We start from the raw sequence: 45,818 nt of genomic DNA on the forward strand, positions 1-45,818 counted from the left end.
TCTGCTGAGGCGGTACTCGTCAGGCCGGCGGGCCCGACGAGTACCGCCTCAGCAGAGGGGAGAGCACGAGGACCGACTTCGTCCGCTCGACGTACGGCTCACCGGCGATCCGCTCCAGGACCTGCTCGAAGTGGCGCATGTCGGCGGCGAAGACCTGGACGATCGCGTCGGCGTCGCCCGTCACCGTGGACGCGGACGCGACCTCCGGGTACACGGACAGGCCCCTCTTGATCGCTTCGGGGGCGGTGTTGCGGCTGCAGTAGATCTCGATGAACCCCTCGGTCTCCCAGCCGAGCGCCGCCGGGTCGACCCGCACGGTGAAGCCTGTGATGGCGCCTTCGGAGCGAAGCCTGTCCACCCGGCGTTTGACCGCGGGCGCGGAGAGGCCGATGAGGGCGCCGATGTCCGCGTAGGAGCGACGGGCGTCTTCGGCGAGGGCGTGGACGATGCGTTCGTCGAGGTCGTTAAGGCGCACGTCGGGCGGTTCACTTTTCTGCGGCGGAGGGCTTCGGGGGCGGCGTCGAGCCGCCCCCGAAGTAGACCACGCGCGCCCCGCGCGGGGCGCGCTCACCGCGGGGGAACCGACCGGTCGGAGGAGTCAGAAGGGGAACTGCGAGCGGCCGTGCTGGACCGAGATCCACTTCTGCGTGGTGAAGGCCTCGAGCATCGACTCGCCGTTCAGCCGCCCGAGGCCCGAGTTCTTCTCCCCGCCGAAGGGGACGATGGGCTCGTCGTGCACCGTGCCGTCGTTGATGTGGATCATGCCGGTGCGGATGCGCTGCCCCACCCGCACGCCGCGCTCGATGTTGCCGGTGTGAACCGCTCCGCTCAGTCCGTACGGCGTGTCGTTGGCGATCCGCACGGCTTCGTCCTCTCCGTCGAAGGGGACGAGCAGTGCCACCGGACCGAATATCTCCTGCTGCAGTACGGGGGAATCCGCGGCCAGGCCGGTCAGCACGGACGGGCTCACCACGTTGCCTTCGGCCCGGCCGTGCAGCAGTGCCGTGGCTCCCGCCTCCACGGTCTCGTCGACGAGCCTGGACACCGCGTCGGCCTGCGAGGAGCTGATCAGCGGGCCGATGTGGGTGGTGGGGTCGGCCGGATCGCCGACGCGCAGGGAGGCGACCTTGGCGACGAACTTCTCCGTGAACTCCTCCTCCACCGAGCGGTCCACCAGGATGCGGTTGGCGGCCATGCAGACCTGGCCCTGGTGGATGTAGCGGCTGAAGACGGCCGCGTCGACGGCGTAGTCCACATCGGCGTCGTCCAGGACGATCAGCGCGCTGTTGCCGCCCAGTTCGAGCACCGCGCGCTTGAAGTTGCCCGCGCAGACCGTCGCGACGTGGCGGCCGATCCTGTCCGAGCCGGTGAAGGAGATGACCTGCGGCACGGGGTGCTCCAGCAGGCTGTCGCCGATTTCGGCGATGTCGGTGACCACGACGTTCAGCAGCCCGGCGGGCAGCTCCGCCTCCTCGAACACCTTGGCGATCAGCGTGCCGCCGCAGACCGGGGTGTTCTGGTGGGGCTTGAGGACCACGGCGTTGCCGAGGGCCAGCGCGGGCGCGACCGACTTGAGGGAGAGCAGGAAGGGGAAGTTGAAGGGGCTGATGACTCCCACGACGCCGACGGGCAGCCGGTAGACACGGTTCTCCTTGCCCTCGGTCGGTGACGGAAGGATCTGTCCGGTGGACCGAAGCGTGAGCTGGGCCGCCTCGCGGAGGAACTCCTTGGCCAGGTGCAGCTCGAAGCCCGCCTTCAGCCGGGTGCCGCCGAGCTCCGCGACGATCGCCTCGCTGATCTCGGCCTCGTGCTCCTCGACGAAGCGCAGCGCCTTCTCCAGCACCGTCCGCCTGGCGTACGGGTTCGTGTCCGCCCACTCCGGCTGGGCCCGCTCGGCGGCCCGGTACGCCTGGTCGACCTCGCCGGCGGTCGCGACGGTGATCGAGGCGAGCTTCTCCCCGCTGTACGGGTTGAAGTCGATGATGTCCCAGGACCCCTTCCCCGGCCGCCACTCGCCGTCGATGTACTGCTGGGCCAGGTCGGTGAAGTAGGAAGTCATGAAATCCCTTACCGCAGAGGGGCGGGCAGCTGATTGCGGCTCATATTACTTATGCTTCAACCAAGTTGAGGGCAGTACGGAGTGCTCGTATCCGGGAGCGCCCGGGGACGCCTCCGGGAGGGCCTCAGGGCGCGCGCCCGGGAGCGGGCGGCCGCGCATGACCCCGGCCGCACATGCGAAAAGGTGTCCCTCCCGGGCGTGAACGCCGGGGAGGGACACCCGTGCCGCAGGACCGCCCGGCCCCGCGGCCTCAGTTCCAGCTGGCGTGCAGCGGCTTGCCCTCCGCGTAGCCGGCGGCGCTCTGCACGCCCACGATCGCCTTCTCGGCGAACTCCTCGAGGGAGGACGCTCCCGCGTAGGTGCAGGAGGAACGGACTCCGGCGATGATCGAGTCGATCAGGTCCTCCACACCGGGGCGGGTGGGGTCGAGGAACATCCGCGACGTGGAGATGCCCTCCTCGAACAGGCCCTTGCGGGCGCGGTCGTAGGCGGACTCCTCCGACGTACGGTTCTTGACCGCGCGCGCCGAGGCCATCCCGAACGACTCCTTGTAGTACCGCCCGTCGGCGGACTGCTGGAGATCACCCGGCGACTCGTACGTGCCGGCGAACCAGGAGCCGATCATGACGTTGGACGCACCCGCGGCCAGTGCCATCGCCACATCGCGCGGGTGGCGGACACCCCCGTCCGCCCATACGTGCTTCCCGTGCTTCTTAGCCTCTGCGGCGCACTCCAGTACGGCGGAGAACTGCGGCCTGCCGACGCCGGTCATCATCCGGGTGGTGCACATCGCACCGGGGCCCACACCGACCTTGATGATGTCGGCGCCCGCTTCGATCAGATCACGCACGCCCTCGGCGGCCACGACGTTGCCCGCGACGATCGGCACGCCCGGGTCGAGCGCCCGGACCGCGGCGACGGCGCTGATCATGGATTCCTGGTGGCCGTGCGCTGTGTCCACGACGAGGGTGTCGACGCCCGCCTCGAGGAGCTGCTTGGCCTTGCCCGCCACATCGCCGTTGATGCCGACGGCCGCCGCGATCCGAAGCTTGCCGTCCGCGTCCGTGGCGGGGGTGTAGAGCGTCGCCCGCAGCGCCGCCTTGCGGGTGAGGATGCCGACGAGCCGGCCCTCCGCGTCGACCGCGGGTGCGAGCTTCCGGTTGGCGCCGTCGAGCTTGGAGAACGCCTCGCGCGGGTCGATGCCGGCGTCCAGCACGACCAGGTCCTTGGACATGACCTCGGACAGCTGGGTGAAACGGTCCACACCGGTCAGGTCGTGGTCGGTGACGACTCCGACGGGCCGGTGCTCCGCGTCCACGACGACGCCGGCTCCGTGCGCCCGCTTGTGCAGGAGGGACAGGGCGTCGGCGACGGTCTGGCCGGGGGCCAGCACGATCGGTGTGTCGAGCACGAGGTGACGCGTCTTGACCCAGCCGATGACCTCGGTGACGACCTCGATCGGGATGTCCTGGGGGATCACGACCAGCCCGCCGCGGCGGGCGATGGTTTCAGCCATCCGGCGGCCCGCGATGGCGGTCATGTTGGCGACGACGAGCGGGATGGTGGTGCCGCTGCCGTCCGGGGAGGAGAGATCCACGGCCTGCCGGGACCCGACCGCGGAACGGCCGGGGACCATGAAGACATCGTCGTACGTGAGGTCGTAGGGGACCGAGGGAGAGGTCGTGTAGCGACCGGTGCCGGGTTCAAGAAAACGCATAACACCCATTTTTTCATACGAAACGGTGCAGGTCGTTTCCACGAAGACACAGCAATGAGCCCCCGCGTTCGTCAGTTCCTCCAAGGAGGCTGCCCGGGGGCCGGGCAAGTGCAACCTGCCTTACCCATGGACCCTACCCGAACAGGATTCGCTCCTTCGCGATCACGATCCCTGGACCGGGTGACGAGGGGTCAGGTAGCTTCAAAGTCGCAGGTCCCTGCGGTAGGCGCGACGCCGCCCACGAGCCCGTACCACCTGTCACGCGTTTGGCCGGAGAGGATGGGGATCCGCCCGTGGAGAGCGAACTGCCCGACATCTACTGCCCGTTCCCCCAGCGGAGCAATCCGCACGTGGAGCACACCCGTGAGCACCTCGGCGCCTGGACACGCCGCACCGGCCTGATCCATCGGGAATCAGCCAGGGGGCGCTTCGAGCAGGCAGACTTCGGTGCCTTCGTGGGCATGGTGCACCCGACGGCGAGCAGCGAGCATCTGGACCTGGTCGCCGACTGGTTCGTCTGGCTCTTCCTCGTCGACGACCAGCTGGACGACGGGCACCTCGGCCGCAGTCCCGACCGTGTGCGCGGCGTGGTGGAGCGGATGCGGTCCGTGGTCGGGAGCGCGGCTCCCGGGCCCCGGCCGGAGGCAGACGCCCCCGCCGCGCTCGTCGCCCTGGCGGATCTGTGGGAACGTACGATTCCGCGGGCCTCCCCCCACTGGCGCACCCGTTTCACCTGGCACCTCATGACGTATCTGACGACCGCGACCAGCTGGGAGGCGGGGAACCGCGCCGAGGGGGTCGTTCCGTCCGAGGCGACGTACATCGCGAAGCGCCGGCACACCGGGGCGATCCACGTGTGCATGGACCTGATAGAGATCGTGACCGGGGTGGAGGCGCCCGAATCGGTCCACAACGACGCCCGGTTCATCACGGCGCTCGAGGCGTCCTGCAACGTCGTCTGCTGGGCGAACGACGTCTACTCCTACGAGAAGGAGCAGGTTCTGGGCGAGATCCACAATCTCGTCCATCTGGTCCGTCACCACCGCGGCTACGGGAAGCGTGAGGCGCTCGAACACGTCTGCGCGGAGATAGCCGGCGAGACGAAGCGCTTCCTCGCTGCCGAGGCCGAGCTGCTCGACCGGTACCCGGAGCTTGCGGGGCTGCTCGTGCCCTATCTCGACGGTATGCGGAGCTGGATGCGCGGAAATCTGGACTGGTCGCGGCAGACGCCCCGCTACAACCCGGCGGACGTCAGCCAGTACATGGAGCCCGGGGCGTATCTGGAGGAGTCCGTCTTCGGCGCGGCCGCGGACCACGCCGGGCTGCGCGCGGGCGACAGCGGCTGAGACCGGGCACGGGGGAGGCCGGGCACCTGTCCGGTGCCCGGCCTCCCTCTTCATCGTGAACAGCCATGAGCGGCAACGGTCCTGACCGGCGTCACTCGTCCGGGTCGGCCCGCTCCAGCGCGGGCCGCTGTCCCGCCGCGGACTCCGTCAGGAGGTAGTCGGCCGCGGCCGTGTCCGTGACGAGGCTGGTGACCAGCCCCGAGCGCAGCACCGCACCGATCGCCGCCGCCTTGCGCTGTCCTCCGGCGATGGCCACGACCTCGGGGATCCGGCGCAGTCGGTCGGCCTCCACCGTGATGCACCGCTCGCCGAGATCGCGGCCGACCCGGCGTCCGTTGGTGTCGAACAGGTGGGCGGACATCTCCGCGGCGACGCCGAGCGAGGCGTAGTGTGCGCGCTCCTCGTCCGACAGCATGTCGTGGACGGTGGAGATGCCCGGCTCCCAGGACCCGATGGAGACCGCTGCGACCGTCACCTTGTCGAAGTACTCGAAGGCGCGGGCGATCCCCGTCTGGTGACGCAGCGCGGCCGCCGTCGCCGGATCGGGGAGCAGCATCGGAGCGTAGATCGGGTGCGCCTCGCCGCCGGACACCTGCGCGGCACGACGGACCGCCTCGACCGACCCGCGCTCGGCCGTCCCCGCGTCGTAGACGCCGGTCAGCTGCACGACCGTGCACGGGGGCAGCCGGTCGAGGGCCGCCGCCATGTGGATGGTGGAGCGGCCCCAGGCCAGCCCCAGCACATCTCCCTCGTTCACCAGCTCGCCGAGCAGCTCGGCCGCCACCTCGCCCAGGTTCTCCGGGTCGGGGGCGTCATCCTGCTCCTCCGCCGGGGATTCGACCACGACGGCGTGCCGCAGGCCGTAGCGGGCCCGGAGCGCGTCCGAGCGCTCGGCGTCCAGCTCCGCCGGTACCCGGATCTCGATCCTCACGAGATCACGCTCGAGGGCCGTCTCCAGAACCCGGGCCACCTTGAAGCGGCTGACGCCGAACTCCTCGGCGATCTGGATCTTCGATTTTCCCTCAAGGTAGAACCGGCGGGCCATGGCCGCCGCCTGGACCAGCTCCGCGGGTCCCATCCGCATGGCTGACCGACCCGCCGAGATGCCAGACACCGCGATCTCCTCACTGCTGTTCACATTCTCGATACGCCGTTCATCCTGTCAGATCCGGCGATCCTTGATCCGGCCTGTCGGGCCGCGTTCATCAGGACTTGGTTCAGTGGCCGCACGCCCAGGGCGCGGAAGCGGTCACCGCGTCCGCCTGAGCGCGCAGTGCCCGCACCGCCTCGGCCGGGTCGTCGGCCCCGTACACCGCGGAGCCGGCGACGAACACGTCCGCCCCGGCCTCGGCACATCGCTCGATGGTGGTGGCGGAGACCCCGCCGTCGACCTGCAGCCACAGCTCGAGACCGTGCTTCGAGATCAGTTCACGGGTGCGGCGGATCTTCGGCAGCATGATGTCCAGGAACGCCTGGCCCCCGAAGCCCGGTTCCACGGTCATGATCAGCAGCATGTCGAGCTCGGGGAGGAGGTCCTCGTACGGCTCGATGGGAGTCGCCGGCTTGAGGGCCATGGAGGCGCGGGCGCCCTTCGCCCTGATCTCCCTCGCCAGCCGGACGGGCGCGGCCGCGGCCTCCGCGTGGAAGGTGACCGAGCCCGCACCGGCCTCGACGTACTGCGGCGCCCAGCGGTCCGCGTCCTCGATCATGAGGTGGCAGTCCAGCGGCGTGCCCGTCGCCTTGCTCAGCGCCTCCACGATGGGCACGCCGAGCGTCAGGTTCGGCACGAAATGGTTGTCCATGACATCGACATGGAGCCAGTCGGCGCCTTCGACGGCCTTCGCCTCCTCGGCGAGACGGGCGAAGTCGGCGGACAGGATGCTGGGGTTGATCTGGGCCATGCACCCAAGACTGCCATGCTCAGCGCCGCTTCCCCGCCCCGGTGCGCCTCAAAGCCTCACGGGATCATCACGGTTCGTGCGTTCCCGGCCCTCGGCCACGTGATTCCGTCCCCGCGCACGGGCTCCGGCGGACGCCGTCCCGGCGCCGGGCCCGCTCCGGTCCGTACCAGGGCGCGGACAGCCCCTGGTGCCCGCCATCAGGCTGTGTTAGAAAAACCCCGTGATCAGCGACCAGTTCCTGAAGGAGCGCCTCAGCATCGATCTCTGCCGTGTGACCAGCTGCTCCTGTTGAGCCTGGCCCGGCAGCGCTGAGCGCTTCCAGAACTGCGCGGCGTCGTCCGCCCGCCTCCGGCCGCCCCTCGGGTGAGCCGGCGGTCTCCCTCCAGAACTCCGTCCGCGAGCCGGACCGGACCATGGCCCGTCCGCGTACGGCGGACCGGCCGCACCCGTTCTGCAGGGCCCTCCCCCGTTGCCCGCGGGCGCCTTCGTACGCGCCCCGCATCCCCCTGCCCGGCCCTGTCCGTCCTTCCGGCGGCCCGGTGTCCTCGGCACCTCTCGACGGAGCCCGCCATGACCACACCCACCACCACTGAGAAGCAGCCGTCCGGCCCCGCGCTCCCCGGTGAACCCGCTGCCGTGCCCGCTCCGCGCCGGCGCTCCCCGGAGAGGGCCGCGCGGCTGCGCCGGGCGGGGCTGCGGCTCCTCGCACTGGTCGTGCTGCTCGCACTCTGGCAGCTCGTCACCGCCCTGCGGTTGTGGTCGCCGTTGCTGGTACCGCCGCCATCGGCGGTGTGGGACGCGCTCGTCGAGACGTCCGGCACCCATGACGGGGTACGCGGCTACCAGGGCCACACCCTGATCGAGCACCTGGGCATCAGCCTGCGCCGGATCGCGATCGGTGCGGGCGCCGGTGTCCTGGCCGGGCTCGTGGCCGGGGTGCTGATGGGCACGCTGCCGTGGGTGCGAGTGGTTTTCGAACCGGCGGTGGCCTTCCTCCGGACCCTGCCGCCGCTCGCCTACTTCAGTCTGCTGATCATCTGGTTCGGCATCGACGAGGCGCCCAAGCTGTGGCTGCTGGCGATCGCCGCCATGCCGCCCGTGGCCGTGGCCACCGCGTCCGCCGTGGCCTCCGCGCCCGCCTCGCTGGTTGAGGCCGCGCAAGCCATCGGGGCACGCCGCTCGCAGGTGGTGGCCTCCGTCGTCCTGCCGTCCGCACTGCCGGAGATCCTGGTCGGCGTAAGGCTGGCGTTCGGGATCGCCTACTCCTCGGTGGTCGCCGCCGAGACCGTCAACGGACTGCCCGGCATCGGCGGCATGATCCGTGACGCCCAGCGCTACAACCAGTCGGACGTGGTCGTCCTCGGACTCTTCGCGATCGGCGTCTCCGGCCTGCTGATCGACGCCCTGCTGCGGGGTGCCGAGAACCGGCTCGCGCCCTGGCGCCGGCTCTCGTGAGCGCGCACCCACCTCTCCGGCTCCCTCCCGGTACCGACCCCTCCGATCAACGAACGAAGGACTACGCCATGCCCGGAACACGCGGTCCGCACCGCACCTCCATGCTCGTCGCGGCGCTGGGAGCGCTCGTCGTTGTCACTGCCTGCGGCACCGGCGGTGACGGCGCCGGTGACGACCAGGGCGGCGGCAGGACGATCCGTATCGGCTACCAGGCCTTTCCCAGCGGCGACTTGATCGTGAAGGAGAAGGGCCTCCTGGAGAAGGCCCTGCCGGACCACACCGTCAAGTGGATCGAATTCGACTCCGGGGCGAGCATCAACACCGCGTTCGTCGCGGGCTCGGTCGACCTGGCCGCGATCGGCTCCAGCCCGGTGGCGCGTGGTCTGTCCGAGCCGCTGAACATCCCGTACCAGGTCACCTGGGTGCTGGATGTCGCCGGTGACAACGAGGCGTTGGTGGCCCGTGACGGCTCAGGCGTCAAGGACGTCGAGGATCTGGCCGGCCGCAAGGTGGCCACACCCTTCAGTTCCACCTCGCACTACAGCCTGCTCGCCGCGCTCGACAGGTCGGGCGTGGACGCGTCGGAGGTGGATCTGCTCGACCTCGAACCGCAGGACATCGTCGCGGCCTGGTCGCGTGGGGACATCGACGCGGCCTACGTCTGGCTGCCCACGCTCGACGAACTCGGCAAGACGGGCGAGACCCTGCTCTCCAGCCGCGAACTGGCAGCGTCGGGCAAGCCCACGCTCGACCTGGGGGTGGCGTCCACCGCCTTCATCGAGAAGCAGCCCGAGGTCATCACCGCCTGGCGCAAGGCCCAGGCACAGGCACTGGACCTGATCCATGACGACCCGTCGGCCGCCGCCGAGGCCGTCGGCAAGCAGCTCGGGATCAACACCCAGGACGCCGCGGCCCAGTTGAAGCAGGGCATCTTCCTCAAGCCGGCCGAACAGGCCGACGACAAGTGGCTGGGCCGCCCCGGCCGGGTAGGCGGCCTGGCGCAGAACCTGCACAGTGCGGCAGAGTTCCTGGTGGGACAGAAGCAGATCCCGGCCGCACCGGAGCTCTCGGAGCTGGAGAAGGCCGTGTACGTGGAAGGACTGAGCGATGCCGTCTCCGGATGACCGCCGGGCTGATGCCCGGGACGGCGCCCGGGAGGCCGGTACGGCAACCGCCGTTCCCGCGGTGTCCGTGCGTGAGGTGACCCACCGCTACGGTCGCGGCGCGGACGCCGTGACAGCCCTCGGCCCGCTGTCGCTCGACGTCCCGGCCGGCGAGTTCCTGGTGCTCGTGGGCCCGTCCGGGAGCGGGAAGAGCACGCTGCTGCGGCTGATCGCCGGCTTCGAGCACGCCTCCTCCGGCGACGTCACCGTGCACGGCGGGACGCCGGAGCCGGGGCGTCAGGCGGGAGTCGTCTTCCAGCAGCCACGGCTGTTCCCCTGGTACACGGTCGGGGAGAACATCTCGCTGGCGCTGCGCTACGCGGGAGTCCCCCGGGCCGAACGCCCCGCGCGCGTCGGGGAACTGCTGGACCGGGTCGGGCTGGCCGGCACCGCACGGCGCAGGACCTGGCAGATCTCCGGGGGCCAGCAGCAGCGGGTGGCCATCGCCCGGGCCCTGGCCGGAGGCAAGGACCTGCTGCTGCTCGACGAGCCGTTCGCCGCCCTGGACGCGCTCACCCGTGAGCGGCTCCAGGAGGATCTGCGCACGGTCAGCTCCCTGACCGGGATCACGTCCGTCTTCGTCACGCACAGCGTGGACGAGGCCGTCTTCCTCGGAACCCGCGCGGTCGTGCTGAGCGCCGGTCCGGGCACCGTAGCGCTGGACGTCCCCATCCCGCTGCCCCGGACCGGGAGCGACGACCCGGACGGACTGCGGGGCCTGCCCGAGTACGCCGCGCTGCGCGCCGAGATCGGCGCGGCGGTGCGCGACGCGGCCCGCTGAGACGGGGCCGCCCGTCCCGGACGGGCGGGCGGCCCCGCACACCCACGCAGACAGGAGTCCCCATGTCCCTCACCGCGTCCATCGGTTCCGTCCCCGCCCTGCGCGCCTCCCGGCTGCCTCCGGACGGGCTGTACGAAGGCCCCCGCGAGCTGCGCAGGCTGGCGCCCGGGCAGCCCGACCTGCCCTACTCACTGTTCGACGTCGTCCCGCTCGGTCCGGTCATCGGCGCCGAGATCGGCGGCGTCGGCCTGACCCGTCCGCTCACGCCCGCCTTGCGCGGGGAGCTCGACCGGGCGCTGCTGGAGTGGAAGGTGCTCTTCTTCCGTGGGCAGCACCCCAGCTCGGCCGAGCAGCGTGCCTTCGCCCGCAACTGGGGCGAGCTGGAGACCAACCCCCTGCTGGCGGCCGGGGACGATCCCGAGGTCGCGCGCTTCGACCGCTCGTCCGCGCCGAGCTTCGAGAACGTCTGGCACACCGATGTGACGTTCCGCGAGAGGCCCGCGCTCGGTGCGGTGCTCCACCTGCGTGAGGTGCCTCCGTACGGAGGGGACACGATGTGGGCGGACATGGCAGCGGCGTACGACAACCTTCCGCCGGAGGTGAGGGCGCGTCTGGAGGGCGCGCGTGCGGTGCACGACTTCGTACCGGGTTTCGCGCGGTTCACCCCGCAGGAGCGGCTGGTCCCCTTCCAGGACCGCTTCCCGCCGGTCGAGCACCCCGTGGTGCGGACGCACCCCGCCACCGGACGCCGGATGCTCTTCGTCAACACCTCGTTCACCACCCGGATCGTGGGCTGGGACCGGGAGGAGAGCGACCGGATGCTGCGGCTGCTGTTCCAGCAGGCGCATGTGCCCGAGTACCAGGTGCGCTTCAGCTGGCGCGCGGGGGATGTCGCGTTCTGGGACAACCGGGCGACGCAGCACTACGCGGTGAACGACTACGCCCCGCACCGCAGGGTGGCCGAGCGGGTCGCCGTCGCGGGCGACCGTCCGCACTGACGGACGGCCCAGCCCCGTCGTGGCGGCGCCGCCGGGTCAGCCCGTGCGGCGCAGCAGGGCCAGGTACATCGCGTCCGTACCGTGCAGATGGGGCCACAGCTGGATGTCGGGCCCGTCGCCCAGCGCAGGCACCCCGGGCAGCAGCGGACGGGCATCGACCCACTCCGCCTCGACCGGTGCGCCGCCGCGTCCCTTGAGTACGTCCTCGACGACGACCCTGGTCTCCGCGAGGTGCGGCGAGCAGGTCGCGTAACCGACGACCCCGCCGATCCGTACGGCCTTCAACGCCTCGCGCAGCAGACCGCGTTGCAGGGGGGCGAAGCTCTCCAGGTCCTCCGCGCGGCGCCGCCAGCGGGACTCCGGACGCCTGCGCAGCGCGCCGAGGCCGGAGCAGGGTACGTCCATGAGCACCCGGTCGAAGGAGCCGGGCCGCCACGGCGGCCGGGTCCCGTCGGCGGTGATCACCTGGTAAGGCCCCGGGTTGCCGGCCAGGGAGCGCTCGACGAGCCGGGCACGGTGCGGCTGCTTCTCGGCGGCGAGCAGCGCCGCGCCACGTCCGGCGGCGAGCGCGGCGAGCAGCGCGGCCTTGCCGCCCGGCCCCGCACAGCCGTCCAGCCACCGGGTGTCCTCGCCCTCCACCGGCGCGGCGGCCAGGGCGGCGGCGACGAGCTGGCTGCCCTCGTCCTGCACACCGGCGCTGCCGTCCCGCACGGCGGCCAGGGCACCGGGCTCACCGCCCTCGGCCATCCGCACGGCGTACGGCGACCAGCGGCCGGGAAGGCCGCTCTCCTCGCCGAGGGCGTCCAGCAGCTCATCGGTGGTCGAACGGCCGGGGCGGGCGACCAGCGTCACCTCGGGGCGCTCGTTGTCCGCCTCCAGCAGGTCCTCGATCCCCGCGCGTCCGCCGCCCAGGGCGTCCCAGAGCGCCGAGACGATCCAGCGGGGGTGGGAGTGGACGACGGAGAGGTGCTGCTCGGCGTCCTCCTCGTACGACGGTGCGACGCGCTCCACCCATGTGTCGAGGTCGTGCGCGGTGACCTTGCGCAGCACCGCGTTGACGAACTTCGCGCGGCCCTCGCCCAGCACCACCCGCGCCAGCTCCACGCTGGCCGAGACGGCCGCGTGGGTCGGGATGCGGGTGCCGAGCAGCTGGTGGACACCCATGTTGAGCACGTCGAGCACCGGCGGGTCGACCTCGCGCAGCGGCCGGTCGATGCAGGCGGCGACGATCGCGTCGTAGGTGCCCTGGCGGCGCAGGGTCCCGTAGACCAGCTCGGTCGCCAGCGCCGCGTCCCTGCCGTCGAAGTCGCCCTTGGCGCGTGCCTTCTTCAGCAGTGGCGGCAGGACGAGGTTGGCGTAGGCGTCGCGCTCGTCGACGGCCCTGAGCACCTCGAAGGCGAGGAAGCGGACCGGGTCCTTCTGGGGACGGCGGTGCGGCTTGGCGGGACGGCGACGCTGCTGGTCGTTCACGTGAAAGGTGCTCCGCTGATGGTGAGGTGGCGAACCCCTCCAGCGTACGACGCCGGGGCCGGGCGTCCCCTCCCCGGTCTCAGAGGCCCAGCAGCTCCCCGTGGGCGATGCGTACGCCGCGGGCCCAGTCGGCGGCCCTCATCGGCTTCTTGCCCTGGGGCTGGACCCAGAGGAGCTCGACGGCGTGCGACCCGGTGCCCGCGTAGACGTTGTTCTTGCCCACGGACAGCTCGCCCGGGGCCAGATCGGTGCGGTCCAGGACGGGCACGGCCTGGACCAGCTTGAGGCGCTCGCCGCGGAAGAGGGTCCACGCCCCCGGGGCGGGGGTGCAGCCGCGCACCACGCGGTCGACCCGGAGCGCGGGCGCGGACCACTGCACTTGGGCGTCCTCGACGCTGATCTTGGGCGCGAGGGTGACGCCCTCGACGGGCTGCGGGACCGCGTGCAGGGTGCCGTCCTCGATGCCGTCCATGGTCGCCGCGAGCAGTCCGGCCCCGGCGAAGGCGAGCCGGGTGAGCAGGTCGCCACTGGTGTCGGTGGGCCGGACCTCCTCGGTCAGGACGCCGTACACCGGTCCCGAATCCAGTCCCTCCTCGATCAGGAAGGTCGACGCTCCGGTGACCTCGTCCCCGGCCATCACCGCGTGCTGCACGGGCGCGGCCCCGCGCCAGGCGGGCAGCAGCGAGAAGTGCAGGTTGACCCAGCCGCGTGCGGGAACGTCGAGCGCCACCTTGGGCAGCAGCGCGCCGTACGCGACGACGGGGCAGCAGTCCGGCGCGATCTCCCGCAGCCGCGCCAGGAAGTCCTCGTCGCGCGGCCTGACGGGCTTGAGCACCTCGATGCCCGCTTCCTCGGCGCGCTCGGCCACGGGACTGGCGACCAGCCGCCGTCCGCGCCCGGCCGGGGCGTCGGGGCGTGTCACCACGGCGGCCACCTCGTGGCGGTCGGAGGCGATCAGGGCGTCCAGAGCGGGAACGGCGACCTCGGGGGTGCCTGCGAAGACGAGCTTCATGGGTGGCGGACTGCCTCTCGGGCCGGAACGTACGTGGCGAGCAGCACACCAGTCTAGGGGGTGCCCGCAGAGTCCCGCCCGGTGGTGACCCGGGTGGCCGGGGCCCTGCGGATCGGGGGCGCACGCAGGCCCGTGCGCCCCCACGCACGTGCGCATACGCCCCTGTTGCGTGACCAGATGGCCGGTTGACGCGTTGGTCAAGTGAGATTGACCGAAGTGGACCGCCCCGCGCGGTCCGGATCCTTGTCAACGCCGGTTCGAGAGGCTTGTTCATGGCCGACCACGCAACCCACGACGCTCAAGCGCGCGCCAGTCTGCACCTGTTGGTGCGGGACATCGAGCGGGTCCGGCGGCAGGTGGACGCGCTGCGTACCCTCACTGCGCAGCTGGGCAACGTCTACCGTCCACGCCGCTCAGGCCCTTCCGCGGGCTTCGTCGTCTACGGCAGGGCGCCGGCCCCGACGGTCCGGCTCGCCCAGGAACTGCGGGACAGTGTGGAGACGCTGGTGACCGCGGCGGTGGACTTCGACCGCTCGCTGGGCTTCTCGTGGGACGCGGTGGGCTCCGCCCTCGGGGTCACCAAGCAGGCGGTGCACCGCCGTTACGGCGCACGTCGCTCCAGCCCGCAGCAGGGGGCTGCGGAGGCCGCCGCTCCGGAGAACGCGAACCGTTCGGTGCCCGCCGTGCCGAGCCCCTCCCCCTCGCTGCCCGCCGTGCCGGCGGCCCGGTCGATGCCACCGCAGTCTTCGGAGCGCCCGGCCGCCTTCCCCGGTCCGCGCAACGGCTGACGCCGATGGCGGGGGCTGTCCGACGAGCCCGTCGGACAGCCGAGGATGGACAGCCGAGGACGGACAGCTGGGGACGGACGGGACTGACGGCCGCCGGGCGGCGTGGGCCTCCGGTGACACCCGGCGCCCTCCCCGGGGCACGTCAGCCGATGTCCGGCGGATCGATCCTGATCCGTACGGGATCTCCCGTGCCCCGGGCCGTCCGCGCGGCCTGCGCCGCCTTCAGCGCGGAGGCCAGGGCCGCTCCCCGCCCCGGCGGGACCCTGACCAGCGCCCGCTCCCAGGTCTCCCCGGACGGTGCGTCCCCCTGTCTGCGGGGCCGTCCGGGAGTGGCTCCCGGCACCGGCACCGGGCCGAGCACCTCCGCCTCGGGCGGCAGCTCCGCACCGGCGAGGAAGGCGGCCACCGCCTCCGGCGGTCCGGTCACCGAAGCCATCCGGGACACGGGCGGGAAGCCGAGCTCCGCGCGTTCCGCGAGCTCACGGCGGGCGTGGCCGACCGGGTCCCAGCGGACCAGGGCCTGCACGGGCCGCAGGGTCGGCTCGGCCATGATCACCACGATGCCCCCCTCCGGCTGCCCCCGCACCAGCGCCGCGGCGGCCGTCCAGCGCCGCAGCGCCTCCTCGCCCGCCCTCAGATCGGGCCGGCCGACCATCGCCCAGCCGTCCAGCAGCAGCGCCGCCGCGTAACCGCCTTCGGCCACGGGCTCGGCCCCGGGAGTGCTGACGACGAGCGCGGGCTGGTCCGGCACGGAGTCCAGCACATGGTCCCGGCCCGACGTCCGCACCGGCACGGCGGGAAACGCTCGCCCCAGCTCCTCCGCGGTCCGGCGGGCACCGACGATCTGGGCCCGCAGCCGCACCCCGCCGCAGGCGGCGCAGCTCCAGGCCGTCTCTGCCCTCCCGCACCAGGCGCAGTCGAGGTCCTGCTGGTCCGGTGCCTCCAGCGGCCCCGCGCAGTGCCGGCAGCGCGCGGGCTCCCGGCAGCGCTCGCAGGCCAGCCTAGGCGCGTAACCCCGGCGCGGCACCTGGACCAGCACGGGGCCGCTGCGCAGGCCGTCCCGGACGGTCTGCCAGGCGAGGCTGGGCAGGCGCGCCGAGCGGGCCGCGCCGTCCCGCGCGAGCTCCCCGTCGCCGACGGTACGCACGAGGGGCGCCGCTGTCCGCAGCTGCTCCCGGTCCGCGCGCAGGGGCAGGGCCCAGCCGCTCTCGACCAGCTGGGCTGCTTCCACCGTGCAGTTCGTCCCGCCCAGCAGGAACGCGCAGCGGCCGTGCGCGGCGCGCAGCTCCAGGACCTCCCTGACGTGCGGGAAGGGGGCGTTGTCGTCGCTGTGGCTGGAGTCCCCGTCGTCCCAGAGGGCCACCAGGCCCAGGTCGGCGACCGGGGCGAACATCGCGGCCCTGGTCCCGACCACCGCGCGCACGGAACCGCGCCGGACGGCCAGCCACTGCCGGTAGCGCTTCTCCGGTCCTGAGTCGGCGGTCAGCAGCGCGTGGCGCCCCTCCCCCAGCACCGCGGTGAGCGCGGCGTCGACCCGCCCGGCGCTGCGCCCGTCCGGTACGACCACGAGCGCGCCCCGTCCGGAGGCCAGGGTCGCGGCCATGGCGCGGGCGATCTCCTCGGGCCAGTGCGGTCCGGGCAGCGCGGTCCACACGGCCCGGGGAGCGCCGCCCTCGGCCAGCGCCCGCAGGAATCCGGGGCCCTGGGCATACCGCTCCCAGGTCCCGGGCGACGGGGCGGGAGGCGGCGGCAGGGGCGCGGGTGACGGCTTGCCCTCGGCACGGCCGTTCCTCGGCGGCACGGCGAGCTGCAGCACGTCCGCGAGGCTGCCGGCGTAACGGTCGGCCACGGCCCGCGAGAGCTCGAGCAGCTCCGGGCCGAGCACCGGCTCGGGTGACACGACGTAGGCGAGGGCAGCCAGGGCTCCCTGGTAGTCCGACGACGCCCGCCGCTCGATCAGGAAGCCGTCGATCAGCCCGCCGCCCTCCCGCCTCCCGCCGCGGACCTGGCGCCCTCCGGCACCGAACCGCACCCTGACGCGGACGCCGGGCTGCGCGTCCGCGGCGAGCTCCTCGGGGACGGCGTAGTCGAAGTACTGATCGAGGTGGAGCGCGCCCTTGTTCACCAGGACGCGTGCCACCGGCAGCTCGTCGGCGAGCGCGGCGCCCCGCCAGGTCCGCGGTTTGGCGCGCGGCACCTTGGCCCGGCGCACCGTCTCCCGGATGAGCGCAAGCTGCTCCGGCGCCCCGGACCCGGGCTCCTCGGACCGCTCGTCGTCGCTGCTCACAGCCACATTCCTACCAGACACCACTGACACGTCCGGGCCGTGCGGAACGGGCGCACATGCCGGGGCCCGGACACCTCGTACGGTGTCCGGGCCCCGGTGTGAGGACTGCCCGCGTGCTACAGCCCCGCCGCCTCGCGCAGCGCGTCCACGCGGTCGGTGCGCTCCCAGGTGAAGTCGGGGAGCTCGCGGCCGAAGTGTCCGTACGCCGCGGTCTGGGCGTAGATCGGGCGGAGCAGGTCCAGATCGCGGATGATCGCGGCCGGGCGGAGGTCGAAGACCTCGCCGATGGCGTGCTCGATCTTCTCCGTGTCGACCGCGGCGGTGCCGAAGGTCTCGACGAACAGGCCCACCGGCTCGGCCTTGCCGATCGCGTAGGCGACCTGGACCTCGCAGCGGGCGGCGAGCCCCGCCGCGACGACGTTCTTCGCGACCCAGCGCATCGCGTAGGCCGCCGAGCGGTCGACCTTCGACGGGTCCTTGCCGGAGAACGCGCCGCCACCGTGGCGGGCCATGCCGCCGTAGGTGTCGATGATGATCTTGCGGCCGGTGAGGCCGGCGTCGCCCATCGGGCCGCCGATCTCGAAGCGGCCGGTCGGGTTCACCAGCAGACGGTAGCCCTCGGTGTCCAGCTTGATGCCGTCCTCGATGAGTTGGTTCAGGACGTGCTCGACGACGAACTCACGGATGTCGGGCGCGAGCAGCGAGTCCAGGTCGATGTCGGAGGCGTGCTGCGAGGAGACGACGACCGTGTCGAGGCGGACGGCCTTGTCGCCGTCGTACTCGATGGTGACCTGGGTCTTACCGTCCGGGCGCAGGTACGGGATGGTCCCGTTCTTGCGGACGTCGGACAGCCGGCGGGAGAGCCGGTGCGCCAGGTAGATCGGCAGAGGCATCAGCTCGGGCGTCTCGTCGCAGGCGTAGCCGAACATCAGCCCCTGGTCGCCCGCGCCCTGCTTGTCGAGCTCGTCCTCATCGCCCTCGACCCGCTTCTCGTACGCGGTGTCGACACCCTGGGCGATGTCCGGGGACTGCGCCCCGATGGACACCGAGACGCCGCAGGAGGCTCCGTCGAAGCCCTTCTTGGAGGAGTCGTAGCCGATCTCCAGCACCTTGTTGCGCACGAGGTTCGGGATGTCGGCGTAGGCCTTGGTCGTGACCTCACCCGCGACATGCACCAGACCAGTGGTGATCAAGGTCTCTACGGCGACGCGCGAGGAGGGGTCCTCACGCAGGAGCGCGTCGAGAATCGTGTCGCTGATCTGGTCAGCGATCTTGTCGGGGTGGCCCTCGGTAACGGACTCCGAGGTGAAGAGACGGCGGGACACATCGCTCCCTGGGGTTGCAGCGGCTGCTGGCTGATCATTTATGGAACTCCGGGAGCTGCGCCCGGCACATTCCGTCGACCAGTTTATCGGTCGCTTCCGGTGAATGGGTCACGTGTCTCGCTCCTTGGGAGGTCTGTGACCTGCGGCACTGTTGACGGCAGTACGACAATCCCCCCTTTTACGGATGCGAGACATGGCCCCCTCGTCGGAGCGGCGCCTGTGCAATCTAACGGAAACGTGCCGCCACCAAGTCCCATACCGTGTCGGCGAGTGCTTCCTTCGGTCCGTACGGCACAGCGGTCTCGCCGCCGTCGGCCGCGAGCACGACGGCCTCGTTCTCCTCGGACCCGAAGGTCTTGCGCTCCCCCACCTCGTTCACGACGAGAAGATCACAGCCCTTGCGGCGCAGCTTCTCCCGGCCATTGGCCAGGACGTCGTCGGTCTCGGCCGCGAATCCGACGACGAGCTGCCCCGGCCGGACCCGGCCCGCGGCGACCTCGGCGAGGATGTCGGGATTGCGGACGAGCTCGATCGGGGCGGGTTCCTGGCCGTCCTTCTTCTTGATCTTTCCCGTCGCGTAGGCGGCGGGCCGGAAGTCGGCGACCGCCGCCGCCATCACCACCACATCGGCGCCGGCCGCCGCCTCCAGCACGGCCTCGCGCAGCTGGACGGCGGTCCCGGCGCGCACGATGTCGGCGCCCGCGGGATCCGGGAGCCCCGTGTTGGCCTCGATCAGCGTCACCCGGGCGCCGCGCGCGACGGCGGTGCGGGCGAGGGCGTAGCCCTGCTTGCCCGAGGACCGGTTGCCCAGATAGCGCACCGGATCGAGCGGCTCACGGGTGCCGCCCGCGCTGATGACCACATGACGGCCCGCGAGGTCGGGGACGCCGGGGCCGCGGGTCAGTACGCGCCGGCAGACCTCGAAGATCTCCCCCGGGTCCGGCAGCCTGCCCTTGCCCGTGTCCACCCCGGTGAGCCTGCCGACGGCGGGCTCGATGACGACGGCGCCGCGGCGGCGCAGGGTGGCGACGTTCTCCTGGGTGGCCGGGTGCTCCCACATCTCGGTGTGCATCGCGGGCGCGAAGACGACCGGACAGCGTGCGGTGAGCAGAGTGTTGGTGAGGAGGTCGTCGGCGAGGCCGTGGGCCGCCTTGGCGAGCATGTCGGCCGTGGCGGGGGCGACGACGACGAGATCGGCCGCCTGGCCGATCCGGACGTGCGGCACCTCGTGCACGCCGTCCCAGACCTCTGTCGACACGGGGTTCCCCGAGAGGGCCGACCAGGTGGCCGCACCGACGAAGTTCAGCGACGCCCCGGTCGGTACGACCCGAACGTCATGGCCGGACTCGGTCAGCCTGCGCAGCAGCTCGCACGCCTTGTACGCGGCGATGCCCCCGCTGACCCCCAGGACGACCCTCGGCTTCTCCACTGCGTCTCCCCGCACTCGTGTCCCTGCGCACTCGCGTGCGGCCTCATGACGTACGCACCCCATGCTGCCTCACCGCCCCCGATGCGCTCCGGCGGGTCCCTGGGGCCGGACACACCACAGGCCCGGCGGAAGTGGAACCGCCGGGCCTGTGGTGAAGGTGCATCTCCTGCTTACTGCGCGGGGCCCTCGATGGCCTCGGAGGTCAGCAGGCCCGCGTTGATCTCGCGGAGCGCGATCGAGAGCGGCTTCTCGTGCACGTGGGTGTCGACGAGCGGACCGACGTACTCGAGGAGGCCTTCACCGAGCTGCGAGTAGTACGCGTTGATCTGGCGCGCGCGCTTGGCGGCGTAGATCACAAGGCTGTACTTCGAGTCGGTGGCCTCGAGGAGCTCATCAATCGGCGGGTTGATGATGCCCTCGGGCGTGGTGATGGAAGAGGACACTCTCTGCCTTCCGAAGGGGATAGTGATCAAAGAGATCTCTGATCATGCTGGTTCCGCAGTGATGCTCTGCGTCCGCGGACACGTGGGGGACCGTGAGGTCAGCCGTCGGTGCCGCGGAGGCCGGAAGCCTGCAGCATCAACGTTAGCAGCTCGCGTGCCACGTCCTCGACGGAGGTGTTGACGAGGGTCGTGTCGAACTCCGCCTCGGCGGCCAGTTCGGTCTTCGCCGCCGTGAGCCGGCGCTCGATCACGTCGGGCGACTCCGTCCCGCGGCCGGTGAGCCGGCGGACCAGCTCGTCCCAGCTCGGCGGCGCCAGGAAGACGAGCTGCGCCTCCGGCATCGACTGGCGGACCAGCCGGGCGCCCTGCAGGTCGATCTCCAGAAGCACCGGCTCGCCCGACTCCAGGCGGTCCAGCACGGCCCGGCGCGGGGTGCCGTAGCGGTTGCCCGCGAACTCGGCCCACTCCAGCAGCTCGCCGTTGGCGATGAGCTTGTCGAACTCCTCGTCGTCCACGAAGAAGTAGTGGATTCCGTTGCGTTCTCCGGGGCGCGGCTTGCGTGTCGTCGCCGACACGGAGAGCCAGACCTCCGGGTGAACCTTGCGCATATGAGCGACGACCGTGCTCTTGCCGACCCCGGAGGGGCCGGAGAGCACGGTCAGCCGCGGACGTACGTCCGGGGGTACGGGGGACGTCCCCCGGGATGTTGCAGCCATGGAGCGATTATCCAGCTTCTCAGGAGTGCCTGAGAACGTCAGGCGGGACTGCCGCCGAACTCACGCTCCAAAGATGCGATCTGGTTGGAGCCGAGACCCCGGACCCGGCGGCTCTCGGAGATGCCGAGCCGCTCCATGATCTGCTTGGCGCGGACCTTGCCCACGCCCGGCAGGGACTCCAGGAGGGCGGAGACCTTCATCTTGCCGATGACGTCGTTCTCCTGGCCCGTCTTGATGACCTCATGGAGGGAGGCGCCGGAGTGCTTGAGTCGATTCTTGACCTCGGCCCGCTCCCGGCGAGCCGCGGCGGCCTTTTCGAGCGCGGCTGCGCGCTGTTCAGGGGTAAGGGGCGGAAGAGCCACGCCTACGTCACCTCGGATGTCGATCTGTCGGATACGGACCGGTGAGGAACCTGGTGGCTCCACACCTGGTGAGCAACGAACAACCTGTGGTCGTTGCTCTCGACGGAGACTAGCGGCCAAGGCCGCCTGAGTCAGCGAGAACAGCGGAAAAGTCCTGGTCAGCCTCAACCGACCCGGACATTTCGTCCATAACAACCCGGAATCTTGGTCAGGATTCCGTCAACAGGCTGTCACGTGGCATGGTCAGCCTTCCGAGACGGCCGCACGGACCTCGTCCGCGAACCGCCCGGCGGCTTCGCGCAGCCCTGACGCGTCCGGCCCGTGCCGGAGCACGCCCCGGCTCACGCTCGGCACGACGTTGCCCACCGCGGCACCGAAGACGCGGGGCAGATCCGCAGGGGTGGCGCCCTGGGCACCGATGCCGGGAGCGAGCAGCGGACCGTTGACCGCCAGGTCGACGCCGGCGTCCCCGAGGGTGGCGCCGACCACCGCGCCGACGGAGCCGAGCGGTGTCGCACCGGCGTTCTCGGCGGCCATGTGGTCGAGCATCACCTGGGCCAGCGAGCGTCCGTCCGCGGCGGTGGCCCGCTGGACCTCCGCGCCCTCCGGGTTGGAGGTGAGGGCGAGCACGAAGACACCCGCGCCGGAGACCGCGGCGGCATCGAGCGCCGGGCGCAGCGAGCCGAAGCCGAGGTAGGGCGAGACGGTGACCGCGTCGGAGAAGAGCGGCGAGTCCTTGTCGAGGTAGGTGGCGGCGTAGGCGCCCATCGTGGACCCGATGTCGCCGCGCTTGGCGTCCATCAGCACGAGGGCGCCCGCCGCACGGGCCTCCGCGACGGCCTTCTCCAGGACGGCGATGCCGCGGGACCCGAAGCGCTCGAAGAAGGCGGACTGGGGTTTGAGCACGGCGACCCGGTCGGCCAGCGCCTCCACGACCGTACGCGTGAAGCGCTCGAGACCGGCGATGTCGTCGTTCAGGCCCCAGGAGGTGAGCAGGGAGGCGTGCGGGTCGATGCCGACGCAGAGCGGCCCGCGGGTGTCCATGGCATGGCGCAGGCGCGCACCGAAGGGTTCAGGGGTCACTGCATGACCTTCCGTGTTTCGGCGCCGACGGCTTCGGCGAGGGTCGGGTACGGGGAGGCGGCCAGGCGGGCGGCCAGGCCCTTGTGGATCGCCCGGGCGTAGAACGGGCCCTCGTAGATGAAGGCGCTGTAGCCCTGTACGAGCGTGGCACCGGCGAGGATGCGCTGCCAGGCGTCCTCGGCGTTCTCGATGCCCCCGACGCCCACCAGGGTGATCCTGGTCCCCACGCGGGCGTACAGGCGGCTCAGGACCTCCAGGGAGCGCTCCTTGAGGGGTGCGCCGGAGAGCCCGCCGGTCTCCTCGACCAGCGAGGCCGCGGACTTCAGGCCGAGGCCGTCGCGGGCGATCGTGGTGTTGGTGGCGATGATGCCGTCCAGGCCGAGCTCGACGGCCAGGTCGGCGACCGCGTCGACGTCCTCGTCCGCGAGGTCCGGGGCGATCTTGACGAGCAGCGGGACGCGCCTTTCGGTGACCGTGCGGTCGGCGGCCGCGCGCACCGCGGTGAGCAGCGGGCGGAGTGCCTCGGTCGCCTGGAGGTCGCGCAGGCCGGGCGTGTTGGGCGAGGACACGTTCACGACGAGGTAGTCGGCGTGGGCGGCGAGCCGCTCGGTGGACTTCACGTAGTCGCCCACGGCCTGGTCCTCGGGGACGACCTTGGTCTTGCCGATGTTGACGCCGACGGTCGTACGGAAGACGGGCGTGCGGGCCGCGAGGCGCTCCGCCACAGCTGCGGAGCCCTCGTTGTTGAAGCCCATGCGGTTGATCAGCGCCCGGTCCGCGACGAGGCGGAACAGCCGCTTCTTCGGGTTCCCGGGCTGCGGCTCGCCGGTGACCGTGCCGATCTCGATGTGGTCGAAGCCGAGCATGGACATGCCGTCGATCGCGATGGCGTTCTTGTCGAAACCGGCGGCGAGCCCGAAGGGCCCGTGCATCCGCAGGCCGAGGGCCTCGGTGCGCAGTTCCTCGTGGCGGGGGGCGAGCGCGGCGGCGACGAAGGTGCGCAGTACGGGGGTGCGGGCCGCGAGGCGGATCCATCGGAACGCCGTGTAGTGGGCCTGCTCCGGGTCCATCCGCTTGAAGACCAGCTTGAAGAAGAGTTTGTACATCACAGTGTCCTGGTGTCCTCATGAAGAGGGGGACACCGTTTCCGGTGTCCCCCTGCTGGGCGGCTGGGTCTTACGTTCGAGCCCGGCGTGACCCGAACGAGAGGCCCCTAGTCGCGGGCCGCGGTCAGGTGTTCCGCGTGTTCCTGGAGGGAACGTACGCCGACGTCACCGTGGTTGAGCGCGTCGATGCCCTGGACGGCGGCGGCGAGTGCCTGAACCGTCGTCAGACACGGCACGGACCTGGCCACGGCGGCGGTGCGGATCTCGTAGCCGTCGAGCCGGCCGCCCGTGCCGTACGGGGTGTTGACGATGAGGTCGACCTCGCCGTCGTGGATCAGCTGGACGATGGTCTTCTCACCGGCCGGGCCCTCGCCCTCGGACAGCTTGCGCACGACCGTGGCGTTGATGCCGTTGCGCTTGAGCACCTCGGCGGTGCCGGAGGTGGCCATCAGCTCGAAGCCGTGGGCGACGAGTTCGCGCGCGGGGAAGATCATCGAGCGCTTGTCGCGGTTGGCGACGGAGATGAAGGCACGGCCCTTGGTGGGCAGCGGACCGTAGGCGCCCGCCTGCGACTTGGCGTACGCGGTTCCGAACACCGAGTCGATGCCCATCACTTCACCGGTGGAGCGCATCTCCGGGCCGAGGACGGTGTCGACGCCGCGGCCGTGGATGTCGCGGAAGCGCGACCACGGCATGACGGCCTCCTTGACGGAGATCGGCGCGTCGAGCGGCAGCGTGCCGCCGTCGCCACGCTTCGGCAGCAGGCCCTCCGCGCGGAGTTCGGCGATGGTCGCGCCCAGCGAGATGCGGGCGGCGGCCTTGGCGAGCGGCACCGCGGTCGCCTTGGAGGTGAAGGGGACGGTCCGCGAGGCGCGGGGGTTGGCCTCGAGGACGTACAGGATGTCGCCGGAGAGCGCGAACTGGATGTTGATGAGCCCGCGTACCCCGACGCCCTTGGCGATGCCCTCGGTGGAGGCCCGCAGCCGCTTGATGTCGAAGCCGCCGAGGGTGATCGGGGGCAGGGCGCAGGCGGAGTCGCCGGAGTGGATGCCGGCCTCCTCGATGTGCTCCATGACGCCGCCGAGGTAGAGCTCGGTGCCGTCGTAGAGCGCGTCCACGTCGATCTCGATGGCGTCGTCGAGGAAGCGGTCCACCAGGACCGGCCGGGTGGGGCTGATCTCGGTGGACTCGGCGATGTACGAGGAGAGGCGGGTCTCGTCGTAGACGATCTCCATGCCGCGTCCGCCGAGCACGTACGACGGGCGCACCAGGACGGGGTAGCCGATCTCGTCGGCGATGGCCTTGGCCTCGTCGAACGTGGTCGCGGTGCCGTGCTTGGGGGCCGGGAGTCCGGCCTCGGCGAGCACCCGGCCGAAGGCGCCGCGGTCCTCGGCGGCGTGGATCGCCTCCGGAGAGGTGCCGACGACCGTCACGCCGTTGTCCTTGAGCGCCTGGGAGAGGCCGAGCGGGGTCTGGCCGCCGAGCTGGACGATGACGCCGGCGACCGGGCCGGCGAGGGTCTCGGCGTGCACGATCTCCAGCACGTCCTCGAGCGTGAGCGGCTCGAAGTACAGGCGGTCGGAGGTGTCGTAGTCGGTGGAGACGGTCTCCGGGTTGCAGTTGACCATCACGGTCTCGTAGCCGGCGTCGCTGAGAGCGAAGGAGGCGTGGACACAGGAGTAGTCGAACTCGATGCCCTGGCCGATGCGGTTCGGTCCGGAGCCGAGGATTATCACCGCGGGCCTGGTACGGGGCGCGACCTCGCTCTCCTCGTCGTAGGAGGAGTAGAAGTACGGCGTCCTCGCGGCGAACTCGGCGGCGCAGGTGTCGACCGTCTTGTACACCGGGCGGATACCGAGGGCGTGCCGGACCTCGCGCACGACGTCCTCACGCAGGCCGCGGATCTCGCCGATCTGGGCGTCGGAGAACCCGTGCCGCTTGGCCTCGGCGAGCAGGTCGGTGTCCAGCCGGTCGGCGGCGGCCAGCTCGTCGGCGATCTCCTTGATCAGGAAGAGCTGGTCGACGAACCACGGGTCGATCTTCGTGGAGTCGAAGACCTCTTCCTGCGTGGCGCCGGCGCGGATCGCCTGCATCACCGTGTTGATGCGTCCGTCCGTCGGACGGGCCGCCTCCGCGAGCAGCTCGGCCTTGTCGCCCGTCTCACCGGTGAAGGCGAACTGCGAGCCCTTCTTCTCCAGGGAGCGCAGGGCCTTCTGCAGCGCCTCGGTGAAGTTCCGGCCGATCGCCATGGCCTCGCCCACCGACTTCATGGTGGTGGTGAGGGTGGAGTCGGCGGACGGGAACTTCTCGAAGGCGAAGCGCGGGGCCTTGACCACGACGTAGTCGAGGGTCGGCTCGAAGGAGGCCGGCGTCTTCTCGGTGATGTCGTTCGGGATCTCGTCCAGCGTGTAGCCGACGGCCAGCTTGGCGGCGATCTTGGCGATCGGGAAGCCGGTGGCCTTGGAGGCGAGCGCGGAGGAGCGGGAGACACGCGGGTTCATCTCGATGACGATGACCCGGCCGTCGGTGGGGTCGATGGCGAACTGGATGTTGCAGCCGCCGGTGTCGACGCCGACCTCGCGGATGATCGCGATGCCGATGTCGCGCAGCCGCTGGTACTCACGGTCGGTGAGCGTCATCGCCGGGGCGACCGTGATGGAGTCACCGGTGTGGACGCCCATCGGGTCGAAGTTCTCGATGGAGCAGACGACCACGACGTTGTCGTGTTTGTCGCGCATCAGTTCCAGCTCGTACTCCTTCCAGCCGAGGATGGACTCCTCCAGGAGCACCTCGGTGGTCGGCGAGAGGGTGAGGCCCTGTCCGGCGATGCGGCGCAGCTCCTCCTCGTCGTGGGCGAAGCCGGAGCCGGCGCCGCCCATGGTGAAGGAGGGCCGGACGACGACGGGGTAACCGCCGAGGGTGTCGACGCCCGCGATGACGTCGTCCATGGTGTGGCAGATGACGGAGCGGGCGGACTCGCCGTAACCGATCTTCGCCTTGACGGCCTCGACGACTCCCTTGAAGAGGTCGCGGTCCTCGCCCTTGTTGATGGCCTCGACGTTGGCACCGATGAGCTCGACGCCGTACTTCTCCAGGACACCGTTCTCGTGCATGGAGATCGCGGTGTTGAGCGCGGTCTGGCCGCCCAGGGTCGGAAGCAGCGTGTCGGGGCGCTCCTTGGCGATGATCTTCTCGACGAACTCGGGGGTGATCGGCTCGACGTACGTGGCGTCGGCGATCTCCGGGTCGGTCATGATCGTCGCCGGATTGGAGTTCACCAGGATGACGCGCAGACCCTCGGCCTTGAGTACGCGGCATGCCTGGGTGCCGGAGTAGTCGAACTCTGCGGCCTGCCCGATGACGATCGGGCCGGAGCCGATGACCAGGACGGACTGGATATCGGAGCGCTTAGGCACGCTTGCCCTCCATCAGGGTGACGAAACGGTCGAAGAGGTACGCGGCGTCGTGCGGGCCCGCGGCTGCTTCGGGATGGTACTGGACGCTGAAAGCAGGCTGGTCGAGCAGTTGGAGCCCTTCGACGACCTGGTCGTTCAGGCATACGTGGGAGACCTCGGCGCGGCCGAACTCCGTGTCGGAGACCCTGTCGAGCGGTGCGTCGACGGCGAAGCCGTGGTTGTGCGCGGTGACCTCGACCTTCCCGGTCGTGCGGTCCTGCACGGGCTGGTTGATGCCCCGGTGGCCGTACTTCAGCTTGTAGGTGCCGAAGCCGAGCGAGCGGCCCAGGATCTGGTTGCCGAAGCAGATGCCGAAGAGCGGGGTCTTCCGCTCCAGGACGCCGCGCATGACGGAGACCGGGTGGTCGGCGGTGGACGGGTCGCCCGGGCCGTTGGAGAAGAAGACTCCGTCGGGCTTCACCGCGTACACCTCCTCCAGGGTGGCGGTGGCGGGCAGGACGTGCACCTCGATGCCGCGCTCGGCCATGCGGTGCGGGGTCATGCCCTTGATGCCGAGGTCGATCGCCGCGACGGTGAACTTCTTGGCGCCGACGGCGGGGACGACGTACGTCTCCTTGGTGGCTACCTCGGCCGCGAGGTCGGCACCGGCCATCTCGGGGGCCTGGCGCACCTTGGCGAGCATCACGCCCTCGTCCTCGAGGGCGTTCCCGGAGAAGATGCCGACGCGCATCGCGCCGCGCTCACGCAGGTGGCGGGTGAGTGCGCGGGTGTCGATGCCGCTGATGCCGACGACGCCCTGGCTCGCGAGTTCCTCGTCCAGCGAACGGCGGGAGCGCCAGTTGGAGGGCACCCGGGCGGGGTCGCGCACGACGTAGCCGGAGACCCAGATCCGCTTCGACTCGGGGTCCTCGTCGTTCACGCCGGTGTTGCCGACGTGCGGGGCGGTCATGACGACGACCTGGCGGTGGTACGAGGGGTCGGTGAGCGTTTCCTGGTAGCCGGTCATACCGGTGGAGAACACCGCCTCGCCGAAGGTCTCCCCCACGGCCCCGTAGGCGCGCCCGCGGAAGGAGCGGCCGTCCTCCAGGACGAGTACGGCGGGAGACCCCTCTTTCCTCTTCGAGGCATGCCCCGGATTGGAGATCGTCATCGTGCGGTGCCTTCCGTCGTGCTTGTGGTGGTGCTGGTGGTGTGGTCACCCGCGGGGCCGGTGAGCCGGTTGACGGCGTCGACCCACGCCTGGTGCTCGGCGGCGTGGTCGGAGCGGAAACCCGAGTCGATCAGCGTCTCGCCGTGCGCCCAGGTGATGACCAGCAGGCCGCCCTCGGGCAGGACCTTGCCGGCGAGTGCCTTGTCGAGTCTGGCCTCGCGCAGCGCGGCGGCCGGTACGAAGAAGTCGGCCGCCCCGGGGCGTACGACGTCGAGGCCCTGCCCGGTGAGGGTCAGCTCGACCCGGCTGCGGGTGCCGAGACCGTGGGCGACGATCCGGTCGAGCCACTGCCCGGCGGTGGTCGAGGCGTGGTAGCGGCCGGTCAGTGTGAGCAGGGTCTCGCCGTCCGTGAACCCTTCCGGGGTGGTGGCGAGCTCCGGGAGCCCGGACTGGAGGCTTCCGCGCCACTTCCACCCCTGGCGCATCAGCCAGTAGACGAAGGCGATGAAGACGAGCAGTCCGACGACCCAGCTGATGCGGGCGGACCAGTCCGTCACGTCGGCCGACTTCTGCTCGGCGGCCAGTAGGTACAGGGAGTTGAGAGTTGTCACGCGAGCTTCCCGTCGACGACCGTGGCACGGCCCCGCAGGAAGGTGTGGGTCACTCGGCCCGGCAGCTCGCGACCCTCGTAGGGGGTGTTGCGGCTGCGTGAGGCGAAGCCCGCGGGGTCCACTGCTCCACGGTATGCCGGATCGACCAGTGTGAGGTTGGCGGGCTCACCGGCCGAGACGGGCCGGCCGTGTCCTTCGAGCCGGCCGATGGCCGCGGGGCGGAACGACATGCGGTCGGCGACGCCGGCCCAGTCGAGGAGCCCGGTGTCCACCATCGTCTGCTGGACCACCGAGAGCGCGGTCTCCAGGCCCACCATGCCCATGGCGGCGGCGGCCCACTCGCAGTCCTTGTCCTCGTGCGGGTGCGGGGCGTGGTCGGTGGCCACGCAGTCGATGGTGCCGTCGGCGAGGGCCTCGCGCAGGGCCATGACGTCGGCCTCGGTGCGCAGGGGCGGGTTCACCTTGTAGACGGGGTTGTAGGTCCGTACGAGTTCGTCGGTGAGCAGCAGGTGGTGCGGGGTGACCTCGGCGGTGACGTTCCAGCCCTTGGACTTGGCCCAGCGCACGATTTCCACGGAGCCGGCGGTCGACAGGTGGCAGATGTGCACCCGGGAGCCGACGTGGGCGGCGAGGAGCACATCGCGGGCGATGACCGACTCCTCGGCGACGGCGGGCCAGCCGCCGAGACCGAGTTCGGCCGAGACGACGCCCTCGTTCATCTGCGCGCCCTCGGTGAGGCGGGGCTCCTGGGCGTGCTGGGCGACGACACCGTCGAAGGCCTTCACGTACTCCAGCGCGCGGCGCATGATCACGGCGTCGTCGACGCACTTGCCGTCGTCGGAGAAGACCTTCACACCGGCGGCGGAGTCGTGCATGGCGCCGAGCTCGGCGAGCTGCTTGCCCTCCAGGCCGACGGTGACGGCTCCGACGGGCTGCACGTCGCAGTAGCCGGACTCCCTGCCGAGCCGCCAGACCTGCTCGACGACCCCGGCGGTGTCGGCGACGGGGAAGGTGTTGGCCATGGCGTGGACGGCGGTGAAGCCGCCGACCGCGGCTGCCCTGGTGCCGGTGAGGACGGTCTCGGAGTCCTCGCGGCCGGGCTCGCGCAGGTGGGTGTGCAGGTCGACGAGGCCGGGCAGCAGGATCTGTCCGCCCGCCTCGATCACGGTGGCGTCGCCCGCCTCGATGCCGGTACCGACCTCGGCCACGGTCTCGCCGTCGATGAGGACGTCCCCCGGCTCGCCGCCGAGGACCTTCGCACCGCGGATCAGGATCTTGCTCATGGTTACTTGTTCTCCTCGGTACGGGCGGCGGCGGACGGCAGGGCGGTCTCGGAACCGCCGAGCAGCAGGTACAGGACGGCCATGCGGGTGGATACGCCGTTCGCGACCTGCTCGACGGCGGTGCAGCGGTCGGAGTCCGCGACCTCGGCCGTGATCTCCATGCCGCGGACCATCGGGCCGGGGTGCATCACGATGGCGTGTTCCGGCATCCGGGCCATGCGTTCGCCGTCCAGGCCGTAGCGGCGGGAGTACTCACGCTCGGTCGGGAAGTAGGCGGCGTTCATCCGCTCGCGCTGCACACGGAGCATCATGACCGCGTCCGACTTGGGCAGCACGTCGTCGAGGCGGTAGCTGACGTCGCAGGGCCACTGCTCGACGCCGACAGGCACCAGGGTCGGCGGAGCCACCAGAGTGACGTGCGCACCGAGCGTGTGCAGCAGATGGACGTTGGAGCGGGCCACGCGGCTGTGCAGGATGTCGCCGACGATCGTGATCCGGCGGCCCTCCAGGTCGCGGCCGAGCCCGGCGTCGGGCCCGACCAGTCTGCGGCGCATCGTGAAGGCGTCGAGCAGCGCCTGGGTGGGGTGCTCGTGCGTGCCGTCACCCGCGTTGACGACCGCGCTGTCGATCCAGCCCGACGTCGCGAGGCGGTACGGGGCTCCGGAGGCGCCGTGCCGGATGACGACGGCGTCGGCGCCCATGGCCTCCAGAGTGAGAGCGGTGTCCTTGAGCGACTCTCCCTTGGAGACCGACGAGCCCTTCGCGGAGAAGTTGATGACGTCGGCGGAGAGGCGCTTGGCGGCGGCCTCGAACGAGATCCGCGTCCGGGTCGAGTCCTCGAAGAAGAGGTTGACGACCGTTCGTCCACGCAGGGTGGGGAGTTTCTTGATCGGCCGGTCCGCGACCCGGGCCATCTCCTCGGCGGTGTCGAGGATCAGTACGGCGTCGTCGCGGGTGAGGTCTGCGGCCGAGATGAGGTGACGGGGTGTCCGGGGGGTGTCCCCGTGGGGGCGCAGCATCTGGGGGTCTCCGTGAAGGGTGGAGGGCATCAGGCAGGCGGGCGTGCGGGAGCAGCCGTGCGGCCGGTGGGGCGCACGGGGCGGGACTCGGCTACCGCTCGCCTGCCGGGACGGTCTGCTTGACGCCGAGCAGCACGGCGTCGCGGCCGTCCTCCTCGGCGAGCTGGACCTTGACCGTCTCCCGCAGCGACGTGGGGAGGTTCTTGCCGACGTAGTCGGCGCGGATCGGGAGCTCGCGGTGGCCGCGGTCGACGAGGACCGCGAGCTGCACGGCACGGGGCCGGCCGATGTCGCCGAGCGCGTCGAGTGCGGCGCGGATCGTGCGGCCGGAGAAGAGCACGTCGTCCACCAGCACGACGAGACGGCCTTCGATGCCCTCACCGGGGATCTCGGTGCGTCCGATGGCGCGCGCGGGGCGCATCCGAAGATCGTCGCGGTACATGGTGATGTCGAGCGACCCGACCGGCGTCTTCCGGCCGGTGATCTCTTCGAGCTTTCCGGCGAGCCGATCCGCGAGGAAGACCCCTCGTGTCGGGATGCCGAGAAGCACCACGTCGTCGGCGCCCTTGGCGCGTTCGACGATCTCGTGGGCGATTCGGGTCAGTACCCGGGCGATGTCCGGAGCCTCGAGAACGGGGCGTGCCGCATTGCCGGTCTGGTCATGCTGTGCGTCCATAAGAAACGGACCTCCTTCTCCGCCTCACCGGACGGACGTTAAAGGACGTCGAAATTGCGTCATCCACGTTACCAGGGCTTGCGCGACTCCCTGGCCCCGCCCCCAGGAGGTGGCACTCCGGACCTTTCGGCTTGACGCAGCCAAGTAACGCTGCGTAACCTCACAGTGAGTTACCAGCCACGCGGCCCAGCCGCGACACGTTCCAGCGTCCGGGGAGCCTTATGTCCAGCGAATACGCAAAGCAGCTCGGGGCCAAGCTCCGCGCCATCCGCACCCAGCAGGGCCTCTCCCTCCACGGCGTGGAGGAGAAGTCGCAGGGCCGCTGGAAGGCCGTCGTGGTCGGTTCCTACGAGCGCGGCGACCGCGCCGTGACCGTGCAGCGCCTTGCCGAGCTGGCCGACTTCTACGGCGTTCCGGTCCAGGAGCTCCTGCCCGGCACGACCCCCGGCGGCGCCGCCGAGCCGCCGCCCAAGCTGGTCCTCGACCTGGAGCGCCTCGCCCACGTGCCGCCGGAGAAGGCCGGACCGCTGCAGCGTTACGCGGCGACGATCCAGAGCCAGCGCGGCGACTACAACGGCAAGGTGCTCTCGATCCGGCAGGACGACCTGCGCACCCTGGCCGTGATCTACGACCAGTCTCCGTCCGTGCTCACGGAGCAGCTGATCAGCTGGGGTGTGCTGGACGCCGACGCCCGCCGCGCGGTGGCCCACGACGAGGGCTGACCAGCCCCACGAAGAAACGTACCGCCGGGCCGGCGGGGGCCTCAGCGCCCCGCCGGCCCGGCGTTTTCGTGGCCCGGCCGCTTCCGGCGGCCGGGCCGGTACGCCGAAGGGCCCACGGTCGCATCGACCGTGGGCCCTTCGTTCGGCTCGACGCCGCCGGGGATCACTGCTCCCGGCGGAGATTCGGCTTGAGGTCCTTGAACCGGGCCAGCAGGCCGTTCACGAATGCCGGGGAGTCGTCCGTGGAGAACTCCTTGGCGAGCTGGACCGCCTCGTCGATCACCACGGCGTCGGGAGTCGAGTCCATCCAGATCAGCTCGTACGCGCCGAGCCGCAGGATGCTCCGGTCGACGACCGGCATGCGGTCGATCTCCCAGTCCACGGCGTAGGTGACGATGAGGTCGTCGATCCGGTCCGCGTACTGCGCGTACCCCTCGACCAGCTCCATCGTGAACTCACCGACCGGCGGCTGACGGTCGTCGGTCCGCGAGAGCCGTACCCAGTCCGCGAGGACCGTCTGCACGGACTCACCGCGCTGGTCGGCCTCGAAAAGGATCTGGAAGGCGCGCTTGCGGGCCTTGTTCCGGGCAGCCACGGTTAGCTGTTCACCCGGCCGAGGTAGTCGCCCGTACGGGTGTCGACCTTGATCTTCTCGCCGGTGGTGATGAAGAGCGGGACACCGATCTCGTAGCCGGTCTCCAGGGTGGCGGGCTTGCTGCCACCGGTGGAGCGGTCGCCCTGGACACCCGGGTCGGTGTGCTGGATGGTCAGCTCGACCGCGGCGGGCAGCTCGACGTAGAGCACCTCGCCCTCGTGCTGGGCGACGGAGGCGGTGAAGCCCTCGATCAGGAAGTTGGCGGCGTCGCCGACGGCCTTGCGGTCGACCATGAGCTGGTCGTACGTGTTCATGTCCATGAAGACGAAGTACTCGCCGTCCATGTACGAGAACTGCATGTCGCGGCGGTCGATGGTGGCCGTCTCGACCTTCACGCCGGCGTTGAACGTCTTGTCGACGACCTTGCCGGAGAGCACGTTCTTGAGCTTGGTGCGCACGAAGGCGGGGCCCTTGCCGGGCTTGACGTGCTGGAACTCGACGACGGACCAGAGCTGGCCTCCGTCGAGCTTGAGCACCAGGCCGTTCTTGAGGTCGTTCGTGGAAGCCACGGTTGCGGAGTCTCCTGGACTGAAGCTGGTGGACGACCGAGGATGCGCGCCGGAGCCTCCGCGAGGAGTTCTCCTAGAGCGCGAGCAGCTCCTTGGTCGTAATGGTGAGTAGCTCGGGTCCGCCGTCCGCCTCGGGGCGCACGACGAGCGTGTCATCGATCCGGACACCGCCCCGGCCCGGGAGGTGAACCCCCGGTTCGACGGTGACCGGCACGCAAGCGTCCAGTTTACCCATGGCCGTCGGTGCCAACTGCGGGTGCTCGTCGATTTCGAGTCCGACACCGTGCCCGGTACTGGGCTGGAGGCCCTCCGAGTGGCCCGCCGAGTCCAGGATATGGCGGGCCGCGCGGTCCACGTCACGGTAGGCGGCTCCGGGGACGAGAGCCTCCCGTCCGGCCCGCTGAGCGGCGAAAACAAGGTCGTAGAGCTCGATCTGCCAGTCCGCGGGGCTCGTCCCGATGACGAACGTCCGGCCGATCTCGCAACGGTATCCGCGGTAGTTCGCCCCGAGGCAGACTGAAAGGAAATCGCCTTCCTCCACCCTGCGGTCGGTGGGCCTGTGGCGGCCCTGCCCCGAGTTGGGGCCCGTTCCCACGGAGGTGGCGAAGGCCGGGCCGTCCGCGCCGTGGTCGACCAGCCGGCGCTCCAGTTCCAGGGCCAGATGGCGTTCGGTGCGGCCCACCAGGATGGATTCGAGGAGTTCGCCGAGCGCCTGGTCGGTGATCTCGGCGGCGATCCGCAGACAGGCGATCTCCTCCTCGTCCTTCACCAGGCGGAGCTGCTCCACGGTGCTGCCGAGGTCACGCAGGCGCACACGAGGGGCCACGGAGCTCATGGCGCGGTGGCGGGCGACGGTCAGATCGTGTTCCTCGACCGCCAGGGAGTCGGCGTGCAGGCCGCCGGCGAGACCTGCCGCCGCGACGACCGGATCGCCGTCGGCGTCGGGGAGGACGGTCAGCCGCAGCTGCTCGTCGGGGCGCCCGTGTGCGGGCTCCCCGGTCGGTGCGCGGGGGCAGAGCAGGACGTCCTCGCCGGGGCCCAGCAGCAGCACGGAGCCCGGCGGGGCACCGCCCGCGAGATAGCGGACGTTGGCGGGGCGGGAGACCAGGGCGGCCGCGGATCCGGCGGCGGCGTACCGGTCACGCAGCAGCCCGCGTCGGACGGCGTACACCTCTGACATGTTCCCGAGCCTACGAGCGCGGGCCGTGCCCCGCCCGGTCAGCGCACCCGACCGGGAACCGCGGGGCCGCTACCAGGCCGGGGGGCTGGCTATGGAACGGGCCAGTACGTCGTCGAGGACGCGTGCGGTCGTCTCCACGTCGTAGGTGGAGTTGTCGATGATGGGCAGACCTGAGCCGTACCAGCCGGCCATGCGGCCGTGGATCCGGGCGACTTCCTCGTCGGAGAGCCTGCGGTTGCCGCTGCGTGCCGCATTGCGCTCCAGGACGACCTCCAGGCCGGGCAGGAGGACCACGGGCAGCAGGCCCGGGCCCACATGGCGCTTCCAGCCCCCGAGGCCGACGACGGGCCGGTCCGGGAAGACGGCGTCGTCGAGGATGCAGGAGATGCCGTTGGCCAGGAAGTTACGGGCGGCGAAGCCGCAGGTGCGCCGGGCCAGGCGGTACTGGGCCTCGGAGTGGTCGTTCCATCCGGCCTGCGGATCGGCGAAGCCGGAGCAGACCCATTCCCGGACGTCGTCCAGGGACACGTGCGCGGTGGGAACCCGGCGGCGGGCTGCCCAGAGCCTGGCCACCGTGGTCTTGCCCGCTCCGGCCGGGCCGATCAGGAGCACGGCCAGGGTCGCGGCGCCGGTACCCGGCTCCGCGGGCGGCGCGGGCAGCGGGACGGGACCGCCGGGCGGGAGCTGGATGTGCCCGGTGGTCTCCCGGGAGGGCGGCACCGGGGTGTGCTGGGGCGCGGGTGGCAGAGGCCGGGGCGGCTGGGGCCCGGGCGGCATGGGCACGGGAGGCGGCCCCGCCTGGCCGGGGTGGCCTGAGTGCTGGGCCTGGTGCGTCCACGGTCCGTCTGCTGGACCCTGGGGCGGCGGCAGCGGGGCCCCCACTGCGTGCTGCATCCGGTGGCACTCCGTCTCGTACAGGCAACTGGCGCTGGTCGACGGCAACCGTACCTTCCCCGGCCGCCATGCGGTGAACGGGCGGGGAAGGCACGAAGTGCCCGGTGTCAGTCCGTCAGTTCGTCGGCCAGGGCACGCAGGGCGAGCCGGTAGGAGCCGATCCCGAAGCCCGCCACCGTGCCGGTGGCCACCGGGGCGACCACGGAGGTGTGGCGGAATTCCTCCCGTGCGTACGGATTCGAGATGTGCACCTCGATCAGCGGGGCGGTGCGCTGGGCGGCCGCGTCCCGCATTCCGTACGAATAGTGCGTGAAGGCGCCCGGGTTGAGAACGACCGGGATCGAACCGTCCGCCGCCTCGTGGAGCCAGCGGATCAGCTCACCCTCGTCGTTGGTCTCGCGGACCTCGACGTCGAAACCGAGCTCCTTGCCGAGGGCCTGACAGGTGTCGACGAGGCCGGCGTAGGACGTCGCCCCGTACACGTCGGGCTCGCGGGAGCCCAGCCGTCCGAGGTTCGGGCCGTTGAGCACGAAGACCCTGCGGGCGCTCACGCGGAGACCTCCCCGTAGGCGGCGAGCAGAACGGCCGGGTCGGGGCCCTCCAGCACGGTGGGCTTGCCGATGCCGTCCAGGACGATGAAGCGCAGCAGGTCGCCGCGGGACTTCTTGTCGACCTTCATGTTCTCGAGGAGCTTCGGCCACTGGTCGCCGCGGTAGGTGAGCGGCAGCCCGACAGACTCCAGGACGGCGCGGTGCCGGTCGGCAGTGGCGTCGTCGAGGCGGCCGGCGAGCCGGCCGAGCTCGGCGGCGAAGACCATGCCGACCGAGACGGCGGCGCCGTGGCGCCACTTGTAGCGCTCGTTCTTCTCGATGGCGTGGGCCAGGGTGTGCCCGTAGTTGAGGATCTCCCTCAGGCCGGACTCCTTGAGGTCGCTGCCGACGACCTCGGCCTTGACCCGGATGGAGCGCTCGATCAGCTCGGCGGTGTGCGGCCCCGCGGGCGTACGGGCGCCCTGGGGGTCGGCCTCGACGAGGTCGAGGATGACCGGGTCGGCGATGAAGCCGGCCTTGATGATCTCGGCCATGCCGGAGACGTAGTCGTGGACCGGCAGCGAGTCGAGCGCGGCGAGGTCGCAGAGCACACCGGTCGGCGGGTGGAAGGCGCCGACGAGGTTCTTGCCCTCGGCCGTGTTGATGCCGGTCTTGCCTCCGACCGCCGCGTCGACCATGGCGAGCACGGTCGTCGGTACGGCGATCCAGGGCACCCCGCGCAGCCAGGACGCGGCGACGAAGCCCGCGACGTCGGTGGTGGCTCCGCCACCGACCCCGACGATGACGTCGGTGCGGGTGAAGCCGGTCTGGCCGAGCGCCTTCCAGCAGTAGGCGGCGACCTCGACGGTCTTGGCCTCCTCTGCGTTCGGCAGCTGGATCGCGATGGCCTCGTACCCCTGGGCCGCGAGGTCCGCGCGGACGGCCTCACCGGTCTCGGCGAGCGCCTCGGGGTGCAGGACCGCGACACGCTTGGCGCGGTCACCGATGAGGTTCGGCAGCTCGCCGAGGAGCTGGCGGCCGACGAGCACCTCGTACGGGTCGGTGCCTGCCGTGCCGGCGATCTGGATGCGCGTGGTGCCCTGCTCGGTCATGCGTGTGTTCTCCCGGCCGGACGGCACGGCCTCGACCGTGCGCTCCGGCAGTTCCATTGCGTCGAGGACCGCCTGGGCGACCTCTTCGGGGGTGCGTGCGTCGGTGGCGACGGTGACAGTGGCCACTTCTTCGTAGAGCGGCCGTCTGGCGTCCATGAGCTCGCGCCACTGCCGTCGCGGGTTGACGGCGAGGAGGGGGCGGGCCGTGTTGAGCCCGACCCTGCGGACGGCCTCGTCCACGTCCATGGAGAGGTAGACGACCGGCCGGCCGGCGAGCAGAGCGCGGGTCTCCCCGTCGAGCACGGCGCCACCACCGAGGGCGAGGACGCCGGTGTGCCCGGCGATCGCGTCCCGCACCGCCTGCCGTTCCAGGGCGCGGAAGCGCTCCTCGCCCTCGTCGAAGAAGATCTCGGGAATCGCCTTGCCGGCCGCGGCCACGACGTCCGCGTCGGTGTCGCGGTAGGAGCTGCCCAGACGCTCGGCAAGCAGCTCACCCACCGTGGACTTGCCCACCCCCATCGGGCCGACCAGGACGATCAGGGGGCCGCTCACCGGATCTGGAGGTGGGAGAGGAACGACTGCACGTTGCGGTGGGTCTCGGCGACGCTGTCGCCGCCGAACTTCTCCGCGACCGCGTCTGCCAGCACCAGGGCGACCATCGCCTCGGCGACGATCCCGGCGGCCGGAACGGCGCACACGTCCGAACGCTGGTGGTGGGCCTTGGCCGCCTCACCGGTGACGACGTCGACCGTGGCGAGCGCGCGGGGCACGGTCGCGATCGGCTTCATCGCGGCCCTGACCCGCAGCAGCTCACCGGTGGTGAGTCCGCCCTCGGTGCCGCCGGCGCGGCCGGAGGTGCGCCGGATCCCGTCCTCGGTGGCGACGATCTCGTCGTGCGCCTTGGAGCCGGGCACCCGGGCGAGGTCGAAGCCGTCTCCGACCTCGACGCCCTTGATGGCCTGGATGCCCATCAGGGCGGCGGCGAGCCGGGCGTCGAGCCTGCGGTCCCAGTGCACGTGCGAACCGAGCCCGACCGGCACTCCGTACGCCAGCACCTCGACGACCCCGCCGAGGGTGTCGCCGTCCTTGTGGGCCTGGTCGATCTCCGCGACCATCGCCTTCGACGCCTCGGCGTCCAGGCAGCGCACGGGGTCGGCGTCGAGCCGCTCGACGTCGGAGGGCTTCGGGTGGACGCCGTAGGGCGCCTTCGCCGCAGCCAGCTCGACGACGTGGGAGACGATCTCGATGCCCGCGGTCTCCTTCAGGTAGGAGCGGGCGACGGCGCCGAGGGCCACACGGGCCGCGGTCTCCCGGGCGCTGGCGCGCTCCAGGACCGGCCTGGCCTCGTCGAAGCCGTACTTCTGCATACCGGCCAGGTCGGCGTGTCCGGGCCTGGGGCGGGTCAGCGGAGCGTTACGGGCCTGGGCGTCCAGCACCTCGGGGTCGACGGGGTCCGCCGACATGACCTGCTCCCACTTGGGCCACTCGGTGTTGCCGACCATGACCGCGACGGGCGAGCCCATGGTCAGGCCGTGCCGGACGCCGCCGAGGAAGGTGACCTCGTCCCTCTCGAACTTCATCCGGGCGCCGCGCCCGTAACCGAGCCGTCGCCTGGCGAGCGCGTCCGCCACCATCTCCGTGGTGACGGGGATACCGGCGGGAAGACCCTCCAGCGTCGCCACCAGTGCGGGGCCGTGCGACTCTCCGGCGGTCAGCCAGCGCAACCTGCTCAACGGTGCTCCTCATGCTCGCGCCTGTAACTGCGACGGCGCGACCGGGTGCGCGGCCCTGGCCCGCCACCCCCGATCCTCCCACGATCAGGAGGGCCGGCCCGCCTCCGGTCCAGCAGACGGACGGTTCACGGTACGTCTGCGACCGGGCCCTAGTCGCGTTCCCGTGCAGCGAGAGCCAGTTCGCCCGCCGCCCGCATGACGGCGAGCGGGCCCGGGCTGCGTCCGGTCATCTGCTCGGCCTGGAGCACCGCCTGGTGGACGAGGAGGTCGAGGCCCCCGACGACGATTCCGCCCCTCGCCGCCCAGCGTGCCGCCAGCGCGGTCGGCCAGGGCTCGTACAGCACGTCGAACAGCGTGCCGGGCGCCGCGGGGACGGCGTCCGTCAGGGCGTCCGTGGTACCGGCCGGCGTGGTGGCGATCACCAGAGGGGCGCGCAGAGCCTCGTCCGCCGCGGCCCAGTCAGCGATCCTGACCTCGACGCCGAGGCGCTCGCCCCAGCCGCGCATCTCGTCCGCCCGTGCCGCGCTGCGCACGTAGGCGGTGACCGGGCCGGTGCAGATCTGCGCGAGAGCGGCCAGCGCCGAGGACGCGGTCGCACCGGCGCCCAGGACGGCGGCGGACTCGACCTTCTCGACTCCGCGTTCGGACAGGGCGGCGATCATGCCGGGGATGTCGGTGTTGTCGCCGAGCCGTCGGCCGTCCTCCGTGAGGACGACCGTGTTGACCGTCTCGACCGCCGCCGCCGCGTCGCTGATCCCGTCCAGCAGCGGGATGACCGCCCGCTTGAGCGGCATCGTCAGGGAGAGCCCGGCCCAGGAGGAGTCCAGGCCCTCGATGAATCCGGGAAGGGCTGCCTCGTCCACGTCGAACCGGTCGTAGGACCAGTCGTCCAGGCCGAGTTCCGCGTACGCGGCGCGGTGCAGGACCGGGGACAGGGAGTGGGCGATGGGGGAACCGAGGACGGCCGCCCTGCGGGCCTCAGTCGAGGGCATCGAACTTTTCCTTGAGCTTCAGGAACTCGTCGTAGTCCCTGGCGAACTCGGTCTTGTGCTGTCCGTCGGTCGCCACGAAGTAGAGCCAGCCTTCCGCGGTCGGGTTCAGTGCCGCCGCCAGCGCCTCGGCGCCCGGGTTACTGATGGGTCCGGGCGTCAGACCCGGCTGCGTATACGTGTTGTACGGGTCCTTGTTCTTGTGAATCTCGGCCACACCGATGTTGATCTTGCTCTGCTTCTTGAGATAATTGAAGGACGAGTCGAATTGGAGCAACTGATTCGTCTGGGTGTTGGTGGGCTTGAGCCGGTTGTAGACGACTTCGCTCATCTTCCGGAAGTCGTCATGCGTCTTGCCCTCGGCCTGGACGAGGCTCGCGACGGTGAGCACCTGCCAGGGGCCGTCCAGATCGTACGTCTTGGCGGCCTTCTCGAGGTCGAGTTTCCTGTACTCGGAGTTCGCCCGCGCGACCATGCTCTTCAGGACCGTCTCCGGCTTCGCACCCTTCGACACCGGGTAGGCAGCCGGGTAGAGGAATCCTTCCATCGGATCCTTGATGAGAGGGTCTTCGTCCGCCCATTCGGGCAGGCCGAGACTGCCCGACTTGGTCTTGGCGACGTCGGCGGTCGTGCCGGCCTTGAGGCCCAGTTTTTCGTCGATCTTCTCGTAGACACGAATGTTGCGCGTTCCCTCGGGAATAACCAGCGAGTTCTGGCTCTTCGGGTTGAGCATCAGTTCGAGGGCACTGTCGCCGGACATCTCCTTCTTCAGGAGATAGACACCGGCCTGAATGGACTTCCCCTTGGGGTTTCCGTTCTGGGCGGAAAGGAAGGCGCCGGACGACTTCACGACGCCGGCCTTCTGCAGAATGCTCGCGATCTCGTTCCCGAAGGCACCTTCGGGGATCTCCACCTCGACCGTGCCCGTGCCGTCGCCCGCGTAGTCGGGGACCTCGCCGAACTGGCTCTGGTAGTAGGAGTAGCCGAAGTAACCCACACCGCCGAGACCGCCGACGAGTACCGCCGCGACGCCCAGGCACGCGCAGCCGTTACGGCTCTTCTTCTTGCCCTTGCCGCGGCGCTCGCCGCCGCTCCTCCGGGACTCGCGCGGGTCGTCGTCGTACTCGTCGTCCTCGCGGGACCCGGTGCGGGCGTCACGCCCGTCGGCCGGCTGGTCCGCGCCCGTGAAGAAGGGATGCGTCTCCTCCTGCGGCACATCCGGGTCCCAGTCCGGACTCCGCTGCTGCGCAGGCTCCTCGCGATGCCCCGGGGGCTGCGGCGGAGGGTAGGCGTCCGGGGTGCCGTAGTGGTCGGACTGCTCGCCGTAGCCGCCGGGGTTGCTGCCGTACTGGGGCTGCTGGGCCCCGTACGGCATCGCCGCCTGCTGGCCGGTGTCCCAGCCGCCGTCGTACTGCGGCTGCTGGGGCTGCCGGGGCTGCTGGGGCTGCTGGGGCTGCTGGGGCTGCTGCTGGCCGTACGGGTCCTGCGGGGAGCCGTGCTGCTGCTGGTACTGCTGCTGTGCGTACGGGTCGTGCTGCTGCGGCGGCTGCGCGTAAGGGTCCTGCTGGTAGCCCTGCTGGGCGTAGGGGTCCTGCGCGTAGGGCTGCTGCTGGCCGTCGTACTGGCCCTGGCCGTGGGCGGCCTGGTGGCCTCCCCATCCCTGGTCCCCGTACAAGGGGTCCTCGGGATGCCACGGTTCGGAGCCGGAGCCCCGGCCATACTCAGTCATCGATCCCCTTGAGCCGCGAGACGACGCTCCGTCTCTTCGCTTTGCTGTGCGGTGTCTGTTCGAACACCGGCGCATCGCGCGGAACGTTACCGTATCGCGATCAGACAACCACTTCGACGCCCTCGCCCGGAGCAGTGCCAGACGCCCGTTCGGACTCCAGAGCGTTCTGAAGGATCACCACAGCGGCAGCCTGGTCGATGACAGACCGTCCCTTCTTGGACTTCACGCCCGAAGCGCGCAGCCCCTGGGTGGCCGTCACTGTGGTCATCCTCTCGTCCACGAGACGCACGGGGACAGGCGCGATCGCCTGGGCGAACACCTGGGCGAAGGCGCGGACCTTCGCGGCCGCCGGGCCCTCGCCACCGCCCAGGGAGCGGGGCAGCCCGACGATGACCTCGATCGGCTCGTACTCCTCGACGATGCGGCCGAGCCGCCGGTGGGCGGCCGGGACGTCACGTCCCGGCACGGTCTCCACCGGCGTGGCGAGGATCCCGTCGGGGTCGCACGAGGCGACCCCGATCCGGGCGTCGCCGACGTCGACGGCGAGTCGGCGTCCACGGCGCATCTGCGGCATGTCCGGCGTCACGCCGTCTCGGTGACGAGGCGCTCGACAGCGGCGACGGCGTCGCCGATGGCGTCCGGGTTCTGGCCGCCGCCCTGGGCGACGTCCGGCTTTCCGCCACCGCCGCCGCCGAGGGTCTTGGCGGCGGTGCGCACCAGGTCACCGGCCTTGAGACCGCGCTCGCGTGCGGCCTCGTTGGTGGCGATGACGGTGAGCGGGCGTCCGTTGGCCGTGGTGAACAGGGCCACGACGGCCGGCCGGCCGCCCTGGATGCGTCCGCGCACGTCGAGGACCAGCTTGCGCAGGTCGTCGGCCGAGGTGCCGTCCGGCACCTGTCCGGTGACCAGGGCGACGCCCCGTACGTCCTTGGCGGAGTCGACCAGTCCGGCGGCGGCCGCCAGGACCTTCTCCGCGCGGAACTTCTCGATCTCCTTCTCGGCGTCCTTCAGCTTGCCGAGCATGCCGGCGATCTTCTCCGGGAGCTCCTCGGAGCGGCCCTTGACCAGCTCCTGGAGCTGGGCGACGACCGTGTGCTCCTTGGCGAGGAAGTTGTACGCGTCGACGCCGACCAGTGCCTCGATGCGGCGCACCCCGGAACCGATGGAGGACTCGCCGAGCAGCTTCACCAGGCCAAGCTGGGATGTGTTGCCGACGTGCGTACCGCCGCACAGCTCCTTGGAGAAGTCGCCGATGGTGACGACGCGGACCCGCTCGCCGTACTTCTCGCCGAACTCGGCGATGGCGCCCTGCTTCTTGGCCTCGTCGATGGACATCACCTCGGCCTGGACGTCGAGTTCCCGCGAGAGGACCTCGTTGATCTTCTGCTCGACGTCGGTGAGGACCGTGCCGGGTACGGCGGCGGGCGAGCCGAAGTCGAAGCGGAAGCGGCCGGGCGAGTTCTCCGAGCCGGCCTGGGCGGCCGTCGGGCCCAGAGCGTCGCGCAGCGCCTGGTGCGTGAGGTGGGTGGCGCTGTGGGCGCGGGCGATGGCGCGGCGGCGGCTGTTGTCGATGGCGGCGAAGGCGGAGGCCCCGACCGTCACCTCGCCGACCTGGACCGAGCCCTTGTGGACCGAGACGCCCGGGACGGGCTGCTGGACGTCACGGATCTGGATGACCGCGCCGGTGTCGAGCCTGATCCGGCCCTGGTCGGCGAGCTGGCCGCCGCCCTCGGCGTAGAAGGGGGTGCGGTCGAGGACGACCTCGACCTCGTCCCCCTCCGAGGCGGCGGGCGAGGGCACACCGTCGACGAGCAGGCCGACGATCTTCGACTCGCCCTCGTTGCTCGTGTAGCCGGTGAACTCGGTGACGCCCGAGTTGTCGGCGACCTCGCGGTAGGCGGACAGGTCGGCGTGTCCGGTCTTCTTGGCCTTGGCGTCGGCCTTGGCGCGCTCCCGCTGCTCCTTCATCAGACGGCGGAAGCCGTCCTCGTCGACCGCGAGGCCCTGTTCGGCGGCCATCTCCAGCGTCAGGTCGATCGGGAAGCCCCAGGTGTCGTGGAGCAGGAACGCCTTGTCGCCGGCCAGGACCTTGCCGCCGGCGGCCTTGGTCTCCGTGACGGCGGTGTCGAGGATGTTCGTGCCGCCCTTGAGCGCCTTGAGGAAGGCGGCCTCCTCGGCGAGGGCGACGGTCTCGATGCGCTTGCGGTCGGTGATCAGCTCCGGGTACTGCTGCCCCATGGTGTCGACGACGACGTCGACGAGCTCACGGACGACCGGGCCGGTGGCGCCCATCAGCCGCATGTTGCGGATGGCGCGGCGCATGATGCGTCGCAGGACGTAGCCACGGCCCTCGTTGCCCGGGGTGACACCGTCACCGATGAGCATCACCGACGTACGGATGTGGTCGGCGACGACCCGGAGGGAGACGTCGGAGCCGTGCTCGGCGCCGTAGCGCACGCCGGTGAGCTCGGTGGCCTTGTCCATGACGACGCGCAGGGTGTCGGTCTCGTACATGTTCTGGACGCCCTGCAGGATCATCGCGAGGCGCTCGAGACCGAGTCCGGTGTCGATGTTCTGCGACGGCAGGTCCCCGAGGATCGGGAAGTCCTCCTTGCCGTCGCCGGCGCCGCGCTCGTACTGCATGAAGACCAGGTTCCAGATCTCCACGTAGCGCTCGTCGTTGACGGCGGGGCCGCCCTCGACGCCGAATTCGGGGCCGCGGTCGTAGTTGATCTCGGAGCACGGTCCGCAGGGGCCGGGGACGCCCATGGACCAGAAGTTGTCCTTCTTGCCGAGGCGCTGGATGCGCTCGGCCGGGACACCGATCTTCTCGCGCCAGATCTGCTCCGCCTCGTCGTCGTCGAGGTAGACCGTGATCCACAGACGCTCGGGGTCGAGGCCGAAGCCGCCGTCCGCGACGGAGTTCGTGAGGGCCGCCCAGGCGAACTCGATGGCCCCTTCCTTGAAGTAGTCCCCGAAGGAGAAGTTGCCGCACATCTGGAAGAACGTGCCGTGCCGGGTGGTCTTGCCGACCTCTTCGATGTCCGGCGTACGCACGCACTTCTGCACGCTGGTGACGCGTGGGGCGGGCGGCTTGACCTCGCCGAGGAAGTACGGCTTGAAGGGGACCATGCCCGCGGGGACCAGCAGCAGAGTCGGGTCGTCCGCGATGAGCGACGCCGAAGGGACGACGGTGTGACCGCGCTCCTCGAAGAAGCTCAGCCAGCGGCGGCGAATTTCAGCCGACTCCATCAGTGGTCCTCATTCCGGTTGTTCGAGTTGCGGGGAAGTGTGCGGTGGGCGATGAGTTCGGGCTCGGCCGGTGCCTCGATACCGAGCGCCCCGCCCAGTTCGGCCTCGCGCCTGACCATGCCCTCACGCACGTCAAGGGCGAAGTCCTTCAGCTTGTGACCCGCCTCGATCGCCTTGTCGGCTGCCTGCGCCGCGAGGCTCTCGGGAGTCAGCTGCTTGATCTTGCGGTTGACCTTGGTGGTGGCCCAGACGCCGGCGGCTGCGCCGGCGGTGAACCAGAACGTACGGCGGAACATCGCTGGGTCAGTCCTTCTGTCCGCGGGGGCTTCGGCCGTTCCGCTTCTTTTGGGCGGACGGCACGGTACGGCCGACAATCACGCTGCGACGGGAGGCCCGGGCGGCCGGCTCCGGTTCAGGAGCGGTCCGGCGGCCCAGCGCCTGGCGCACCCCGTAGCCGAACGCGGCGACCTTCACGAGCGGGCCGCCGAACGTCGACGCGACGGTGGTGGAGAGCGCGGAGGCGTTGGACGTGACCTCCTGGACGTCGCTCGCGATGGCATCGACCTTGTCGAGCTGGGTCTGTGCGGAGCGCAGCGTGGCCGAGGCGTCGGCGAGCAGCGGAACAGCCTGCTCCGTCACGTCCGCCACCAGCGCGGTGGTCGCCTTGAGCGTCTGGGCCAGCCTCGCCAACGCCACGGCGAGGAAGGAAACCAGGATCGCCCAGAAGACAGCCACCAGGATGCCGGCCACCTCTCCACCGGACACAGTGCACCGCTCTCTGCTCGTCGCCCGCATCGGCCGGATCTTCTCCCGGCCGGTATCTGCCTGTCACTGCTCGGCCGGCGCGTCCCGCCACCACTGCCGATCGTCGTCCCCCGAGCCTATCGCGCCGGGCAGGACGCGCCGTACCGGATTAC

General features: G+C 71.0%; 41 protein-coding genes. 7 read left to right on the top strand and 34 right to left on the bottom strand.

The window, feature by feature from the left end; translation table 11 throughout:
- Positions 1-19: 19 nt before the first annotated feature.
- The 3 genes from BFF76_RS03510 to BFF76_RS03520 form a co-directional block, all read right to left on the bottom strand.
- Positions 20-475, bottom strand: coding sequence for an Lrp/AsnC family transcriptional regulator (locus BFF76_RS03510; RefSeq protein WP_031097813.1), 456 nt, complete (start codon positions 473-475; stop codon positions 20-22).
- A gap of 123 nt (positions 476-598) precedes the next feature.
- Positions 599-2,059: an aldehyde dehydrogenase family protein gene (locus tag BFF76_RS03515; RefSeq protein WP_031097811.1), complete on the bottom strand. Its 1,461-nt coding sequence runs from the start codon at positions 2,057-2,059 to the stop codon at positions 599-601.
- Positions 2,060-2,309: 250 nt separating this feature from the next.
- Positions 2,310-3,776, bottom strand: a complete 1,467-nt coding sequence (locus BFF76_RS03520) for a GuaB1 family IMP dehydrogenase-related protein (RefSeq protein WP_053929096.1) — start codon at positions 3,774-3,776, stop codon at positions 2,310-2,312.
- A 293-nt stretch (positions 3,777-4,069) separates the two neighbouring features.
- On the opposite strand from BFF76_RS03520, the gene BFF76_RS03525 reads away from it, so the two are divergent.
- Complete coding sequence (locus tag BFF76_RS03525; RefSeq protein ID WP_065847140.1) at positions 4,070-5,122, top strand: terpene synthase family protein; 1,053 nt, start codon at positions 4,070-4,072, stop codon at positions 5,120-5,122.
- 91 nt (positions 5,123-5,213) lie between these two features.
- Here the strand turns inward: BFF76_RS03525 and BFF76_RS03530 are convergent, their stop codons facing one another.
- Both BFF76_RS03530 and rpe read right to left on the bottom strand, forming a co-directional pair.
- Positions 5,214-6,200 carry a sugar-binding transcriptional regulator gene (locus BFF76_RS03530; RefSeq protein ID WP_208604810.1) on the bottom strand — a complete coding sequence of 329 codons (987 nt, stop codon included), beginning with the start codon at positions 6,198-6,200 and terminating at the stop codon, positions 5,214-5,216.
- A gap of 139 nt (positions 6,201-6,339) precedes the next feature.
- Positions 6,340-7,023: a ribulose-phosphate 3-epimerase gene (rpe, locus tag BFF76_RS03535; protein WP_031097803.1), complete on the bottom strand. Its 684-nt coding sequence runs from the start codon at positions 7,021-7,023 to the stop codon at positions 6,340-6,342.
- Positions 7,024-7,593: 570 nt separating this feature from the next.
- On the opposite strand from rpe, the gene BFF76_RS03540 reads away from it, so the two are divergent.
- The 4 genes from BFF76_RS03540 (at position 7,594) to BFF76_RS03555 (ending at position 11,420) form a co-directional block, all read left to right on the top strand.
- A complete protein-coding gene (locus BFF76_RS03540; RefSeq protein WP_053929098.1) occupies positions 7,594-8,478 on the top strand; it encodes an ABC transporter permease in 885 nt (294 codons plus the stop codon).
- Between the two features lie 68 nt (positions 8,479-8,546).
- Positions 8,547-9,602 carry a taurine ABC transporter substrate-binding protein gene (locus BFF76_RS03545; RefSeq protein ID WP_031097797.1) on the top strand — a complete coding sequence of 352 codons (1,056 nt, stop codon included), beginning with the start codon at positions 8,547-8,549 and terminating at the stop codon, positions 9,600-9,602.
- Positions 9,586-10,422 (top strand): ABC transporter ATP-binding protein, encoded by an 837-nt coding sequence (locus BFF76_RS03550; RefSeq protein ID WP_031097795.1) that lies wholly within the window; start codon positions 9,586-9,588, stop codon positions 10,420-10,422. Before BFF76_RS03545 ends, BFF76_RS03550 begins: the two co-directional genes overlap by 17 nt.
- Positions 10,423-10,484: 62 nt before the next feature.
- The gene (locus tag BFF76_RS03555; RefSeq protein WP_065847143.1) at positions 10,485-11,420 is read left to right on the top strand and encodes a TauD/TfdA dioxygenase family protein; all 936 of its coding nucleotides are present in this window, start codon (positions 10,485-10,487) and stop codon (positions 11,418-11,420) included.
- Between the two features lie 36 nt (positions 11,421-11,456).
- On the opposite strand, the gene BFF76_RS03560 is transcribed toward BFF76_RS03555, so the two are convergent.
- Both BFF76_RS03560 and fmt read right to left on the bottom strand, forming a co-directional pair.
- The gene (locus tag BFF76_RS03560) at positions 11,457-12,890 is read right to left on the bottom strand and encodes an RsmB/NOP family class I SAM-dependent RNA methyltransferase (protein WP_031097792.1); all 1,434 of its coding nucleotides are present in this window, start codon (positions 12,888-12,890) and stop codon (positions 11,457-11,459) included.
- Positions 12,891-12,969: 79 nt separating this feature from the next.
- A complete protein-coding gene (gene fmt, locus BFF76_RS03565; protein ID WP_065847146.1) occupies positions 12,970-13,902 on the bottom strand; it encodes a methionyl-tRNA formyltransferase in 933 nt (310 codons plus the stop codon).
- 272 nt (positions 13,903-14,174) lie between these two features.
- Between fmt and BFF76_RS03570 the strand changes: the two genes are divergently transcribed.
- Positions 14,175-14,690 (top strand): hypothetical protein, encoded by a 516-nt coding sequence (locus tag BFF76_RS03570; protein WP_031097788.1) that lies wholly within the window; start codon positions 14,175-14,177, stop codon positions 14,688-14,690.
- A 142-nt stretch (positions 14,691-14,832) separates the two neighbouring features.
- Here BFF76_RS03570 and BFF76_RS03575 read toward each other — a convergent pair whose 3' ends face one another.
- The 14 genes from BFF76_RS03575 to pyrR form a co-directional block, all read right to left on the bottom strand.
- Entirely contained in the window at positions 14,833-16,977 is a 2,145-nt protein-coding gene (locus tag BFF76_RS03575) for a primosomal protein N' (RefSeq protein ID WP_031097786.1), read from the bottom strand.
- 116 nt (positions 16,978-17,093) lie between these two features.
- Positions 17,094-18,302 carry a methionine adenosyltransferase gene (metK, locus tag BFF76_RS03580; protein WP_031097784.1) on the bottom strand — a complete coding sequence of 403 codons (1,209 nt, stop codon included), beginning with the start codon at positions 18,300-18,302 and terminating at the stop codon, positions 17,094-17,096.
- A gap of 226 nt (positions 18,303-18,528) precedes the next feature.
- On the bottom strand, positions 18,529-19,731 hold the full coding sequence (gene coaBC, locus BFF76_RS03585; protein ID WP_053929100.1) for a bifunctional phosphopantothenoylcysteine decarboxylase/phosphopantothenate--cysteine ligase CoaBC: 1,203 nt from the start codon (positions 19,729-19,731) through the stop codon (positions 18,529-18,531).
- Positions 19,732-19,901: 170 nt separating this feature from the next.
- Positions 19,902-20,174 (bottom strand): DNA-directed RNA polymerase subunit omega, encoded by a 273-nt coding sequence (gene rpoZ / locus BFF76_RS03590; protein WP_003970369.1) that lies wholly within the window; start codon positions 20,172-20,174, stop codon positions 19,902-19,904.
- 98 nt (positions 20,175-20,272) lie between these two features.
- On the bottom strand, positions 20,273-20,890 hold the full coding sequence (gmk, locus tag BFF76_RS03595) for a guanylate kinase (RefSeq protein ID WP_051834714.1): 618 nt from the start codon (positions 20,888-20,890) through the stop codon (positions 20,273-20,275).
- Between the two features lie 38 nt (positions 20,891-20,928).
- Complete coding sequence (locus tag BFF76_RS03600; protein WP_031097780.1) at positions 20,929-21,252, bottom strand: integration host factor; 324 nt, start codon at positions 21,250-21,252, stop codon at positions 20,929-20,931.
- 243 nt (positions 21,253-21,495) lie between these two features.
- A complete protein-coding gene (gene pyrF / locus BFF76_RS03605) occupies positions 21,496-22,335 on the bottom strand; it encodes an orotidine-5'-phosphate decarboxylase (protein ID WP_065847148.1) in 840 nt (279 codons plus the stop codon).
- Complete coding sequence (locus tag BFF76_RS03610) at positions 22,332-23,441, bottom strand: quinone-dependent dihydroorotate dehydrogenase (protein WP_065847149.1); 1,110 nt, start codon at positions 23,439-23,441, stop codon at positions 22,332-22,334. The genes pyrF and BFF76_RS03610 overlap by 4 nt, the downstream gene beginning before the upstream one ends.
- 107 nt (positions 23,442-23,548) lie before the next feature.
- Positions 23,549-26,857, bottom strand: a complete 3,309-nt coding sequence (gene carB, locus BFF76_RS03615) for a carbamoyl-phosphate synthase large subunit (RefSeq protein WP_031097776.1) — start codon at positions 26,855-26,857, stop codon at positions 23,549-23,551.
- Positions 26,850-28,007: a glutamine-hydrolyzing carbamoyl-phosphate synthase small subunit gene (gene carA, locus BFF76_RS03620; protein ID WP_031097773.1), complete on the bottom strand. Its 1,158-nt coding sequence runs from the start codon at positions 28,005-28,007 to the stop codon at positions 26,850-26,852. Before carA ends, carB begins: the two co-directional genes overlap by 8 nt.
- A complete protein-coding gene (locus tag BFF76_RS03625) occupies positions 28,004-28,618 on the bottom strand; it encodes a PH-like domain-containing protein (RefSeq protein WP_031097771.1) in 615 nt (204 codons plus the stop codon). Before BFF76_RS03625 ends, carA begins: the two co-directional genes overlap by 4 nt.
- Entirely contained in the window at positions 28,615-29,901 is a 1,287-nt protein-coding gene (locus BFF76_RS03630) for a dihydroorotase (protein WP_031097769.1), read from the bottom strand. The genes BFF76_RS03625 and BFF76_RS03630 overlap by 4 nt, the downstream gene beginning before the upstream one ends.
- A 2-nt stretch (positions 29,902-29,903) precedes the next feature.
- A complete protein-coding gene (locus BFF76_RS03635) occupies positions 29,904-30,920 on the bottom strand; it encodes an aspartate carbamoyltransferase catalytic subunit (protein WP_042836993.1) in 1,017 nt (338 codons plus the stop codon).
- Between the two features lie 91 nt (positions 30,921-31,011).
- Positions 31,012-31,596 (bottom strand): bifunctional pyr operon transcriptional regulator/uracil phosphoribosyltransferase PyrR, encoded by a 585-nt coding sequence (pyrR, locus tag BFF76_RS03640; RefSeq protein WP_031097765.1) that lies wholly within the window; start codon positions 31,594-31,596, stop codon positions 31,012-31,014.
- Between the two features lie 221 nt (positions 31,597-31,817).
- Between pyrR and bldD the strand changes: the two genes are divergently transcribed.
- Positions 31,818-32,318 (top strand): transcriptional regulator BldD, encoded by a 501-nt coding sequence (bldD, locus tag BFF76_RS03645; RefSeq protein ID WP_014157378.1) that lies wholly within the window; start codon positions 31,818-31,820, stop codon positions 32,316-32,318.
- Between the two features lie 163 nt (positions 32,319-32,481).
- On the opposite strand, the gene nusB is transcribed toward bldD, so the two are convergent.
- From nusB to BFF76_RS03710, 13 genes are all read right to left on the bottom strand, one after another.
- Positions 32,482-32,913, bottom strand: a complete 432-nt coding sequence (gene nusB, locus BFF76_RS03650; protein ID WP_031097763.1) for a transcription antitermination factor NusB — start codon at positions 32,911-32,913, stop codon at positions 32,482-32,484.
- 2 nt (positions 32,914-32,915) lie between these two features.
- Positions 32,916-33,482, bottom strand: a complete 567-nt coding sequence (gene efp, locus BFF76_RS03655; protein WP_031097761.1) for an elongation factor P — start codon at positions 33,480-33,482, stop codon at positions 32,916-32,918.
- 73 nt (positions 33,483-33,555) lie between these two features.
- Positions 33,556-34,662, bottom strand: coding sequence for a M24 family metallopeptidase (locus tag BFF76_RS03660; protein ID WP_031097759.1), 1,107 nt, complete (start codon positions 34,660-34,662; stop codon positions 33,556-33,558).
- Positions 34,663-34,731: 69 nt separating this feature from the next.
- Positions 34,732-35,556, bottom strand: coding sequence for a Pro-rich N-terminal domain-containing protein (locus BFF76_RS03665; protein ID WP_031097757.1), 825 nt, complete (start codon positions 35,554-35,556; stop codon positions 34,732-34,734).
- 107 nt (positions 35,557-35,663) lie between these two features.
- Entirely contained in the window at positions 35,664-36,107 is a 444-nt protein-coding gene (gene aroQ / locus BFF76_RS03670) for a type II 3-dehydroquinate dehydratase (RefSeq protein WP_031097755.1), read from the bottom strand.
- Positions 36,104-37,750 carry a 3-dehydroquinate synthase gene (gene aroB / locus BFF76_RS03675; RefSeq protein WP_079122298.1) on the bottom strand — a complete coding sequence of 549 codons (1,647 nt, stop codon included), beginning with the start codon at positions 37,748-37,750 and terminating at the stop codon, positions 36,104-36,106. The genes aroQ and aroB overlap by 4 nt, the downstream gene beginning before the upstream one ends.
- The gene (aroC, locus tag BFF76_RS03680) at positions 37,747-38,931 is read right to left on the bottom strand and encodes a chorismate synthase (RefSeq protein ID WP_031097748.1); all 1,185 of its coding nucleotides are present in this window, start codon (positions 38,929-38,931) and stop codon (positions 37,747-37,749) included. Before aroC ends, aroB begins: the two co-directional genes overlap by 4 nt.
- Before the next feature lie 149 nt (positions 38,932-39,080).
- Positions 39,081-39,923: a shikimate dehydrogenase gene (locus BFF76_RS03685; protein ID WP_065847151.1), complete on the bottom strand. Its 843-nt coding sequence runs from the start codon at positions 39,921-39,923 to the stop codon at positions 39,081-39,083.
- Positions 39,910-41,649, bottom strand: coding sequence for an endolytic transglycosylase MltG (mltG, locus tag BFF76_RS03690; RefSeq protein ID WP_065847153.1), 1,740 nt, complete (start codon positions 41,647-41,649; stop codon positions 39,910-39,912). Before mltG ends, BFF76_RS03685 begins: the two co-directional genes overlap by 14 nt.
- A gap of 100 nt (positions 41,650-41,749) precedes the next feature.
- Positions 41,750-42,223 (bottom strand): Holliday junction resolvase RuvX, encoded by a 474-nt coding sequence (gene ruvX, locus BFF76_RS03695; protein ID WP_199831492.1) that lies wholly within the window; start codon positions 42,221-42,223, stop codon positions 41,750-41,752.
- Positions 42,224-42,231: 8 nt separating this feature from the next.
- Positions 42,232-44,901 (bottom strand): alanine--tRNA ligase, encoded by a 2,670-nt coding sequence (gene alaS / locus BFF76_RS03700; RefSeq protein ID WP_065847155.1) that lies wholly within the window; start codon positions 44,899-44,901, stop codon positions 42,232-42,234.
- On the bottom strand, positions 44,901-45,197 hold the full coding sequence (locus BFF76_RS03705; protein ID WP_031097738.1) for a DUF6167 family protein: 297 nt from the start codon (positions 45,195-45,197) through the stop codon (positions 44,901-44,903). Before BFF76_RS03705 ends, alaS begins: the two co-directional genes overlap by 1 nt.
- Before the next feature lie 7 nt (positions 45,198-45,204).
- Complete coding sequence (locus tag BFF76_RS03710; protein ID WP_065847158.1) at positions 45,205-45,651, bottom strand: DUF948 domain-containing protein; 447 nt, start codon at positions 45,649-45,651, stop codon at positions 45,205-45,207.
- Between the last annotated feature and the right edge of the window lie 167 nt (positions 45,652-45,818).

This window comes from Streptomyces mutomycini (assembly GCF_001700505.1).
In the GTDB taxonomy this organism is placed as follows: domain Bacteria; phylum Actinomycetota; class Actinomycetes; order Streptomycetales; family Streptomycetaceae; genus Streptomyces; species Streptomyces mutomycini.

What these genes read in the sequence shown, in the direction of transcription:
- BFF76_RS03515 (WP_031097811.1), bottom strand. Translation starts at nt 2,059, where the DNA reads ATGACTTCCTACTTCACCGACCTGGCCCAGCAGTACATCGACGGCGAG.
- BFF76_RS03520 (WP_053929096.1), bottom strand. Translation starts at nt 3,776, where the DNA reads ATGCGTTTTCTTGAACCCGGCACCGGTCGCTACACGACCTCTCCCTCG.
- BFF76_RS03530 (WP_208604810.1), bottom strand. Translation starts at nt 6,200, where the DNA reads ATGGGACCCGCGGAGCTGGTCCAGGCGGCGGCCATGGCCCGCCGGTTC.
- rpe (WP_031097803.1), bottom strand. Translation starts at nt 7,023, where the DNA reads ATGGCCCAGATCAACCCCAGCATCCTGTCCGCCGACTTCGCCCGTCTC.
- BFF76_RS03540 (WP_053929098.1), top strand. Translation starts at nt 7,594, where the DNA reads ATGACCACACCCACCACCACTGAGAAGCAGCCGTCCGGCCCCGCGCTC.
- BFF76_RS03545 (WP_031097797.1), top strand. Translation starts at nt 8,547, where the DNA reads ATGCCCGGAACACGCGGTCCGCACCGCACCTCCATGCTCGTCGCGGCG.
- BFF76_RS03550 (WP_031097795.1), top strand. Translation starts at nt 9,586, where the DNA reads ATGCCGTCTCCGGATGACCGCCGGGCTGATGCCCGGGACGGCGCCCGG.
- BFF76_RS03555 (WP_065847143.1), top strand. Translation starts at nt 10,485, where the DNA reads ATGTCCCTCACCGCGTCCATCGGTTCCGTCCCCGCCCTGCGCGCCTCC.
- fmt (WP_065847146.1), bottom strand. Translation starts at nt 13,902, where the DNA reads ATGAAGCTCGTCTTCGCAGGCACCCCCGAGGTCGCCGTTCCCGCTCTG.
- BFF76_RS03570 (WP_031097788.1), top strand. Translation starts at nt 14,175, where the DNA reads ATGGCCGACCACGCAACCCACGACGCTCAAGCGCGCGCCAGTCTGCAC.
- gmk (WP_051834714.1), bottom strand. Translation starts at nt 20,890, where the DNA reads ATGGCTGCAACATCCCGGGGGACGTCCCCCGTACCCCCGGACGTACGT.
- BFF76_RS03610 (WP_065847149.1), bottom strand. Translation starts at nt 23,441, where the DNA reads ATGTACAAACTCTTCTTCAAGCTGGTCTTCAAGCGGATGGACCCGGAG.
- carA (WP_031097773.1), bottom strand. Translation starts at nt 28,007, where the DNA reads ATGACGATCTCCAATCCGGGGCATGCCTCGAAGAGGAAAGAGGGGTCT.
- BFF76_RS03630 (WP_031097769.1), bottom strand. Translation starts at nt 29,901, where the DNA reads ATGAGCAAGATCCTGATCCGCGGTGCGAAGGTCCTCGGCGGCGAGCCG.
- BFF76_RS03635 (WP_042836993.1), bottom strand. Translation starts at nt 30,920, where the DNA reads ATGCTGCGCCCCCACGGGGACACCCCCCGGACACCCCGTCACCTCATC.
- pyrR (WP_031097765.1), bottom strand. Translation starts at nt 31,596, where the DNA reads ATGGACGCACAGCATGACCAGACCGGCAATGCGGCACGCCCCGTTCTC.
- bldD (WP_014157378.1), top strand. Translation starts at nt 31,818, where the DNA reads ATGTCCAGCGAATACGCAAAGCAGCTCGGGGCCAAGCTCCGCGCCATC.
- BFF76_RS03660 (WP_031097759.1), bottom strand. Translation starts at nt 34,662, where the DNA reads ATGTCAGAGGTGTACGCCGTCCGACGCGGGCTGCTGCGTGACCGGTAC.
- BFF76_RS03665 (WP_031097757.1), bottom strand. Translation starts at nt 35,556, where the DNA reads ATGCAGCACGCAGTGGGGGCCCCGCTGCCGCCGCCCCAGGGTCCAGCA.
- BFF76_RS03685 (WP_065847151.1), bottom strand. Translation starts at nt 39,923, where the DNA reads ATGCCCTCGACTGAGGCCCGCAGGGCGGCCGTCCTCGGTTCCCCCATC.
- mltG (WP_065847153.1), bottom strand. Translation starts at nt 41,649, where the DNA reads ATGACTGAGTATGGCCGGGGCTCCGGCTCCGAACCGTGGCATCCCGAG.
- ruvX (WP_199831492.1), bottom strand. Translation starts at nt 42,223, where the DNA reads ATGCCGCAGATGCGCCGTGGACGCCGACTCGCCGTCGACGTCGGCGAC.
- alaS (WP_065847155.1), bottom strand. Translation starts at nt 44,901, where the DNA reads ATGGAGTCGGCTGAAATTCGCCGCCGCTGGCTGAGCTTCTTCGAGGAG.
- BFF76_RS03705 (WP_031097738.1), bottom strand. Translation starts at nt 45,197, where the DNA reads ATGTTCCGCCGTACGTTCTGGTTCACCGCCGGCGCAGCCGCCGGCGTC.